Raw genomic sequence first — 57,671 nt, forward strand, 5'->3', positions numbered from 1 at the left:
GAAAAAAGCTTCTGATGAACTGGATAAAAAGAATACTTCTTCGGCTAAGCCAAAACAAAAAAGTGCTGCCAAGAAAATGAAAAGCATGGCTGAACAAATGGATGCTGGTATGGAAGGTGGAGAACAGGAGCAATTAGAAGAAGATGTGGCAATGCTTCGTCAGGTTCTGGATAATCTTCTGGCGTATTCATTATCACAGGAAGATGTAATGAAACAATTCAAAAGTATGAGATTAGGTTCTTCTGCTTATACGAAGAATATAAAAGTACAACAAAACCTAAAACAGCAATTCAAACATATCGATGATAGTTTGTTTGCCTTGTCTTTACGTAACCCAAAAGTAGGTGAAGATGTAACAAAGGAAATTGGAAATGTACAATATAATATAGATAAAGCTATTGAATCCTTAACCGATGTTCAGGTTCCAAAAGGAGTTTCTCACCAGCAATATGCAGTGTCATCTTCTAATAAACTGGCTGACTTTTTAAGTGATTTATTAAACAACATGCAAATGTCTATGTCTAAGCCGGGGGCAGGAAAACCAAAACCAGGTGACGGACAAGGAATGCAGTTGCCGGATATTATTAAAAAGCAAAAAAGTTTGGCCGATAAGATGAAAGAGGGAATGAAGCAAGGAGATAAACCCGGTGATAAAAGTGGAGATAAGCCAGGACAAGGTCAGGGTGAAAAGCCGGGACAAGGAAAAAGTGGTAACGGTAAAGATGGTCAGGGTAAAGACGGACAGGGAAATAAAAGTGGTGATAAAAGTTCTTCCGGTAAAGATGGCAAAAATGGTAAGGGAGAGAAGAGCGGAAAAGAAGGAGATGATGGAGAAGGAGATGCTGAAGCAATAATGCAGATTTACAAAGAACAGATCAAACTTCGTGAAGCATTACAAAAAGAGTTAGCTAAACAAGGATTAGATTCTCAGGGAAAATCAGTTATCGATCAGATGAAACAATCTGAAAAGCAACTTTTGAATAAAGGATTTAAAAATGAGAACTTGCAGAGAATCTTAAATATTCAGCAGGAATTACTAAAATTAAACAATGCAGTTCAGCAACAAGGTCAGGATACAAAGCGTCAATCCGAAACCAATAAGGCTGAGTTTACAAATCGTTCCAATACATTACCAAGTTCACTTTTGGATTATTTAAACAGTGTAGAGATTTTAAATAGACAATCACTACCTTTGCGCTCAAATTTTAACCAAAAGGTTCAAGAATATTTTAATACAAAATGATCAATTTTAATTACGAAACAGAATTTAATTTAGATAACGAAGAGGCCTTTTCTAATTGGTTGAGTGCTGTAATTGTTTCTGAAAATAAAAACGAAGGAGAGATAAATTATATATTTTGTGATGATGAGTATCTTCATAAAATCAATGTTGAATATCTGAATCACGACACACTTACAGATATTATCAGTTTTGATTATACAGTGGGTAATGAATTAAATGGAGATATTTTTGTTTCTGTTGAAAGGGTAGAAGACAACGCTAAAGATTTTAAGGTTTCTTTTGAAGAGGAATTGAAACGTGTTTTAGCCCACGGTATATTACATTACTGTGGATACAAGGATAAAACTGAAACCGACGCAGATTTAATGCGTTCAAAAGAAGATGAAAAAATCGCCATGTTCCACGTGGAACTATAACTTAAACTAGTAGTAATTTCTAAAAAAGACACGTTCCACGTGAAACACTTTAAGTCTGACTTTATTCAAACGTTCCACGTGAAACATTCAAGATTCAGGAATTAACTCTTAATATGTTTCACGTGGAACAAATATTTAATGATTTTTGGTTGTATGGTTTAGTAAATAGTTAGTAGGTTTTAATCTGTTCCACGTGGAACAGATTGTGTTGTATGGTTTGGAATTTGGATTTTTATACTTGAAAATTTAAAGATTGGTTTTTGCGCGTAAGCGCCGTTCCACGTGGAACAAAAGTTTATAAAGTTAATTCTGAGAACCAACTTAAACGGTTTCCGGAGAATAGTAAAACAAAATGTTTTTAGAAGAATACGATGTTATTGTGGTGGGTGCTGGCCATGCTGGTTCTGAAGCCGCGGCAGCGGCCGCAAATTTAGGATCAAAAACTTTATTGGTGACAATGAGTTTGCAAAACATTGCACAGATGTCCTGCAATCCTGCGATGGGTGGAATTGCGAAAGGACAGATTGTTCGGGAGATTGATGCACTTGGAGGATACTCCGGAATTGTTTCAGACAAAACTGCTATCCAATTCAAAATGCTGAACAAATCGAAAGGACCTGCGATGTGGTCGCCAAGAGTTCAAAGTGACCGAATGCGTTTTGCTGAAGAATGGAGAATGATGCTGGAGGGAACTCCTAATCTTGATTTTTACCAGGAGATGGTAAAAGGTTTGATTATCGAAAACGGAAAAATAAAGGGGATCAAAACTTCGCTTGGAATTGAAATCCGTTCTAAGTCGGTAGTCCTTACAAATGGAACTTTTTTGAATGGTTTGATTCATATTGGAGATAAACAATTCGGTGGAGGGAGAGCAGGTGAAAGTGCTGCATATGGAATCACAGAAGATTTGGTTGCTGTGGGTTTTGAATCCGGAAGAATGAAAACAGGAACACCGCCACGTGTTGATGGACGTTCTTTGGATTATTCTAAAATGAACGAAGAAAAAGGAGATTCGAAACCGGATAAGTTTTCATACTCAGATGTGACATCACCTTTGATTCACCAGAGATCTTGTCACATGACGTACACGTCTTTGGATGTTCATGATATTTTGAGATCAGGTTTTGATCGTTCGCCTATGTTCAACGGACGTATCAAAAGTATCGGTCCAAGATATTGCCCATCGATAGAAGATAAAATAAATCGCTTTGCTGATAAAGAGCGTCACCAATTATTTGTAGAACCGGAAGGATGGAATACCTGTGAGGTTTACGTAAACGGATTTTCAACTTCACTGCCGGAAGATATTCAATTTAAAGCATTGCGTTCTGTAGCCGGTTTTGAGAAGGTGAAGTTTTTCCGTCCTGGTTATGCGATCGAATATGATTATTTTCCGCCAACACAATTGAAACACACTTTGGAAACAAAGCTGGTGGAAGGTTTGTATTTTGCCGGACAAATAAATGGGACGACAGGATATGAAGAAGCTGCATCGCAAGGATTGATGGCGGGAATTAATGCGCATTTAAAAGTCCATGAAAAAGCGCCGTTGATTTTGAAACGTGACGAAGCATACATCGGAGTTTTAATAGACGACTTAATTACGAAAGGAACAGAAGAGCCGTATCGAATGTTTACCTCTCGTGCAGAATACCGAACATTGTTGCGTCAGGATAATGCCGATTTCAGATTAACGCCAATGTCACATGAAATTGGTTTGGCTTCTGAAAAACGTTTACGCAGAATGGAACATAAATTAAATGAGTCTGAAAAAATGGTTGCCTTTTTCAAAGAAACAAGTGTTTCTGTTGGAGAGGCAAATCCGATTTTAGAATCTAAAGATACCGCGCTGATTACACAAGGGGATAAAATGTTTAAGGTTTTCTCTCGTCCTCAGATTGATTTGGAAGATATCATGAAGTTTGAGAAAGTAGCAGCTTACATAGCGGAGAACGATCTGGATCAGGAAATTTTGGAGCAAGCCGAAATTCAGGTGAAATATTCCGGCTACATAGAAAAGGAAAGAAATAACGCAGACAAGTTGACAAGACTTGAAGAAGTTAAAATCCCGGAAAATTTCGATTACAATAAAATCAAATCGATGTCTATTGAAGCAAAACAGAAACTGAGTAAAATCCGTCCTGTTACCATTTCGCAAGCTTCGAGAATTAGTGGTGTTTCTCCAAGTGATATTTCTGTCTTGTTAATCTATATGGGAAGATAGTTTTTTAGTTTACAGTCGCAGTCTCAGTTCACATACAGCTGTAAACGGAGACTGTAAACCGAGACTAAAAATTGTTCCACGTGAAACTATTTGTAAAGATTCTGAAATAAGTAATTATTTTTTATCATCTACTCATGAAGATAATTGAGAAAGAAGTTTTATCATTGCAGGATAAAGAAGTGTTATTGCAACTTTGAAATAATGAATATCCGGAACAATTAAATTATCAGACAATGGATGATTTTGATTCGTATCTGGACGCTTTGTCTGATAAGAATCATTATTTGTTAATCGATGGTGAAGATAAAATAAAAGGTTGGGCATTCACGTTTTTAAGAAACGATGAAGACTGGTTTGCTATAATTTTAAATCAGGATGTTCAGGGAAAAGGAAAAGGTTCGCTTCTTATTAATCAATTAAAAAAGAACAAAGACAGTTTGAATGGTTGGGTTATTGATCATGAAAATGATGTGAAGCAAAATCAAGAGCAGTATAAATCTCCGCTGTTGTTTTATAGCAAAAATGAATTTGTAGTTTGCAAAGAAACCAGAATTGAAAATGAGAAAATGTCTGCTGTCAAAATAAATTGGAAACGATAAAAAAATATAAAGGAAGAGGCCCTAAAAGTGAAATTTCATTTTTAGGGTTTGCTGTGAAATTAAACCAAAATACCTATAATTATAAAATGGACGTTTTAAATAAAAAACATTTTCTTACTGTAAAAGATCACTCGGTTTCTAAAGAAACTTTCGAATTGTATCATGATGAAAATCTGGACATGCTGATTACATCTCCGCAACCGGATTTAGAAAATTTAGGAAGATATTACGAAAGCGAAGATTATATTTCGCACACAGACAACAAACGTTCGGTATTTGAAAAGGCCTATCATTTTGTAAAAAATATAGCATTGAAAAATAAACTGGATTTAATTAATTCGGAACAATCTCAAAAAGGTAAAATTTTAGACATAGGTGCCGGAACTGGAGATTTTTTACTGACCGCAAAAAATGACGGTTGGGAAACAGTTGGAGTAGAGCCGAGCGACAGAGCAAAAGAAATTGCCATTAAAAAAGGAATTTCATTTGTGGAAGAAATAAGTGTTCTTGAAAATAATTCTTTCGACGTCATTACCATGTGGCACGTTTTGGAACACGTTCCAAATTTAGAATTGCAAATCCAGGAATTGAAGCGTTTATTAAAGCCAACTGGAACATTAATTGTTGCGGTTCCAAACTTCAAATCGTACGATGCAAAATATTATAAGGAATTTTGGGCAGCTTATGATGTGCCCATTCACTTTTGGCATTTTTCAAAAAAAGCGATTCAGTGTCTTTTTGCAAAAGTTGATATGAACCTGGAAAAAGTCCTTCCGATGAAATTTGATTCTTTTTATGTGAGCTTATTATCCGAAAAATACAAAACCGGAAAAATGAATTACATACGTGCGTTTTTAGTCGGTTTGAAGTCAAATTTAAAAGCTAAGCAAACATTAGAATATTCTTCGCACATTTACGTGCTAAAAAACAGCTAAAACTTATTTTTAGCGCATTTAAGCGAGGTTTTGTGTTGAAGAGGACTCTGAATATGTCTTTTTTTAGAAAATCGCTTAAAATTCAGCTAATAAATTCATTATTAATAACAGTAAATTATAAATATCTTAAGTACGATAACAAAAATTGATACAAGAAAAAAAGAGCATTTTTTAAACTTTATGTTGATGCTATTTATTTTTTTATATTTTTGTCTTCAACATTAAAAAAATAGAAATTAAAAAAAATGAAAAAAGCATTAGTAATTATCGCAGTTTCAATTTTCGTTGTTTCATGTGGTAAAACAGCAGAAGTTAAAGAAGTAAAAACGGCTTACGTTGATACTTCTGTTTTAATGAAAGAGTACACTGAGGCAAAAGATCTGGAAGCAAAATACAAAGGTCAGGCAGAAGAAAAAGGAAGACAACTACAAGCTGAAATTACTCGTTTTAAACAAGACGCTGCTAGTTTTCAAAGTCAGGCACAAGCAAATGGTCAGGCATGGGCGCAACAAAGAGGTGCTGAGTTGCAAAAAAGAGAGCAACAATTAGGTTACGCTCAACAAGCTTTGTCTCAACAATTGCAACAGGAAAGCGGAGTTGAAATGGACTCTCTTGTAAGCGGAGTGAAGAAATTCATCAAAGAATACGGTAAGAAAAACGGTTACTCTTATATCTACGGAACTGGTGATGCTGCAACAGTATTGTATGCTGAAGAGAAATATGATATTACAAAAGATATCATTAAAGCTTTGAACGATAAGTACAAAGCGGCTCCAAAGACAGAAGAAAAAGCTCCCGCTAAAGAAGGTGAAGAGGCTAAGAAATAATCGACCAAAAGAACTAAATTTTAAAAACCTAAATCTATCTCAGATTTAGGTTTTTTCTTTTATAAAAATACGATACTTTTAGTTTTTCAATACAAGCCCAAATGCAAAACGTTACAGAAGCTGCTGCTTATACTTTACAATTTATCAATCAGACGCAAAAGTCTATATTTCTTACCGGTAAAGCGGGTACAGGGAAAACGACACTTTTGCGAGAAATCATTGCGACTACTCACAAAAACACTGTTGTTGTGGCACCTACGGGAATTGCGGCGCTAAACGCCGGCGGAGTGACCATTCACTCTATGTTTCAGCTGCCTTTTTCCGCTTTTATTCCTTCTTATGAAGCAAATTCGCAGTTTACAGAAACCGTAAAATTCGAAAATAAGGAAACATTGCGCAGGCATTTTAAAATGAATAATGTCAAGCGAAATGTCATCAAAAACATGGAATTGCTCATTATTGATGAAGTAAGTATGCTTCGCGCGGATTTGCTGGATGCCATTGACTTTATGATGCAGACTCTTCGCAGAAATTCGCAGGCTTTTGGTGGTGTTCAGGTCCTTTTTATTGGTGATTTATTGCAATTACCGCCTGTAATTCGTGATGAAGAATGGAGAACACTGCGAAATTATTACAAAGGAAAATTCTTTTTTCATTCCCATGTAGTACAGCAAAATCCGCCCTTGTATATTGAACTATCGAAGATTTATCGCCAAACCGATGATGATTTTATTTCGGTTTTGAATAATCTGAGGAATAATCAGATTTCAGCACAGGATATCCAGTTTCTGAACCAATATGTAAAACCCGATTTCGATTTAAAAAATTATGAAGGTTATATCACTTTAACCACGCACAATGCCAAAGCAGATTCTATTAACGAGCAGTCCATTAATGATTTGGCCGGAAGGGAATATTCATATCAGCCTTTTATCGTAAGTGATTTTCCGGAGAAAATTTTTCCAGTGGAAGAAAACCTGAAACTGAAGGTTGAAGCGCAGGTGATGTTTGTTAAAAACGATTTGTCTTTTGAAAAACGTTATTTTAATGGAAAAATGGGCGTTATCAAGTCACTTTCACCCGAAGAAATTTTTGTTTACTTCCCGGAAGAGAATAAAACGATCGAAGTAGAGAAATATGAGTGGAAAAACATTCGCTACAAAGTCAATGAACTAACAAAAGAGATAGAAGAGGAAGTTCTGGGCACTTTTGCCCATTATCCGCTTAAACTGGCCTGGGCGATTACTGTACATAAAAGCCAGGGACTAACTTTTGACAAAGCTGCGCTTGACGTATCGCAGGTTTTTCTTCCTGGGCAGGCATATGTTGCTTTATCGCGATTAAGGTCCTTAAATGGCCTTATTTTGCTTTCTCCGATGCAGATGAACGGAATTTCTAATGATCAGGATGTGATGGATTACGCTTTGAATAAAGCTACAGATGATATTTTAGAAAAATCCCTGCATTTCGAAACAAAGAATTTTATTCATAACTATTTGATTAACAGTTTTAACTGGACAGATTTAACGCAGGAATGGAGAAACCATCGTTTTAGTTATAACGAAAACGCAGCTGCTTCAGAAAAAGCCAAACATGCCATGTGGGCGCACAAACGCCTGGAAATCATTGAGCAGCTTTCTGATCCTTCGCAAAAATTCATTAATCAGCTCAACAAAATATTCAATACTGAAACGGTTGATTTGTATTTTGTTCAGGAAAGGGTAGAGGCGGCCTATGTGTATTTCTTTAAACCAATGGACAAACTGGTTACGGATCTTTTGCAGAAAATGGCTGAAATTCAGAAGTTTAAAAAAGTAAAGGAATTTTACGAGGAACTGGCTTTTCTGGATGATCTGCAAACAAAAGCCGTTTTACGCCTGATGAAAGCCAAATTATTAATTGAAATTGTGGTTGCCGGAGAAACGATCTGTAAAGAAAAATTAACGTCTCCTGCCATTAAAAATTTCAAATCAAATAAGCTCGAAAAGATTCGTGAAGAGTTTCAAATGAGCAATACCGATATTTTTAAACCGGATGAGCCGGTTGTTCGATATACGGCCAAAAAACTGGACAAAAACGAACCCAAAGCAGTCAAAAAAACGACCGTCGAGGAGACATACGATTTGTGGATTGAAAAAAATTCTGTTCAGGATATTGCGAGAATGAGAAAGCTAACGGTGCAAACCGTTGAAACGCATTTGATTAAATTGATTCAGGCTAAAAAAGTCGAAATTGCTGATGTGCTGCCGTATGATAAAATACTGGCTTTACGGGAAGCTTTTGAATTTTATCAGGAAGAATCACTGAACGGTCTGAAGGAAAAACATGGGGATGAGTTTACCTGGGATGAGCTTAAAATGTTTAAGGCAAGTATAAATTAAGTACTTTTATATTTCGTTAACTATCAGATTTATAAATAAGTAAAAAAATATTCAGCTATGAGAAAAAATAGTATTTATCTAATATTTTTGATTTTTTGCAATCACACGATTTTTAGTCAGGATTTAAAACCGGAATATCAAAAGTTTGTCAAAAGTTTTATGGCTAATGTGAAAAGCAATAACAAAGCTGGTATTGCGGCTTTTATTTTCTTTCCGCTTGGAAGAGATTATCCAATCCCGTCTGTTAAAAACAAAGCCGATTTTATAAAAAGATACGATCAGATTTTTGATGCGACATTAAAAAATAAAATTATAAAATCGAATCCCGCAAAAGACTGGAGTGAAATGGGCTGGCGTGGTATTATGCTTTTACAGGGCGATATCTGGATGGATACGGATGGCAAAGTGATCAGCATAAATTATCAGTCACAATCTGAAAAGAATCAAAAAAATAAACTGATTGCCAGCGAAAAAGGAAAATTAAATCCGGCCATTGCAACTTTTAAAGCTCCGGTTTGTGTTTTGGAAACGAGCAAATTTAGAATTAGAATTGACGATCTTGGAAATGATAATTTCAGGTATGCTTCATGGTCAATAAAAAAATCGATGAGTGATACCCCTGATTTAGTTATTACTAACGGAAAAGATATTTCTGACGGAAGTGGTGGAAATCATCATTATGAATTCAAAAAAGGAAATTTCACTTATGAATGTGCCATTATCGTGATAGGAACATCAGATTCACCTCCGGCCACTCTGACAATCTATCAGGATGGAAAAGAAATCCTGACTCAAAATGCAAAATTGGTTTTGAAATAAAAATAGTCATTTAAGGCTGTTTTTCTTCGTTTAAAGCTGTTTTTAAAGAAAACACGGCTTATGCGTTGTATAGTTTGAAATAACACGCTATATTGGCTCTTTTTGAGTTTTCAAATTCATTTTTAGCTTAAAGCAAATTTATTATATAATTTTAACAGCGTTTTTACTATAAATAGGTTTCCACGTAAAATGCTTAAAGGTTGCATTAATCTTATCAGACTGTATTATAAGTAGATAAAAAAATCCTCTTTTCAAAAAATGAAAAGAGGATTTAATAAGTAAGTAGTAAAGGGAATTTTATAATGCTTCGACTAAAATCCAGGCATCCGGATTTTCTCCTTTTTGAATTTCTTTTTGAGCTTTTTCCGCTTCAGCCATTGTTGGATAACTTCCGTATAAAACAGGAAATAAACCGTGTTTGTTTTCACCCAGCATTCTTGCGTTGTAACCATCTTTGAGAAGTTGATTATATGCTTTTCTTGCATTTTGTTCACTTCTGAATGCACCGGCCATAATGTGGTAAGGCATTGTTTTTATTTCAGTAGTTTCCGTTTTAACAGAGTCTACAGAAAGTGTGACTGCAGGTAACGGATTTTGTATAAAAAATGTAGCTTCCTGAATCTTGTTCTGTACTTTTTTCTGAACAGCACCTTCCACAACCAGTGTTTGGTTTGCGATTTGATTTTGGTACAACGGATATCCGATACTTCCGGTTATTCCTAAGCCTAAAACAAAAATGGCGGCATATCGTAAATAAGGTCTTGAAGATCGTATTTGTTCTTCAGCTTCAGGTAAACTTATAGTTTCTCTTTCCTGAATTTCTTCCAGTTTTTTCTCGAATATTTCTCTTTTAACCAAAGGAGAAACAAACGGGCCTAATCCGAAAGAAGTTGAAAGATAGTTGGTCTGATCGTTTGGAGTAAAAACCATGTTCCTATCCGAGTTTAAACGAATATCACCAATGTTTTTAAAACTTAAAACGCCGTATTCTTCTAATACTTTTTTCCAATTCATAACCTCATGCGCAATTGCACTAACGGCAAAACCGTAAGAAGTGTTTTCAGACTGGGCAATATGATTGGCCAATAATCCGTCATTGTTTTTTAACAGACTGTTGAATGCGATAGTTTTCTTTGGGGGAAAAAACGAATTGGTGCTTTCATTAAGCTTGGCAGAGTGAATTTCGGTTAAAAATGCTCCAAAGCCGGGAACCGTTACACACTGATAACGATATAATAATTGCGAGATGTAAGTTTCGATTTTCATGGTAACAAAGTTATGTAATGAATATAGTTATCAAAATTTTATTCACAATTTTTATTAACAATCCGCTTTATTTTATAGATAATTAATTTTCAAAGAGTTAAATGTATGTATTGCCTGGGTGATGAAATATTTAGAGTATTAACACTAATTTTTATTAAGAAATTACTTTATTTTTATGATATTTACTGCTTCGAATCGGATTTTTATCTTATTCTATTTTACATAATATTTTTAATCAATGTCAGATCAGGAATTATTTTACCTATTAGCCTTACTTAAAGTGGATGGAGTTGGAGATATAATCGCTAAAAAACTATTGGCTCATTTTGGGAATGCGGAAACGATTTTCAAAACCAAAATAAATCAGATTGCCGCTATTGATGGAGTAGGTTCTGCTTTATTGAAAAACATGAAAGATAAAACGGTCTTTGAAAAAGCGAATAAAGAACTGGAATTCATAAAAGCGAATCCTGTAAATGTTTCCTTTTTTCAGGATGCGGATTATCCGGAGCGCCTGAAACATTGTTTTGATGCACCCGTTTTGATTTTTTCTGCCGGAAATATTAATTTAAAGAACAGAAAAATAATCAGTATTGTCGGGACTCGCCAGATTACTTCGTACGGGACAGAATTCTGCAGATCATTTATAGAAGATTTGGCGCCGTTGGATCCCATAATTGTAAGTGGATTTGCCTATGGTGTTGATATTGTTGCGCATCAGCTGGCTTTGGAAAATAACCTGCAGACTATTGGAGTTTTGGCGCACGGCTTAAACCAGATCTATCCCAAAACGCACAAAAAATATATTGCCAAAATGGAAGAAAATGGCGGTTTTATTACCGAGTTTTGGAGTTCTTCTAATCCGGACAGGGAAAATTTTGTTCGCAGAAACCGCATTGTTGCCGGAATTTCGGAGGCTACAATTGTTATTGAATCTGCTGACAGAGGGGGCTCTCTAATTACAGCAAACATAGCGAACGACTACAACCGGGATGTTTTTGCAGTTCCGGGACGAAATACGGATGTGTACAGTATGGGTTGTAATAATTTGATTAAAACCCAAAAAGCAAACATGCTGACCTGTGCTGCCGATTTGGTTTATATGCTCAACTGGGATATTGAAAGTAAAGGAAAAACAGTTCAGAAACAGTTGTTCGTGGAACTGGAAGCTGAGGAACAAAAAATTTATGATTTTCTATTAAAAAACGGTAAAGAATTACTGGATACTATTGCACTTCAATGTGATTTCCCGATTTATAAAATTTCAGGAATCTTAATACAGATGGAGCTTAAGGGAGTAATTCGGCCATTGCCAGGGAAGTTGTTTGAAGCGATCTGATTTAAATTTTAAACCCGACAGGTTTCAAAAACCTGTCGGGTTTAAAAAATCTATTTTCCAAATCCGAGTTTTTCACGAACTCTCTGTAAAACAGGATTGGCTACGCTGGCTGCTTTTTCAGCTCCTTTTTTCAGTAAGGCATCTATTTCATCCAGGTTGTTGATGTAGTAATTGTATTTTTCTCTTTCGGTTTTGAATTTTTCTGTAATGAGTTCAAACAAAGCTTGTTTAGCGTGACCGTAACCGTAATTTCCACCTAAGTAATTGGCTCTCATTTCGGCAATTTGGGCTTCAGTTGCCAATAGCGAATAGATTGCAAAAGCGTTACAAGTATCCGGATTTTTTGGTTCTTCCAGTGGTGTGCTGTCTGTTTCAATACTCATTACCTGCTTGCGAAGCGTTTTGTCGTCCAGGAAAATATTGATGATATTGTTGGCAGATTTACTCATTTTTCCACCGTTTGTTCCGGGAATCAGCATACTGTCTTCCTGAATTTTAGCTTCAGGAATTACAAATGTTTCTCCCATTTGGTGGTTGAAACGGGAAGCCACATCACGTGTTATTTCTAAATGCTGCAACTGGTCTTTTCCAACCGGTACAAATTCAGCATCATACAACAGAATATCAGCAGCCATTAACATCGGATAGGTGAAAAGTCCTGCATTTACATCGTCTAAACGATCTGCTTTGTCTTTGAAAGAATGCGCTAAAGTCAAACGTTGAAACGGAAAAAAACAGCTTAGATACCAGGTTAATTCTGCGGTTTGAGTGACGTCAGACTGTCTGTAAAAAGTTACTTTCTCCGGATTTAAACCACAGGCAAGCCAAGCAGCAGCAGTACTATTGGTATTTTCTCTTAATGTTTGGCCATCTTTTATTTGTGTAATGGAATGTAAATCAGCAATAAACAAAAACGATTCATTTGCCGGATTATTTGATAATTCGATTGCAGGAATAATTGCTCCCAATAAGTTGCCTAAGTGTGGCGTTCCAGTACTCTGAACACCAGTAAGTATTTTTGCCATTCTAGTTTTTTTCGTATTCTTGAACCGCAAAGTTCGCAAAGTTTTTCGCAAAGTTCGCAAGGTTTATTTTTTTCTTTGTAAATATTATCAAGTTTTTGAAAACTTCGTAGAAATCAGAGGCTTGTTTATAATAAAATCGAATATTCTGAAAATCTAACGATCTAAAATTCTAAATTCATTTCTGTTTTCTTACTTTTGAAACCATGAAAGGAATAAAAATTGTTTTTTGGATCATCTGGCGCATTTGGTTTTACATTTTAATGGCCATTCCGATATTGATTATGCTGCCGTTTTTACTGGCATCTATTATAACCGAAAGTGGTTATCCGTACTTTTTTAAAATGGCGCGGATATGGGCAAAATTCATTCTTTTTGGAATGGGATTTTATTATAAAATCAAGCGCGAGCAAAAGCTTGAAAAGTATAAAAGTTACATGATTGTTGCCAATCATACTTCAATGACTGACATTATGTTAATGCTGGCGGTAATTAAAAATCCGTTTGTTTTTGTTGGGAAAAAAGAGCTTTCGAAGATCCCATTATTTGGTTTTTTCTATAAAAGGACTTGTATTCTGGTGGACAGAAATTCGTCCAGAAGTAAAAACGAGGTTTTCAAACGGGCACAAGACCGTCTGAATCAGGGATTAAGTATTTGTATTTTTCCGGAAGGCGGAGTTCCGGATGACGAAACAATTTTGCTGGATGAATTTAAAGACGGCGCTTTCAGGCTGGCCATTGACCATCAGATTCCAATTGTTCCCATTGTTTTTGCTGATAATAAAGAACGATTTTCGTATACTTTTTTAAGCGGCAGTCCCGGAAAAATGAGAGGAAGAATATTGCCATTTGTAGAAACTGAGGGACTTACGAGCGAAAACAGGAAAGAGCTGAGAGATCAGGTTAGGCAATTGATTTATAAAGGATTACTTGAATTTAAAAAGAAAGACAAGATTTAAAACAGCACATAAATATTAAACCCGGCACTGAGTATGAATCGTGCCGGGTTTTCTTTTGAATTTAAAACCCCTTTTATATTCAAAATCTAACGGTGAATTATTTTAACTGCTATAAAGCGTAGTACTTTTTTAAACTTTTTTCTGGTTATTTTGCTATTTTTATGCCACAACAATTCTATTTTTTCTTTCATAATAAAAACATTTACGATTGATATTTTAGATTTTTGACCGTTGTAATGCTGGCATCACATTTATATAGAGTGTGCAAACCGGAAAAGGTTGCGTGAATAATAAAAGTTTTTTTATAATTTTTGGAATAAAAAAACCCGACAAGTTTTAAAACCTGTCGGGTTGGTAATCTATAAATCTGTAATATTCAGATTTTCAATATTTTAAGCGTTAGCTAATTCTTTGATATGCGCTTTAATTTTAACTTCTAATTCATCCGCTAATTCCGGATTATCTTTAATTAAAGATTTTACGGCATCACGACCTTGTCCTAATTTGGTATCTCCGTAGCTGAACCATGATCCTGCTTTCTTAACGATTTCAAATTCAACCGCTAAATCTAAAATTTCACCTGTTTTAGAAACTCCTTCTCCGTACATAATGTCGAATTCGGCTGTTTTAAAAGGCGGAGCTACTTTGTTTTTAACGACTTTTACTTTCGTTCTGTTTCCGATTACGTTTTCCCCGTCTTTAATTTGAGAAGAACGACGAATATCTAAACGTACAGAAGCGTAGAATTTCAAAGCGTTACCACCGGTTGTTGTTTCAGGATTTCCGAACATAACACCGATTTTCTCTCTCAACTGGTTGATGAAGAAAACAGTACAATTTGTTTTGCTGATAGTTCCCGTTAATTTTCTTAAAGCCTGAGACATTAAACGTGCATGAAGACCCATTTTAGAATCTCCCATTTCACCTTCAATCTCACTTTTTGGCGTTAAGGCTGCTACCGAGTCAATTACAACAATATCAATTGCCCCTGAACGGATCAGGTTTTCTGCAATTTCTAAAGCCTGCTCACCATTATCCGGTTGCGAAATGATCAGGTTTTCGATGTCTACGCCTAATTTTTCAGCATAATTTCTGTCAAAGGCATGTTCCGCATCTATAAAAGCAGCAATTCCACCCGCTTTTTGAGCTTCGGCAATTGCATGTAGTGTAAGGGTTGTTTTACCAGAGGATTCCGGTCCGTATATTTCAATGATTCTTCCTCTTGGGTAACCATTTACTCCAAGCGCTAAATCAACACCAAGAGAACCCGAAGAAATTGTTTCAACTTCTACGATGGCTTTATCGCCCATTTTCATCACGGTTCCTTTTCCGTACGTCTTATCTAGTTTGTCAAGCGTAAGTTGTAACGCTTTTAATTTGGCCTCTTTCTCTGAACTCATCTCTTTTTTTTCTTTTTCTTTCATCTAAAATTTTTTCTTTTTCTCTTCTAAATATAAATCGGAAAACAAATAACTTCCTGATTTAGATTTGTATGGGCATGTAATGGTGTAAAATTACTTCTTTTTTTTGGAGTTTGATTCTCTCAAATTGTTCCAAATTGTCACAATTTTGCTATAGAAATAAAGCCTTTAATTCTGTGGCTTCAGAAGGTTTTATTTTTCCGGCAAGCAATAAACTCAATTGTTTACGACGCAAAGCGGCATCAAAACGTTGTTTTTCCAGTTCAGTTTCAGGCTCAATTGCAGGAACTTCAACAGGTCTTCCGGTATCATCAACAGCAACGAATGTATAAATAGCTTCGTTAGCTTTGGTTCTGTTTCCGGATTCGCGATCTTCTACCCATACATCTATAAAAACTTCCATAGAACTTTTGAAAGATCGTGATACTTTGGCTTCAACAGTAACTACACTTCCCAAAGAAATGGCTCTGTTGAAAGCGACGTGATTCACAGAAGCCGTAACCACTATTCGGCGCGAATGTCTTCTGGCTGCGATACTTGCTGCGCGATCCATTCTCGCTAATAATTCACCACCAAAAAGATTATTCAATGGATTTGTTTCGCTCGGTAAAACTAAATCTGTTAAAATAGTAAGGGACTCTGCAGGATGTTTTGGATTCATTTTTTTAATATAAAATTTATTTTTGCTATTCGCTAAAGCGAACATTTTTTGTTGCCACAGATTTTTTAATCATTTTAATCTGCGAAATCTGTGGCCTATTATTTTAGTTCAACCAGTAAACTGCCATGACGGCGGGAATAAAATAGATAACAATGGTTCTCGCACCATCATAATCTTTGGCCAGTCGCTGACCGAAAAGCATCATTAACAAACAAATACAGGAAAAAATGGCGCCGTAAAAACCAAATTCACGACCGCTGTCAGTAAGCAATTGTATTGCACCAACGACACATAAAATCCCTGAAATTAATTCTAAAATTAAAAGATGTAAAAGAGCAAGCGGAACCTGATTTTTTAAAGCTGTTTTGGCAAAATGTTCTTTGAGCCAGGAAACGTTGTCTTTCCAGTAAAATATTTTCTCATAGCCTGACTGTAAAAAAGTCAGGGCCAAAAAAAGCAACAGTAAAATTGAAGCAACATTATTCATTACAAATTATTTTTTATGAATTAAACGTGTGAGTTTTATGGATAAATCTGTCAAAATTATTTTTGCATTTCCGTTTCTTTCAATGTGATACATTGCCTCTGAAAGTTCCTTAAAAATGTCGTGTATATTATTTCCGTTTACGAAAGGAGCAAAATTTTCGAGTTTGAATTTATCTACTTTCGGCTCAATATAAACGAGACTCGGTGCCTGATAATTTAATAGCAATGCCTGTCGGAACATTTCAATACAATACTGAATGAATTTTTTCTGGCTTTCTCGGCCAAGTGAAGCAATTTCTTCGCTCCAGGAAATTAAATCCTGAATGGCTGCTGCGTTTCCTTTTGCCCGAAATGCCGCACGAACCCAATTGACAAACCATTGTTCAAAAGGATATTCGGAATCATCTTCTTTTAAAAGGGAAAGTGCTTTGTTAAAATTTCCCTGTGCCTGATGTGCAATCTTTAAAGCTACATTCTGATCGATATTCTCCTGGGATACTAAAGCTTCTGTAATTACTTTCTCAGGTAAGCCATTAAAATGAATCACCTGGCAACGGGAACGTATGGTTTGAATTATATCTTCTTCATTTTCAGAGATCAGAATAAAAATCGTTTTGTCTGACGGTTCTTCTAACAGTTTTAACAATTTATTGGATGCGGCGATGTTCATTTTATCGGCCATCCAGATAATCATAATTTTGTAACCGCCTTCATAGGATTTTAACGAAAGTGATTTTAAAACTTCCTGGGCATCTTCGACCCTGATTTCACCTTGTTTATTCTGAACCCCCAGTACTTTATACCAGTCGAATAAACCTCCGTAAGGCATTTCCTGAATAAATGTTCTCCAGTCCTGAATGAAATCCAGACTTTTTGGTTTTGTCTTTACATCTTCGGTGGTTACCGTAGGATAAATGAAATGAAGATCAGGATGCGAAATGTTTTGGAACTTGAGATTGCAGGAATCATTTCCGTTTGAGTTTTCATCGCCTGTATTGCTGCACAAAATATATTGCGCGTAGGCAATAGCAGTTGATAATGTACCACTTCCTTCTGGTCCGACAAATAATTGTGCGTGCGGAATCCTTCCGGAAGATGCACTTTTTATCAAGTGACTTTTGATGTAATCCTGACCTAAAATTTGAGAAAATTGCATGAAGCAAAGATAGAAGAAAATGATGTAGTCAAAAATTTTCGGAATAAAGATTAATTATGCGCCCATTTTTTATTTCAAAAAACTAATTTTTTGGTAAAATGTTTATTTTTTTCCGTCATGTTTTGGTAATAGTGAGTCGCCTTTGATGAGATATTAAGACTTTTTTGTTAATAGTTTTTACAAAATTATTGAAAACATGTCTTTTTTTTATCTATAATAATGCGTAAAGACCCTGTTAAATTAGTCCGTTTCTTACAAGAAAAAATTTTAACAAAATTAACAAAAAACTCGGCAAAAGGCATATTTTCTCGTTATATGACCTTTTTTTAGGGTAATCTGAAACTCAATTTTTCAAAAAAAAAAACATTAAAGTTGCGATTTAACATAATTTATATATTTTTGTTTTCATCAACAACCAATTTTAAATAGAATTTATGAAAGGGAAAATTATTTTTTTTAGTTTATTTTTTATCTTGACAACTGCAGCAGCGTCTGCACAGGCTAAAAACGCTCCAAGAAGTATTATTAGTACAACAGCACTTATTCGTAAATACCACGATCAAAAAGAATTGAGCGGTATGCAGAAAGGTGAACTTTTGGAACTGTACATTGAGCGCATTAAAGTATTAGTTAAAACTCTCCCTTACATCGCTTTGGTTACCAAACCAGGCGTTACTATGGCAGATTTAGGTATTCCGGACGACAGCGAGCACAAGAAAGTGTTAGATAATCAGGCAATCGGAACATCTACATTTTTGGATACTACGGTAGAATTCCAAAGAAAGATGATGCCATATTCTGATAAAGGAAATCTTATCGCAGCTATTTTATTTTACGAAAGCACATTGAAATCATTACACGAGTTCAACGATTTGAACGAAATGTAATTAAAAAAAATATTTTAAAACCTTTTCTAAACTCTTTACGTAAGTGTATTTGATTTTAGAGAAGATTAAAAATAGTAACTCGTTCCCGGAGCTTCTGTATACAATCAGAAAATTCGGGATGAGTTTTTATCATATTACGCATACGCATCCCAAATTTATTATTAACCTAATACACCTTGTCATGAAAAAAATTACTCAAATCATCTGCATCTTTTTGACAGTAGCCAGTATGAGTGCTCAACAAGAGAAAGGAATTATGGGCTACAACAATTGGTTAAATAACTGGACCGAGTTTAAGCCTAACAAAGTAGACTATGGAGAAGCAAATCAAATTTTAGCAGGAAATATTTCTGTTAATACTAAATTGATGAAAAGGAATATCTATGTTTTGCAAGGAAACGTTTACGTTACTAACAATGCCGTTTTAACTATTGAGCCTGGAACACTTATTATTGGTGATTTCGAAACTAAAGGAACATTGGTAGTTACAAAAGGTGCACAAATTATTGCAGACGGTTTAGAGACTGACCCAATTGTATTCACTTCAAACCGCAGCCTGAAAAAAGCTGGAGACTGGGGAGGACTTGTAATTCTTGGTGATGCTCCAATCAATAAATTTGGAAATGTTGGTTCTTATAACCTTGATCTTGATCCTACACTAACTACTTATGGTGGTGACAATGTTGCCGGTAATTCAGGGATCCTTAGATTCGTAAGAATTGAATTTGCAGGTAAAAAAGTAAAAGGAATGGATTCATTCAACGGATTAACTGTTGCAGGTGTTGGAAATAAAACAATATTTGAAAACGTAATGGTTAGCTATTCCGGAGGTGACTCATTTGCTTTCTTTGGTGGAGATTTAAATGCTACGAAATTAGTTTCTTATAAATCTATCAATGATGATTTTAAATTCACTCAGGGAGTTCAATGTCGTTTGTATAACTCATTGGCTGTAAGATCTTCTTACTTGTCAAGTAACAAAGACGGATCTCGTTGTCTGGAAGTAAAAACATACGAAAAGAAAAACGAAACAGACTTTACTAAAAAAACTACTTTAGTTGTTGCTTCAAATATAACAATGCTTAACGATAGCGAAAACATTAAAGCTGATATTCAATCAGGTTTGGTAAAAGAAGCTATCTACATTGCAGAAACTGCTTCACTTGAAATGAAACGCAGCGTTATCTCAGGTTTCAATCCTGCTGTATTATTAGACAGCAAAACAGAAATCAACGATGCCAGTCTTAAAAAAATCAAATTTGAAGAAATGTATTTCAACCTATGTAACGGAAATATCTTTACAGAATACAATTCAAACAATGAAGATTTAGAGAGCTGGTATGGAAACAGCGTTTTCTTTAACGTTTATTCTCAAAGTGATAACAAGGAAACATTCATTGATATTTTCAATCCTAAGAAACCAGATTTCAGATTACAATTAGGAAAAATTACAGCTTCTAGCGGAAACAGATAGATAGACTTAGATTTTTATTTCATAGCGTAAATTTTATTAATAAAGTCCCCAGACACAATTTATGTATTCGTCTTAAACCGGACAAATAAAGATCAAAACAGAATGACACCAACGATAAAAAAATATTTTATTAGTATAATATTTTTGGCTTCGCCGGTAACATTAAGTCTATATGCACAAAGTACAATAGAAAAGCCTGCTTTTTCTGTTACAACTTCTTGTAAATCGACTTCGTGTACCCTGAACCAAAAGAATGATATAGCTGATGTACGTATCGGCGAATTAGATAATTCTAATCAGTTTATAGCAGGGCTATCCATCCCCAAGGATAGCCTTACTATGGCAACTGATCTGGCTTGTCAGACGACTTCTAAATGCTATGAATCAGCCATTACAGGTTCTTATTCAGTTCTCGCAAAAGACATAATTGAGAACTATAAATACGATTTTTCAGAGACATTTATTGATATTTTGTTTTTTGAAAATATAGACTTAGCCCGAAAACGTACTATATGATTCAAAAAACTACTTTAACTTTTACCAAATTTTTTCTTTTATTTGGCATTTTTTTATTTGCTGGATCTAGTTTATACGCCCAAAAAGTAACACCTGAAATTCTTGCTTTCGACAGAATTTGTGCCGGTATTACCAGTCAGACGTACAAGGCTACATTTACCTATAGCAGCTTCCCGGCGGGTACTACATTTGTGGTTGAACTTTCAGATAAAACAGGAAGTTTTACTACACCTACGCCTGTTACAGGAACGCCTGTAGATGATGCACCGGATAAACAGACCATCACTTTTTCGATTCCCCCAAACATTGTGGGATCGGATACCTATGCCTTAAGAGTTAAAAGTTCAGGAGGATATGTAAGCCCTACATTTTTCTCTTCAACAGCAAAAAAGTTATTTCCTATTTATTATAAAATACACGATAAACAATACACCATTAATAATTTTAATGGCTCGGCTACTTTCTGTTCAGGTGGTAGTTATGTATTGTCTATAGATCCTGATTCTACAAATCCGGAAAATGATTCACCCTTAAAATATCCTTCATTATCTTATAACTGGTACAAGGATAATGGTGCTACAACACCACCAACGCTTATGGCGGGTAATTTAGGGCCTAATTATACAGCTACTGCAGCAGGTACATATTATGTCGAAACGAATTATGGAAGCTGTACTTCTCTTTCTTATTCCAATAGAGTTGTGCTAACTTCTTCCGGTGCAGGTTCTGCTGTTACGGTAACTTCAAGTTTAGGAAATCCTTTTTGTGCTGACGGAGTCGGTACCGTATTAACTGCTACGGCAGGAAATAGTTATGTTTGGAAAAAAGATAATACCGTTATTCCAGGTGCAACAACACGTAGTATCAATGCAAATGAATCCGGAGTTTACAGTGTTGATGTAGATTTTGGCGGATGTATAGCTACAGGAAGTATAGATTTGCAAAGTACTAGTTTCTCTGCCAGTATTGACGTTGCAGATCAATATGAACTTAAAGACGGGGAGACCTTGAGCGTTTCGATTACAACAGATGCCACAAACCCAACATTCGAATGGTATTTAAATAACAATCTTATTCAGGGTGCGACTTCAGCAACTTATTTAGTAGCGGTACGAGGAAGCTACAGAGCAAAAGTTTCCGTGTCTTCGGGTTGTACCTCTACCAAAGAATTTTCGTTTAGAATTACTTCTGAACTGGATGCTGTTACATCAGTAATTCCAAACATAGTAAGTCTTAAAAATCCGTATTGGAATATCCCGGATATTTACAAAACGGCAAGTACAAAAGTTATCATATTAAGTTCAAACGGAGAAGTGATGTTTGACGATGTTGGAAGTAATTACGATCCCGAACTTAATACGTTTATAAAAGATTTTAAAAATGTTAATCCGGTATATTACTATGTCATTCAATCCGACACAGGTGAAAAAAAAGGATCAATCACTGTGATAAAATAATATGAAGAAAATTTTACTATTCATAACTTTATTTTACGGTTTTTCAAATGTACTCTATTCACAGGAAGTTCCTGAGGATGGAGTTGTTTCGTTTTCGTTACCTATCAGAAATTCATTAAAGTTTAATAGATATTTAATCAATCCAACATTTAGTTTCGTGCGCGAGCAAAATGCGTACATAAGTTTTTATAATAAAAGACAGTGGACGCAGTTCGAAAATGCACCAAACAGCTATTTATTTGGTTATTCAGGCCGTTTCAGAGAGAATGAAGCTTTTGCTTTTGGTTTGTTTCAACAGAATTACGGCTTAATGACGGTGTTTGGCGGAGTGGCTAACTTTGCGCATAATATCGTTTTACAGGAGGACAGTAATTTGACTTTTGGTCTGAATGTGGGCGCTTACAAAAGCAGTCTGGATAAGGGTAAAATCATATCGGATGATGCAAGTTTAAATGTTGACTATCCCGGAAACACTTTGCTTACAGTAAATCCGGGTATTAATTACGGTACTGCTTTCCTTGATTTCGGATTGTCTGTAAATAATTTAATCCTTTACAATTTTGGTTCAGGAGTAGTAAAAGAAGATCCGGAAAGAGCTATTGAATTGCATGCTATGTACACAGGTTACATAGATTCTTACGGTTTTTTCGACAGAAGTAAATTCTCCGGAATCGTTAAAACAGAAATCAAACAAGACAAAACCGTTATTTCGGGATTGGCTATGGTTGCAATTCCAAAAGGAGTTTGGGCACAGGCCGGATACAATACCTTATATGGAGTTTCAGCCGGACTTGGTGTTAATATTTCACCAAGCATTGCTATTGAATACAACTATGAAAGAGGAATGGGTAATTTCTCTAATTTAGGAGGTTCTCATGAATTCGCTATTGCTTACAAATTCAAGAATAAAAATTACTATTATGGTGATGACGAAGAAGGTTCCCTTATGGATCCTGCTAAAGCAAAACCGGTAATAGCTAAAAAGACGACTGCTGCTGCTCCCGTTACGAGAGTTAGCGGAGCTGAAAAAGCAAAGCTGGCTGCTGATGCCAAGGCAAAAGCAGATGCAGAAGCACAACAAGCAAGACTTGCAGCCGCCGAAAAAGTGAAGGCTGACGCCGAAGCTGCGGCAAGAGCAAGATTAGAAGCAGATTCAAAAGCTAAAGCAGATGCCGAAGCCTTAAAAATAAGACTGGCTGCAGATGCAAAAGCGAAAGCTGATGCTCAGGCTGCTGCGAGAATAAAATTAGCTGAAAGTAAAACTACAGCCAAACCTGCTACACCTCCAAAAACACAAGCACAATTAGCTGCAGATAAAGCGAAAGCCGATGCAGAAGCTGCTGCGAAAGCGAGATTAGCAGCTGCGAGAGCAAAAGCCGATGCTGAAGGTACAGCAAAACCAAAAACAGTAACACCTGCTGAGCCGCAAAAAACACCTGCACAATTGGCTGCCGATAAAGCGAAAGCCGATGCGGAAGCTGCTGCAAAAGCAAGACTTGCTGCGGATACAAAAGCGAAAGCCGATGCAGAAGCATTGAAAATAAAACTTGCTGCAGATGCTAAAACTAAAGCTGACGCCGCAGAGGCAAAACGTAAAGCCGATGCGAAAGCGAAAGCTGAAGCTGCAGATTTACAGTCGATCTTAGCCGCAGATGCCAAAGCGAAAGCTGATTCTGATGCACTTCAGGCCCGAATTGCTGCAGAAACGAAAGCAAAAGCTGCTGCTACAACAAAAACAAAAACAAGTATTGATGCAGCAAATAAAGCAAAACTTGCAGCGGATGCGAAAGCTAAAGCAGCAGAGGATGCGGCCCTGAAAGAGAAACTTGCTGCTGATGCCAAAACGAAAGCAGACGCAGAAGCAAGACAAGCAAGACTTGCAGCAGATGCAAAAGCAAAAGCGGATGCAGAAGCACTTAAAATAAAATTAGCGGCAGATGCTAAGGCAAAAGCCGATGCAGAAGCTTTACAGGCAAGATTAGCTGCGGAAGCCAAAACAAAAGCCGACGCAGAAGCGATACAAGCCAAATTAGCAGCGGATGCCAAAGCGAAAGCGGATGCAGAAGCACTACAGGCAAAATTAGTTGCAGATGCCAAAGCGAAAGCCGATGCAGAAGCTTTACAGGCAAGATTAGCTGCGGAAGCCAAAACAAAAGCCGACGCAGAAGCGATACAAGCCAAATTAGCAGCGGATGCCAAAGCGAAAGCGGATGCAGAAGCGCTACAGGCAAAATTAGTTGCTGATGCCAAAGCAAAAGCCGACGCAGAAGCCGACGCAGAAGCACTACAAGCGAAATTAGCAGCGGATGCCAAAGCGAAAGCCGATGCAGAAGCACTACAAGCAAAATTAGCAGCAGACGCCAAAGCGAAAGCCGATGCAGAAGCACTACAAGCAAAATTAGCAGCCGATGCCAAAGCGAAAGCCGATGCAGAAGCACTACAAGCAAAATTAGCAGCAGACGCCAAAGCGAAAGCCGATGCAGAAGCACTACAAGCAAAATTAGCAGCCGATGCCAAAGCGAAAGCCGATGCAGAAGCACTACAAGCAAAATTAGCAGCCGATGCCAAAGCGAAAGCAGATGCGGAAGCACTACAAGCGAAGTTAGTAGCCGATGCCAAAGCGAAAGCTGATATGGAAGCTTTACAAGCAAAATTAATTGCTGACGCAAGAGTAAAAGCGGATGCGGAAGCAACTGCAAAAAGACAAGCAGAAGCTGAAGCTCAAAAATTACAAGTAGCAGAGGAAGAGCGCCAGGCAAAACTAGCAGCCGATGCCAAAGCGAAAGCGGATGCAGAAGCCTTACAAGCAAAACTAGCAGCTGATGCCAAAGCGAAAGCAGATGCAGAAGCATTACAAGCAAAACTAGCAGCTGATGCCAAAGCGAAAGCCGATGCAGAAGCCTTACAAGCAAAACTAGCAGCCGATGCCAAAGCGAAAGCAGACGCAGAAGCCTTACAAGCAAAACTAGCAGCTGATGCCAAAGCGAAAGCAGATGCAGAAGCTTTACAAGCAAAACTAGCAGCCGATGCCAAAGCGAAAGCTGATGCAGAAGCCTTACAAGCGAAATTAGCAGCCGATGCCAAAGCGAAAGCAGATGCAGAAGCCTTACAAGCGAAATTAGCAGCCGATGCCAAAGCGAAAGCCGATGCAGAAGCCTTACAAGCAAAACTAGCAGCCGATGCCAAAGCGAAAGCAGATGCAGAAGCCTTACAAGCGAAATTAGCAGCCGATGCCAAAGCGAAAGCAGACGCAGAAGCATTGCAAGCAAAACTAGCTGCTGATGCCAAAGCGAAAGCTGATGGAGAAGCTTTACAAGCAAAACTAGCTGCTGATGCTAAAGCCAAAGCGGATGCAGAAGCCTTACAAGCTAAGTTAGCAGCCGATGCCAAAGCGAAAGCAGATGCAGAAGCTTTACAAGCAAAACTAGCAGCTGATGCTAAAGCCAAAGCGAATATGGAAGCTGAGCAGGCTAAGTTATTAGCAGATGCAAGAGCGAAAGCTGATGCAGAAGCAAATGAAAAATTAAAAGCGGAACAAGAAACAGAACAATTACGATTAGCAGAGGAAGCACGTGAAGCAAAATTATTAGCCGATGCCAAAGCAAAAGCCGATGCAGATGCTCTTGCAAGAACTGCTTCATTAGCTAAAGATGATACAGCAAAAGCAATCGATAATCTGGCACAATCACTAGATGCATCAGGAAAAGCGCAAAATGATTTATTAGCGCAGTTTAAAGCAACAGTAGCAAACAAACAAAAAGACCTGGATGATTTAAAAGAAGAGAACGACTTAAGTGATAAAGGTATTTATAAAGAACCAAAACCGTTCAAAAGTGTAGCTGCTGAAAACAGTCAGATTGAGGCTTTAAAATTACAGATGGCCGAAGCCAATAAAATTCAAAAAGATGAGATTGCGAAACTGACTAATTTATATAACGAAAGACTTAAAAAAGTACCAAATAAAAATGATGCTTTAAACAAAGCTTATCTGGAAAAAATAAATCAGTTGAAAGCGGCTCAGCTTAAAATGGAAGAAGACGGTGCAGCTTTACTTGCTAATTTAGAACGTATTAAAGCAGAAACTGAAATAGAGAAAAGACGTAGAATCAAGCAGGCAGCATACGAAAATGATCAGGGAAGATATGCACAGGATATAGCAGCTCTTAAACGTATTAAGGAAACGACTAAACCAAGTAGTACACCTTTAACGGCAAGTGATTTTGATTTTGGTGAAGACCAGTCAAATATGCAGATTATCAAGAATATTAAAAATTCTGAAAGTGGTTATTATTTGATTGTTGCGGTACACAGCAGCGTTGAAAAGAGAGATGAGTTCTTAACTAAGGCAGTTGCTGCGGGTGTTACGAATATTAATTTCTTCTATAATGTAACAACAAGTAAATATTACATCTATTACGATAAATTCGATGGATTATCTGAGGCTCAGGAAGCATTAGGAGCTAAAGGTAAAAAGCCATATAACGGGAAAATGGCTATCGTAAAAGTGGAGAATTAATACAATTAAGATTAAAGAGTTTCGTCCTTCTTAATTTTTGAGAAGGACATAATAATAAATATTTTAGAATACTAATAATTTTATTTTCTAATGCCCCTTAGGGAATGAAGTGTAAGTAAACAAAAAGATGACTATGGAAAAACCTACTACTTTTAAATCAGTAAAAACTGTTTTTACTTTTATCAAAAACATCGTTTGTGATATTCAAAATCAGTTTCAAAAGCGTAATGCTTCACTTGTTGATGCAAAATTGCAGCCTTTATTTGTAAAAGCAACAACTGCTAAGACGATTCTTGGTATGCTGTTGTTTTTGTGTTTTACCACTACAATTTATGCACAGATTCCTAAACCTTTTACACCCAGGCTAGCCGGTGGAAGTATGCAGGTAAAAGGAGATATCCTTTTAATTGGAAATAGTGTTGTTGGCGGAAAAGATCTGGCATTACCGTATAACGGAGGAGCTAATAATAATGAGCAAACTGCGGTTTATATAGATGTTGATGGTGATAGCAGTACTTTTAGTTCAAGTATGGCAGAATTACTCATTAATAATAGTTGTAAATCTATTGCTTATGCAGGTTTGTACTGGGCCTCTTGTTACCCAAATGAAGTTGGAACCGATAGAAGTCAATTTTTTACAGGAACACCCAGATTAAATGACTGGAATAAGATTAAGTTCAAGGTGCCTAATGGCACTTATGAAGAGTTAACCGCAGATAACGCAGCAGATCCGTTGGGAGAGGAAGACGATATTATCTTTGACGGTTACCATTATTATGGTCCGGCAGACTCGCAATCTTTTAAAGATTCACCAATTATTTGTTACAAAAATGTTACAAAGCAGTTACAGGCCGTAAAGAATGCTGCTGGTCAACTGGATCCTAACGGACCTTATACTGTGGCTGATATTAGAGCGACAAGAGGGGTTAGACAAGGAGGAAGTGGAGGAGGATGGACTCTGGTTATTATTTACGAAAGCCCTTCACTGCCAAGTAAATTTATTTCCGTTTTTGATGGTTATGCCGGGGTACAGGGTTCAGATGTATTGAATATTCCTGTTTCAGGTTTTAAAACGTTACCGGGAACTTTGCCTGTTTATGCCAAAATTGGTGTTTCTGCGTTAGAAGGAGATAAAGGTTTAGAAGGGGATTCTTTTCAGTTTAGAGCAGGTCCGCCGCCACCGGCAAATGCAACAAAACTCTTTACGAAAATTTGGGATGCGGTCAATCCAAAAGACCCTACTGTTACACCTATAAAAAATGATAAGGATAATTTTTTCAACTCTACAATCTCAAGAGGAGGTGCTCATGTTACAAACAGAAACCCTAGCAGTGAAAACACCTTAGGTTTTGATATTGATAATGTTGATATTGATAATACAGGAAATAAAGTATTAGGAAATAGTGAAACGCAGGGAGCACTTAAATTAACGACGAATGGTGATGGGTATGGAGCATTCCTAACCACTTTTGCCGTTGATATTATTGAGCCAAAGATTGTATTAACAAAAGTTGTACGAGGCGTTCGTGCTGACGGTGTAACGGAGTATGACCTAAATGGTGCTGATGTGACTTTAGGGCAGGAGATGCGCTATGAGATTGGATTCCAGAATGTGGGTAATGACAATGCAAAAACGTTAACGATTACGGATATATTACCACAAAATGTAATTTTCAATAGCGCGAGCGATATTATTTATAAAGATAATGGTATTTCATTTGCTTCTTATAATCCAGCCACAAGAACAATTGTATTTAATGTCGATGATAAACTGGTTGTAAAATCAGGTTCTAAATATAAACTCATATTGAGAGTTAAGGTTGTTGCGGATTGTAACGAATTGGTTGATGCCTGTTCTAATAAAATCCAAAACACGGCAACTTCCCGTTATTTTGGTACTGAAAACCCAACCAACAACGGACAGCCTTATGGAGACGGAAGTTATTCCTTTAATACCGGATGTCTTGTAGGCGATCCTACTTCAACTAATTTTTTGGTTGGTATAGAAGATTGTTTGTTCCAAAGAACAGTATCACTTTGCGGTAGCGCCATACTAAAAGCAGCCAATGGATATAATACTTATGAGTGGAAAGATGAGTCCGGAAAAGTAGTTGGAACGACACAACAAATTACAGTTACAAAAGCAGGAACCTACACGGTACAAACAGGAGGTAATCCTGATTGTAAAGGTATTCTTCAAACGTATACTGTTCAGGATTATGCTTTAGGTGCTAATGATAATCCGGTTAGTCCTTATGCCAGTAATATTGATCCGGCTACAAAAAGACCTTACCTTTGTGCCAACGATAATAAAGAATTTCCAAAGATTTTCTTATGTGGTTTAACGGACACCAGGGAAATTAACACCAATATTGCCGGAGCAACAAGCATCAAATGGCAGGTTTCTACAGATGTACCCCCTACAGGGTTTCCTGCAAGTTGTGCGTATGAAGATGCTGTAAACTGGACACAGGCAGCGCCTGACGGACCTAATTTTACGGCAAATAAATCGGGAGCATTCAGGGTTATTGTGAGTTACGGTAATAACTGTGTGAACACGTTTTATTTTAGTGTTTTCCAGAATCCTTTAGATGTAAAAGCTAAAAAGGACGATGTAACTTGTTCAACGCCTGGAAAAATAACGGTTACAAATCCGTTGCCAAATACGGGTTATACCTATAGTATAGACGGAACAAATTTCCAGACCTCAAATGTGTTTAATAATCTTCCTGAAGGAAATTATGAGGTAACTGTAAAACAAACAGCACCAGATCCACAAACCTCTTCATGTCCGTTTACGGTTAAGGTAACAATTGTAAAAGCGACATTTGCTTCTACAGTAACTCCTACCGATGCACTTTGTAAAGGAGCTGATGGTACTATCAGAGCCTCTGCAGATGGTGTACCGGGTGATTATCAATTTATAGTAAAAATTGCAGGAACAAATACAATCGTAGAAAATTCAGGAAAAATTTCATTTCCGAATTATAAACTTTTTACAGGTTTAGCTCCAGGAAAATATGATGTAGAAGTTTACGCCAACAATTCGCTGGCGCTTCCTGCTAATAACGGTTGTTTCGAAATGAAAACAGTCGAAATATTCGATAAGTCATTAACAGCAACTTATAAAATAAACAAAACCCTTGCGTGTGGAGATGGTGAATTTGAAATTTTACCAACTGGCGGAACTTTAATTCCAGGAGTTCCTCCATCCTACAACTATAATGTAAACGGAGTTGATTACGGAAAAAATCCTAAAATTCCGGTTACAAGACCATTACCGACAGGCGGAATATATAATGTAATTGTTACAGATTATAATAACTGTACTTTTCCATTAAAAGTTACCATCACCGACACACCAAGACCAACTGTAGATATTAAAGGAACAGATGGTAAATGTTATGGTGACAAAGGCGGTCAGATTGATATGGTGGTTACACCAACAAATTCAGGTTATGCCGTTTCTTATAATGTAAATAACGGAGCATATACCACTTTGCCAACGACCAATTTGGCTCCGGGCTCCTACGATGTAATCGTGAAATATACGTTCGGAACGGATGATTGTTTTGATCCGGTTCGAAAAGTAGTTATTGGCGGGGCTGCAGATCCGTTAACGGCATCTGCAGGAGTAGCCGAATTATCCGGTTGCGGACCTCCGGGTAATGTAGATCAGGGAATGGTTAGAATTACCAACCCTCAGGGAGGAATACCTTTTGATGCACCAAATTTATACAGATACAGTTTTGATGGCGGAATTACCTATATTACAGATAATTTTGCCTGGGTAAATCCAAGTGCAACTCCTTATACTTTATATATTAAGGATGCTGCAGGTTGTGTTTATCCTATGACAGGTATTATCCTTGAGCCAAGACCAGCTGATCCTGTTTTTACTCCGGTAACTTCTTATACTTGTGACGGAAAAGGAACAACTACAGTAACGGTAACAACTGATCCTAGTACTACCTATGAATATGAATATTATTTAGGTACAGCCTTAAATACCAATGTACCACCGAATGTCTTTAAAGACCTTCCGGTTGGTACCCACGATGTGATTGTAAAATACAAACTGGTATCTTCTCCAACTTTCAGTAATTTGTTAAAAGAAGATTTTGGCAGTGGACCGCCAACCAAATCACCGGGTATTGCAGCAGCATATTGTTTCAATGACCAGAGAGTTAACCCACCTTACCAATGTAAATTTCCTAATGGAACACCAAGTAGATCTGTAGAAGATAATGCCTATTCTGTAGCAAGTTTCTTTTGGAGAAGTGATGATCCATCAAGCAATAATACAGGTGCATGGTTTCACTTTAAAGACCATACAACAAATCCAAACAACCTTGCCAATACGGGAGATCCTGATGGAAGATTTTTATTGGTAAATATTGGTAATGCCGCAGGTAAATACGGTATTTTATACAGTAAACCAATTGTGGATGTTATTCCGAATCAGGATGTTATTGTAGATTTTTATGTTGGAAACTTACTAAATCCGGGTTACGCCAGCGCTGCACCTATTATCAGAGTTGAATTAATTGATGCTTTAGGTAATGTTGTGGCCAGAGATGATACAGGAGAAATTGCAGCTCCTTCCAATGATCCGAACAGAAGAAAATGGGTTCCGATTAGTATCAAAATGAATCCGGGAAATAATAAGAATTTAACTTTTGTGGTTCGTTCCGGTAGTGAGGTATTTAGTGGTAACGATTTAGTTCTTGATGATATCTGGGTACGTCAGTTGCCAAAATCATGTTTGTCTGAGCAAAAACTTAAAGTGGTAGTAGAAGACAATAAAGGTTTTACTGCCGAAGTTCAGGGGCTTAATCATATAAAATGTAACGGTGCTAAAGACGGTAAATTTAGTATTATAGCTAAAAATTTCGACCCGCTTAAAGGTTTCTATTATACTATAGACGGTGGCGCTAACTGGGTTAAGTCTACAGTTGCCCAAATTGATTTTACTGGTAAAGATGCCGGATTGTATGATGTGCGTGTAAGCTACGATGATCCAAAAGCACCATCACCAAATCCTTGTATTGTTAGTTTACCAACCACAATTAAAACAGAGTCCGCCTTTTCTATAAGTGCTTCTCCAAGTGTAGCGCTTTGTAAAGATGGTGCTACAGTTACAGCTAGTGCCACAGGTGGAGTGAAACCATACACATTAATACTTACCAACACGGTTACAAAAGTAACGACGGCGTTCCCGGTTAATGGCGGAACGATAACAGGTGTTGAACCCGGTTCTTATACGGTTTCAGGAACTGATGCTAATTCATGTCCAAACACCAAAAATGTAGATTTTATTATTGATAAACCTATAGCGCCAGAAGCAGCGATTGTTTCTAATACAGGTTTGTGTTTTGACGGTAGTAGTGCTCTGATTACAGTTAATATTACTAAAGGTACCGGTCCATTCTATTATCAGGTAAATGTAAATGGAGCAGGATATGGTAATGCAAGTACTACTTTTCCAGGCAAAACATTTACATATACGGCAACTGCGACAGGAACTTATGACTTTTTGATTACAGATACCAGTAACAAATGTGATGCTACAGCTGTAAGTCAAAAAATTGAAGGTAAATTAACAGCAAATGCACTAACGACTACTCCATTAAGTTGTGATACCACTGCACCAAATGCAGTTATAGAAGTTTCTATTTCAGGAGGTTATGCACCTTATAAGTATGTGGTTAAAAAAGGTGCCACCACATTATTTACCAGTGGTAGTATTGCAGGTCCTAAATTCACCTATTCAACGAGTACTTCAGGAACCTATACTTTTGAAATTACAGATGTAAAAAATTGTCCATTTAAGGTTGACGCAATTGTTAATTCTAAAATTGCCGTAACTGCAAAAGAGAGTGTAACTAATGTGAGTTGTAATAATGCAGGGGACGGAAGCGTTACCATTACACCATTAACAGGAGTAGCTCCGTTTAAATATCAGTTTAATGGTGCAGGTGCTTTTACCTCTACCACTACGTACGGATCATTAGCCGGTTCTATTGCAGGAACGACTTATACTTATATTGTTCAGGATGCACAGAAGTGTGAGCAATCCTATTCGTTTAAAGTTTTCCAACCGGATGTAATTAAAGGTACTGCTACCATGGCGCCTTTGTACAATTGTGATAATCCTGCAACAATAACAATTTCAGGAGTTAGTGGAGGAAATGGTTCTTACCAGTATACTTTATTGAAAGACGGTGTAAAATATGCCGGACCACAAGGAACACTTGTATTTAATAATTTAAGTACAGAAGGTGTTTATACTGTTACAATTACAGATTCGAAAAGTTGTTCTGTTACAATACCAGCGGGAACAATTACTAAATTGAACCCACCGGCAGCGATGACGCTCACGCCTTCGAAAGTAACTTGTCCGAGTAATACGGCCAGCGTAACCATTTCAGATGTGAAAAATGCGGCTGGTGTACTTTTACCAACTGCAGGCTTACAATACAGAATGCTTTTACCAACGGTTGGTACTTACCAGACATCAAATGTATTTACAGGTTTAGCGGCTGGTGTTTCTTATAAATTTGAAGTAAAAGACGCGAACAATTGTAAATTCGAAGAAACTATATTTATACCTGCATTACCAACTATTGCGGTATCGTTTAAATCTCAAAATAATATTGTATGTTTTGGTGATACCAATGGTAGTGCCATATTTACAGTGACAGGATTGGGTAATGGTACAAATTATTCTTATGTAGTTGATACAAGACCGGCTGTAACAGGAACATCTCCTGCAACAGGAACTTCTTTTGATATTCCGGTAGCAACATTGAGTCCTGGTTTACATACGATTACAGTAACCAACACATCAACTACTTGTTCTGCACAACAGACTGTAACGATTTTGGCTCCGACTGCAGCCTTAGCATTAAACGCTCCTACATTAACTCACGTTACCTGTAACGGTCCAGGTCAGGCAATAATCAATGCAGTAGATGGCTGGAAACCCTATAAAAATTATGAGTTAACACCAACAAGTCCGGCAGGAGCTGTTGTGAATCAAACGTCTAATACTTTTACAGGATTAGCCGCCGGAAATTATACAGTTGTAGTAACGGACTTAAACGGATGTACTAAAACGCAAAATTTCACAATTAACCCTAAAGTTAATCCAACGGCCAGTATAGATACTGTTACATCAGATTTTTGTTCGAGTACTTTAGGAGCTACTATAAAAGTAACGCCTAATACAGCACCTAATTATACCTATACACTTGGAAGTGTAACCCAGAATAACGGAACATTCACAGGATTAATCCCGGGAAGTTATATTATTAAAGTTACAGATACTTCTACAGGTTGTTTTATTAATTTACCTGCAACAACTATTGCTTCGCCAATAGCTGCAAGTATTACTTTAGACAAAGATTTAGATTGTTCTCTTGCTACGCCGGGTGCAACTATCAGAGTTTATAATATTACAGCGGGTTACCCCGACTATAAATACAGAGTAAATACTACAGGTGCTCCATTTACAGGCGCTTACACAACACTTGCAGTTGGACAGACTTCGTTTACGTATCCGGCTCCTAGTGCTGCTACTTATTATTTTGAAATTACAGACAGTAAAAATTGTACTACCGTTGTAAGTCAAAAGATAAATGCAATTGTAAAACCAGTAGTTACTGCTGCCACTCCGGCTCATGTAAAATGTAAAGGTGATGCTACAGGAACTGTTACTGTAACGACAAACCCCGCAGCGGGAACTTATACGTATGTATTAACGCCGACTGCACCAACTACAGGTACTGTAATTACACAAACGAATAATGTATTTACAGGTATCAAAGCAGGAACTTATTCTGTTACAGTTACAGATGCTAAAAGTTGTACTTCTGCACCTTTCCCGGTTACCATTACAGAGCCTGCTATTGCATTGACAGCTTCAGCTTTAGCAACTAAAGTAAAATGTGGAACAGGAAACGCTCCTCAAGCCGCTACTATTACGGTAACAGCTATTAATGGTACTCCGTTTACAGGAGGAAAATATAAATACGATTACGGAGATGGAAACGGTTATGTAGATTCAAATACATTTACCACAAGTACTCCGGGACTTGTAAGTATTACAGTAAAAGATAAAAATGACTGTACGGCTACAACATCTGCTACAATAAATACATTAAACCCGCCAACGGCTTTAGCTTTTGCACAGGCAAATGTTATTAGCTGTGACGCTACTCAATTAGATACCGATTTAAAAGTTACCGTTACTAACGGTGTACCGCCATTTAAATTTGAAATCACAAGTACAACGGCTGCAATTGCTCCGGCAACTCCGGTTGTAACGGGGATCAATGCTCAGGATTATACTTTTACAAATTTATCTCCAGGGAAGTATTTCTTCAGAGTTACAGATGATAACGGTTGTATAAAAGACGGAGATTTCACCATTGATAATGTAGTTCCGATTACCGTAAGTGGTAGTTTAGTTACTGCGGTATCTTGTAATAATGCTTTAGACGGATCTGTTAAATTTACAGTTGGAGGAAATTCAACCGGATTTACTTACGTGCTGAGAAATACAGCCAATGCTATCATTACTGGTGGAAATCAGGTAGGTAATGTTGTTACGTTCAGTAATTTACCTGGAGGAACAACGTATACCATTACGGTTACAAACCCAACAACAAAATGTACTAACACTGCTTTTGTAAACCTTGCCAATCCAACTGCAATCACGATTACAGCGGCATCTGGTACAAAAGTATATTGTGACAAACCGAATACAGCGATTACAGTAACCGCTACGGGAGGTACAGGTACCCTATATTATGCTGTTGTTTCTGCAAAAGTGGGAACTCCGGCACCGGTTTACCCGGCAGATTATAATACAACAGGAGTTTTCTCAAGAAATACGGTTGTAGACGGAGAAACTTTCAATGTATTTGTAAGAGATGCAAAAGGTTGTCCTGCAACTACATCATTTACAGTAGTGAGAGACGCACCGCCAACAATAAACCCAATACCGGTAACGTGTTACAAAGGAGGTTCGCTTAACATCGTAATGTCAGGAACTGTTTTTGCAGGAACTACATGGTATGGTGTTAACGGTACTTACTCTTCAGACCCTACTAAAACTATTTCCGGACCAGGTACTTATGATTTAACGATTAAAGATGATAACGGTTGTATATCTCCGGTTTTCAAATTAATTATTAATAATCAATTAAAGCTTACAGTTAAATCTGAAAAAGATGTTACCTGTACAGCCGTTCCGCCATTTACCACTACAGATGCACAAGTTACCTTATCAGCTTTAGGCGGAGGTGCTGCGTATACTTACTGGTATAAATTAGGTACAGGAGGAACATATGTTGCTTTACCGGGTAATGTATTCAATACTTCAGCGCCGGGAGATTATTATTTCCAGGTTACCTCTGACGGATGTTCTGCAGAAAGTACAGTTCCTGTAAAAGTTACTGCACCGGTATTGCCAGTTGTAAATGCTGTAGCAACCGGAACATTGTGTACGCTATCTAAAGAAGGAACTATACAAGTTACGGTAACTTCAGGTGGAGTTGGTCCGTTTACGTATACTATTGACAATTGGGTAACCAGCAATGATACCGGTTATTTTCCAAATTTACCGGGTGCAACAGGAACAGGTTTAGGATATACCTATCAGGTTCGTGATGCTAAAGGCTGTATTGGAACAGGAGTAACTCAGGCATTTGTTATTGCACCGGACCCTATTACGTTTGGTACCGCTATTGAAAACATAGAATGTGATGAGTTGTCGACACCACCGGGTTCAACTTTAGGGTCAATCACTGTAATAAATGCTGCTGGTGGAACAGGACAATATACCTACCATATTAGCAATAATTTCGGATATGCAGCTACTTATACAACAACTGCCAGAGAAGATCATAAGTTTGATATTATTGATTTTGGTGTTTATACCGTAGAAGTTAGAGATGCTAATGGATGTCCGGTATTCGCGGAGGAAACAATGGCTTCTCCACCAAACGACTTGGTGATTGATGTTACGAGTACACCATCGACTTGTACAACAGGAGGAACTGCTATTGTTACGGTTTCAGCAGCGGTAACGAGTGGAAACTATGAATTTGGTCTCTTAGAATTTAATACAGCACCATATTCAAATAACTATACAGGACCGGATGTGGTTGGCGGAAATGTTAAAACATTTAGCCCGCTGATCCCTGGTGTTACGTATACATTTGTGGTTCATGATTTAGCCACAAACTGTTATTTCTTGAAATCTGCAGATGCTCCTATTGGTTCAGCTTCTACGCTAGTGGGTACTCCAACTGCTCAGAACGTTACGTGTAAAGACCTTGGTGATGGTAAAGTAACCTTTACTATTACAGGACAACATGGAACTACAACGTCTGTAGATTATCAGATTTTCAGACAGCAGGATAATGCTGTAATGAGTCCTTTATTAAATGCACCGGTAGTGCCTGCACCATATACAGTTACTTACCCTGCAGTAGGACCTGGTACATTACTACCGGGAAGATATTATATTGTATTCACAGAAAGAGGAGGAACTATTGACGGTTGTCAGTCTGCTTCAACAATGTTCGAAATAAAACAATCATCAACACCATTGACGCTATTGGCATCATCACTTAAAAATGCCAATTGTAATCCAACAGCTGGTATTGTTACCGCACAGGGTATAGGTGGAGCAGGTTCTTATTTATACCAAATCATTACAGATACTGGAGCAATTGGTGACGCTGATGATCCAAAACCAACAGCTGCATCATTCACAACAGCGCATAGTAGCAATACATTCGTTGTTAATTCAGGAGATTATTTGGTTTGGGTTAAAGATGCAAACAACTGTATTACAAGTGCAACCGTTAAAGTGATCCAGGATCCAATTCCGGTATTTGCCTTAGCAGTTGTTAATCGTTGTGCAGGAGAAGGCGCATTTGAAGTTACGGTTACAATAACAGATCCGGTACCTTCAATGGCTTCTTATACGATAAGCATTAACAAAGGTAATCCGATTCCATTTAATGGATTGACTTATACCGCTTCCGGACTTAATTCGGGAACGCAAGAGATTGTAATTAGAGACAAAAATAATTGTCCTGAAACACATACTATAGACATAAATCCAACACCATCCGCAATAGCAACTGTCGGAAAAGTATTAGCTTGTTCGGTTACGGGTACTGTAGTGGAAGACGCTGTCATTCATGTTGAAATTAAAGACGGTACGCCTGCTTATACCTATGAAGTTCAGAAAGGAACTGGAGGTTTCGTTACATTTACGCCTGCGACAACTGTTGTTGCCGGAGTAACAGCATTCGATTATGCAGTGCCTTCCGGAGCTGCTGATACTTATATCTTCAGAATTACAGATGTAAACGGTTGTCCTATTAGTACAAACCCTATAACAATTGACGCTATTGTACCAATTGTACCGGATGCTAAGGCTATACAACCACTATGTTTTGGCGGTGCAGGTACTATTGTATTATCGGCAACAGGAGGAAAAGGACCTTATAGGTATAATTTCAACAATGGAGGATTCTCTACAATTGATACGTATACAGCTATTTCAAATAATGGTATACCTTATTCATTTATTGTAAAAGACGATCTAGGTTGTGAAGCATCAGGTACTGTAATCGTAGGTGAGCCTGATGAGTTAACTATTAATCCTCCGGTTATTACACAACTAACGTGTGGTCCTGGTAATGTAGGACTAGATGCTCAGGTTGTTTTATCTGCAAGTGGAGGTACAGGTACTATTGAATATAGTTTTGACGGAAGTGATTTCAGTACTAAAACGACGTACAATGTTATTGACACAGGAAACGATCGATTTGCTATTCAATTTAGTGTGAGAGATGCAAATGGCTGTTCTAAATCAGGTACTGTGGATATCTTAAAATTAGATCCACCGGTATTTAATGAACCGGCATTTACGCAAACTACCATTACATGTCTGGCCACTACAAGTGATGTTCAGGTGTTGAGTACCAAAGGTATTGGTACCCCTACTTATGCAATCATTTCGCCACTTGCGCAGGCAGGAAATATATCAGGTTTAAACTCTGGTCTTTTCCTAGGTTTACCTGCTGGGGACTATATTTTTGAAGTAACAGACTCAAGAAATTGTAAAGATCAGGCATCGTATACTGTAAAAGATGTAATCAAAATCAACGTAGTGGAGCAATCCACAACTGGAATAACGTGTGCTACGGCTACAGACGGGAAAGCTACTTTCTTCGTGTCAGGCTTTGGTTCAGCTGCTCCGGGAACATATCACTATAAATTAGATGGTGGCGCGGATGTAACCGGTTTAACAGCTGCAACAATCAATTTAACAGGATTGTCAAGCGGAAATCACACCCTTACGGTATTCGATGATGTAACAGGTTGTTCTATGGCATTGCCATTAGGATTTGACATTGCTGCACCGCCTGCACCGCTATCAGCAACTAAAGTGGTTACACCATTAGGTTGTACTACTTTTGGAGCAGTAACTATTACAGCTGTTGACGGTTGGGGTGATTATACATATACTCTAACGCAGGGGGCGACTGTTAAAACAAATTCAGATGGAATATTTGGTGGTCTTACTGTAGCAGGTACCTACAACATTTCTGTAAAAGACAGTAATGGTTGTGAAGTAACGGATTCGTTTACTTTAACCGCTCCGGTTAATCCAACAATTGCAATTGACGCTTCTAATTACTGTTATGTAAATGATAATACAACAACTATAAACGTAAGTGCTACTTCTGTAGGTGCGCCACATCCTGTAACACCATACGAATTTAGTATTGATGGTACAAACTGGCAAACCTCAGGATCATTCACAGATCTGAAACCTGGTGATTATACTATTACAGTTAGAGATAAATTTGGTTGTACTGATGCCATAGCAACTAAAATTAACGGTCAGCTTTTCGCTTCTGCGGAAAACAAAAAAGACCTGTATTGTGCCGGTGCTACTCCAGACGGAACAATTAGAATAAGTGCTGTTGGCGGATATCCGGCTTACACTTATACAGTAAATATTAATGGCGCCGGAGCTTCTGCACCAGTGGCGTTTACCAACCCGGCTTTCTCTGATTACACCGTAACAGCTGCTGGTAGTTATGTATTTACAGTATACGATTCAAGAGGTTGTGCGTATCCGATTCCTGCTGTAGTAATGGTAGACCCAACTCTGGTTGTGTTTACTGCGACACCAACTTCACCAAGTTGTTCAACAGGTCAGGGAACGGTAGGCGATGGTTCTATTTTATTTAATTTACCAACGTCTAACAACAATCCGGATTATACTTATACAATTCAACGTACAATTCCAGCTGGCGGATTACCTGTTAGTCAGGTTAACAATCCTTTATTCAAAGGTTTAATTGCAGGTACTTATACGGTTACTGTAAAATCAGGAAGAGATTGTTCTACTCCGAATACAGTTATTATTAACCCACCAACTCCGGTTGTGGCTTCAGCTTTAGCTTCGCCATATAGTTGTTCAGGAACAAATACCCTAAATGAAACTGTTGTTACGGTTACAGGTACCGGTGGAAAAGGAACTAATCTGGTTACAGATTATACCTATAGTGACAACGGAACAAACTGGCAAACCAACAATACATTTAATATTATAGATAACGGATCAGTTCAAAATCCAGTCTATTATGTTAAAGATGGTAACGGATGTATCGCTTCTATTCAGGTTCCGATCAACCCATTCCCTAAATTGCTTTCTGCTACAGCTACATTAGATACTAAAGCAGCTTGTAACAATGCAGGAGAAATTATAAGAGTTGTTATCGCAGGCGGATCTGTTCCGGCTAATTTTGAATATGATGTTTATAAAGATGGTATTCTGTTCGCTTCAGCTATTCCGGTAACAGGTAATACCTTTAATTATACAGCACCGGATGCAGGTCATTTCTATCAGTTTAAAGTAACTGATAAAACGACAACCTGTTTCATTCTTTCTAATGTATATAACGTTCCGTTATTCAATACCATGAAAGTGATTGCAACAGCTTCTCAAATGGTAAGCTGTAATGGAGGAAGTGATGCAGAAATAAAGGTGAGCATTACCAATTACACCGGTGCATTTACCTATCAGGTTTACGATGCTGCAAACAATGCAGTAGCTGGTGCGTCCGGAACAGGAAATGCTACAACAGGTAATCCGTTTACAATTGCAGGACTTCCTGTTGGAGGTAATTATACCGTTAGAATTACACAAACAGCTTACCCTGAATGTATAGTTTCTTCAAACCCTGTAGATATTACACAACCACCGGTATTAAGCTTAGCTGGTTTAAAAGTTGACAATGTAAACCAAAACTGTAACAATGACGGCGCAGTACTGACGGTAGATCCTTTAACAATTGTTGGTGGTACTCCTGGATTTACCTATGCATTTGCTCCTGCAGGAACAAGTACAGCACTTTTAGTGTACACACCGTCTCCGACAAAAACAATTGTAACGACGAAAGTGTTCCCATTATTTGATGCATGGGATGTGTATGTAAAAGATGCGAAGGGTTGTTTCGATCATGTAACAGTAAATGTTTCATTAGATCCTAAACCGACCATTACAGATGTAAAAGTAGCGAGCCAGTGTGCCAGCGCTTTAGGATACAGAATTGATGTTACGGCAACCGGAGTTGGAACTTTACAATATAGTTTAGACAACGGACCGTTTACAACAGATAATTTCTTTATCGTTTATTCTCCGGGACAATATACCGTTACCGTACAAGATGCAAATCAATGTACTACAACAGCTCTTGCACCGGTTACTGTTTTGGAACCTCTTACACTAAGTGGAGAAATAACTGTGATGTCAGATTGTAACACGGCAACAGGAGAAATTACGTTACATGCTTTAGGCGGTACGGTTTTACCAGCTAACAGTTATGTATATACGAAAGACAATTGGGTTACAAGCCAGGTTAGTCCTGTCTTTACAGACCTTGCTCCTGCTGTATACAAATTTGAAGTAAGAGATATTGTTACTTTATGTGAAAAAGAGTTTGATATCGAAATAGAAAAACCAACAGATGTAACCGGAATTATTTTAACTCCGACAGCTGTTTCTTGTAAAGATGGTTTAGATGGTACAATCACTGTAGCCATTGCAACTTCAAATAATAACCCTGTTTATACTTATAGTTTAACAGGTCCTGCAGGATTTACGCCTAGACCGGCTCAGGAATCTCCTGTTTTCAAAGACTTGCCTTACGGACTTTATACCGTAACCGTATTGTCAGGAAGAGGTTGTTCAGATACAGCATCAATTACTGTTGCCGAGCCAGCTGTAATGGCGATAGGTTTACCATCGGTTACGCAATATGTTTGTAACACGGGCAGTAATGCAGTTAAATTTGCGACGATCACCGTAACTCCGGGTTCTGTTGTTGGTGGTTCAGGTAATTACCTGATCTATGAATTCTTCAGAGATGGTAAATCAGTTCAGAAAGACGATAGAAATACGTTTACGGAATTTGATTACTTAGGCGGAACTTACACCGTAACGGTTTACGACAGTAACAATTGCCAGGCACAGTCTAACAGTGTGATTATTGCTCCATATGCAGATATTGATGATTTAAAAATCGATGTTACTAAAATAACTTGTAAAGACCCAGAGTCAATTCAGGTTACTGCAATTAATACAAAAGGAACATTACCAACTTTAGAGTATACAATCGAAGGTGTTGCTCCAAATACTTACCCGCTTACCTCTAGTCCAACTGGATTATTTGCAGGATTAAATGTGGGTCAGTACAAAATCACGGTAACAAATCCGGTAACGGGATGTAGTATCGTAAGGTACCATACCGTGAATGAGCCAAACACATTCAAAATTGTGGCTACAGAGGTGAAAAACCTTATTTGTTTCAGTGATACTAACGGAAGCGTTACACTGACACTGGTAGACAATATTGTACCATCAGATGAAGCAGGTGTGTTTAGTTATGTTATCACACATGAATCAGGTACACAGCAAAGTGGTGTTACGACATCAACGGAACTAAAACTTGCTAATCTGATCAGAGGGAAATATACTGTAGCGGCTACTTTAGTTAATACACCATTCTGTCCGGTTACTACTGAATTTAGTATTGAAGGTCCGGCAGAAGAATTGCTACTTATACCAAGTGTAAAACAAATTACTTGTGCAGACGGTAACAATGATGGTATTATTTCTGTATCAGCAACTGGCGGATGGCCAGGTCAATACCAATATAAATTAGAAGGTGCCAAAGCTGTACCATATTCTACTGAAAATGTTTTTGAAAATTTAGCAGTTGGATCGTATACAGTATATGTGAAGGACATTAACGGTTGTGAGGTGTCAGCACCAATTCAATTAGATGCTCCGAAAACAATTGATGTAACGGTTGGTTTAGATAAAACAAAGCTTCTTTGTTATGATGACACAGATGCTACGTTAACTGTAAACACTATTTCAGGTGGATCAGGAAACTATACGTATACCTTACACGGAACTTTGGCAAACGGTACAGTAATTACCAGAGATGCCCAGCCGGATAAAGTATTCGCAGGATTAGGTGCAGGAACGTATTTTGTTACTGTTTCTGATGACTGGACTTGTGTGGGTACATCTAACACAGTTACAGTTGACCAGCCAAATGAAGTGGAAGCAACTATAGCTATAGACAGAACAGAAACTTGTGCCATTACGCCAAGAATTATTCTTAAAGCTACAGGTGGAACAGGTCCTTATTTCTATAGTACGGATGGAACGAACTATAATACAACGTCATTTGTATCACAAGTGACGATTGATTTACCAAAAACGACGGCAAATGTAACGTACAAGTATTTTGTAAAAGATTCAAATGATTGTAAGGCTGCAGCTGAAGCTACTGTTGAATTCTCACCAGTTCCTGCAATTGTACTGGAAGTATACGAACATCAGGATGTTCAGTGTAGAGGATCTGTATCCGGATCTATTACGGCTATTGCAAAAGGAGGTTTAGGTAATTACGTTTACATTTTAACAGATGTAAATGGTAATGCAATTACTCCGGCTCCGACACAATTGACACCGGGTGAATTTACAGAACTTGCTATAGGTCAATACCGTGTGAAAGTACAGAGTCTGGATTGTGAGCAGCCTTTCGAGATAATCGAAATTACACAACCGGATACTGAATTGTCCGCAACATTAGCTGTAGAAGACGTTAAGTGTAACGGATTCAGTAATGGTAAAATTACGGTTAATGCAACAGGAGGAACTGGTACATATGTATATGCATTACATCCAAACCTTAGACAGTTCTTTGATTCAAATGTTTTCGATAACTTAAAACCTGGTTTTTATACCATAAGAGTTCAGGATGCAAATGGTTGTTTCCGTGATTATGAAGAAGAAGTTAAACAACCGGACCCATTAGAAGTTGCTGAAATTGTAAGTTCACAAATTCCGGAATACTGTTTCGGCGATAAAGACGGAGTTGCATTTGTTGAAGTTACAGGTGGTGTAGGACCTTATATGGCCAGTATAACTGGAGATGGTGTTACAATCGATTTCAGAGCACCGGATGTTGACGCCAATACATTTAGTTTCCAGGGTCTTTCAGGTGGAGTTGAATATCACGTAATAGTTAAAGATCTTAACGAATGTACCAATGAGGTATTCCTTAAATTACCGGATCCGGTTAAATTAAACCCGATCGCGAAGGAAAACTACAGTTGTGAGAATGACCTTCCGGTAAATAACATTACCGTAGAAGTTGATTCAAGTATCGATGATACAAGAAAAGCAACTATCGTTTATACCTTATTTGAAGATGGAGTATCTAAAGGAATTACCCAAACCGGTAACCCAATATTTAGAAACCTTCCTACTGGTAATTATAGTGTTCAGGTTGTACTGGAAGGTTGTTCAAGAATGACCAATACAGTTCGTATTGATGCTGTTACACCATTGAATTTAATAGACGTTACGGCGACAGTTAATAAAGACCTGAATATTATCGAAGTGAAAGCTTCTGGTGGTGTACCGGCTTACGAATACAATTTCAACAATGAAGGATTTACATCATCAAATACGTATAGAATCTATAAAACAGATATCTATAGCGTAGTGGTGAGAGATCAGAATGGTTGTGAATTCCCACTTTTAGTTCCGGGTACATTCTACGACTTCTGTCTGCCGAACTACTTTACACCGGACGGTGACGGACGTAATGATCTAATAGGTCCTGATTGTGGTGCATTGGCATACAAAAACCTGACTTTCGATATTTTCGACAGATATGGCAGAGTAGTAGCCAAGTATCGTGTAGGTCAGAAATGGGATGGTAGATACAACGGTGCAGAATTACCAACAGGTGATTACTGGTATGTTCTTAAACTAAATGACGAGAAAGATGCAAGAGAGTTTGTTGGACATTTCACTTTATACAGATAACAAAATTATAGCCCCGATGATGTTATCTAAAAAATTTATTACAATGAAAAAATTTATTTTATCCTTAGTACTCATGGCTGTAACAACAAGTTACAGCCAAGAGCTAAACCTACCGGTGTTTACGCAATATTTAGCTGATAATCCTTTTATTCTTTCACCTGCCTACGCTGGTATTGGCGATAATCTCCGAATTAGAGCCAATGGTTTAACGCAGTGGGTCGGAATTAAAGATGCACCGGATAACCAGTCAGTATACGCTGATTTTCGTGTGCTGGATCGTTCCGGAGTCGGTATATCCCTGTACAATGACAGTAATGGTAATACAAGACAGACGGGTGCCAAAGTTTCATTTGCACACCACCTTATTTTGGACTATAGTACAAAACAATATCTTTCATTAGGTATTTCGTACAACTTTAATACGTTTCGAATTTTAACCGAGAATTTTACGAATAATTCAAATGAACCTGTGACGCTAAACCCGGCTTTGTTGGGGGATCGTAACAATTCAAACAATAACTTCGATATTAGTGCCCTGTATCGTAACAGAAACTTTTACATAAGTTTTAATGCGAATAACGTTTTGAAGAAAAATACAGATAAATTCAAAGGAATAGAACCGGAATTGCTTTCTAATTATCAGGTATATACCGGATATGTTTTTAAAGATGGAGAAAACAGCCGTATCGAATACGAGCCATCACTCTTCTATCAGTATTTTGCAAGTGATCAGCGTTCAACAACCGATTTCAACTTCAAGTACAGACGTTACAATCGTTACGAAGATTACTACTGGGTGGGTGTTTCCTACCGTTTCCTAAATGACCAGTTTCCAAAACCATTATCTGTAGGACCAATGGCAGGATTTATGAAGTCTAAATTTTACTTCGCCTATTCCTACCAGATAATGTTCAACGATCTTGGCAGCTATAATACAGGTACGCACTCTATAACGATCGGATTCGATTTCTTAGGCTCAATCAGTAACTGTCCTTGTACACAAAGCCCGGTTCACGATTAATAAATCCTTTATAATAAAAGCTTACTGTTGATTGATACGGTAAGCTTTTATTATTAAAAGAGAATAAAACCTTTTCATATTTTTGCCATTAATTTGTTTTTTTTCATAATTTACAACGTTTTCGTTGTTATTGATCGGTTATTTTTGCTTTTTCCGAATTTAATACTACTCTAAAAGTTCTATATTTGTTATTCTTTCAAAAAAATTAAAAATTTATCAAATGAAAACTTTAAACGATTTCGATTTTAAAAATAAAAAAGCAATTATCCGTGTTGACTTTAATGTGCCACTGGATGAAAATTTTAAGGTAACGGATGCTACTCGTATCGAAGCCGCTAAACCAACAATTGATGCTATTCTGGCACAAGGAGGAAGTGTTATTTTAATGTCGCATTTAGGAAGACCAAAAGGAGTTGAAGAGAAATATTCATTAAAACATATTTTAAAAACGGCTTCGGAAATATTAGGAGTAGAAGTTAAATTTGCTACAGATTCTGTTGGAGAACCAGCTCAGACTGCAGCGAAAGATCTTAAACCCGGAGAAGTTTTATTATTGGAAAATTTACGTTTTCATGCTGAAGAAGAAACAGGAGATGTTGCTTTTGCAAAAGAATTGGCTTCACTTGGAGACATCTACGTAAACGACGCTTTCGGAACGGCGCACAGAGCACATGCTTCTACCACTATTATTGCACAATTTTTCCCAACTGAAAAATGTTTCGGAACATTATTGTCAAAAGAAATAGAAAGTTTAAATAAAGTACTTAAAAATAGTGAAAAACCGGTAACGGCAATTTTAGGAGGATCTAAAGTATCTTCTAAAATTACAGTTATCGAAAATATTCTTGACAAAGTAGATCACATGATCATCGGAGGCGGTATGACTTTTACATTCATTAAAGCTCAGGGTGGTAAAATTGGAGAATCGATCTGTGAAGATGATAAGCAGGAACTGGCACTTGAGATTTTAAGATTAGCCAAAGAAAAAGGAGTACAGGTTCATATTCCTGTTGATGTTGTGGCAGCTGATGCTTTTTCGAATACAGCCAATACCAAAATTTTGGATGTGAGAGAAATTCCTGACGGATGGCAAGGTCTTGATGCAGGTCCAAAATCTTTGGAAAATTTCAAGAAAGTAATCCTAGATTCTAAAACCATTTTATGGAATGGCCCATTAGGAGTTTTCGAAATGGAATCATTCGCTAAAGGAACAATTGCTCTTGGTGATTATATTGCTGAAGCCACAGAAAACGGCGCTTTTTCATTAGTTGGAGGAGGTGATTCTGTTGCTGCAGTGAAGCAATTTGGCTTCGAAGATAAAATGAGTTATGTCTCCACTGGTGGAGGTGCTATGCTTGAAATGTTAGAAGGAAAAGTACTGCCTGGAATCGCTGCGATTTTAGACTAAATATCACAATTAACATTTTTTTTGATATTTTTCTTCTACAAAGGCCTTAAGTTTGTAAAAATACAATCCTTCTAATTGTTTGAATTATAGGATTTTAATAAAATGTTATATGATTGTAAGAAAAATTTCCTTAGTGGTTTCGGCTTTTTTCTCGATCGCTGCTTTTGCACAAGATGTTGCAAATTCAGATGTTCAGATTAAACCCGAAGTAAAAATTTCGTACCTGGATTCAGTAAAGAATTCTTTTAAAAAGGACAATATGGCTACGCGTGTAGACAGTCTCTGGATGAATGAATTAGTAAGCTTAGACATCTACGATGATTTAACGAAAGACATTCAAACCATCAATTCAGATGTTTCTGTAGATGAAGAACTGCCAACTGAGTTGCTGAAACAGCGTCTCCAGGCGATGAATGAGAAATCACCCTTTGAAATTGAATACAATCAGGGCCTTGAGAACATTATAAAGTCGTTTCTTAAGAATCGAAAAAAATCGTTCTCCCGATTAATGTCTTTATCAGAATATTATTTTCCAATTTTTGAGGACGCCTTTGCAAAACAAAACGTTCCTCTTGAAATTAAATATTTAGCCGTTGTAGAATCTGCTTTAAATCCTAAAGCAGTTTCTAAAATGGGCGCCACCGGTCTCTGGCAATTTATGTACGGAACCGGAAAACAATACGCTCTTAAAATCGATTCGTACATAGACGAACGAAGTGATCCTCTGAAAGCTACAGCAGCCTGTTCACAATACATGACCAAAATGTTTAGCATTTTTGGAGATTGGGAACTTGTTTTAGCGTCCTATAATTCAGGTCCGGGAAATGTAACCAAAGCCATTCGCCGCTCAGGTGGAAAAACAAAATACTGGGACATTCGAAACCATCTTCCAAAAGAAACTCAGGGTTACGTTCCTGCTTTTTTAGCAACAATGTATCTTTTTGAATACCATAAAGAACACGGAATCAATCCGGAAAGAGCGGTCGTTAAGAATTTCGAAACTGACACCGTTCAGGTTAAATCCCAAATGTCATTCAAACAAATTGCTGATTTGTTAGACATGCCACAATCACAAATTCAACTTTTAAATCCTTCTTATAAATTAAACGTTGTTCCTTTTTATCAAAGCGAAGCACACTATCTGCGTTTACCAAAAGATAAGATCGCTGCTTTTGTTTCCAATGAAGATAAAATTTACGCTTACGTAAAACATCAATCTGAATATAAAGGACTTCCTAGACAGCTTGCTTTGAAAGTTTCGCCTAAAGCAAAAGCTAAACTTGAAAAAAATGCCGGAGACATTCAGTTTTACAAAGTTCGTAAAGGAGATAATTTAGGTACAATTGCAGATAAATATGATGTTTCTATTCTTGACTTAAAGAAATGGAACAATCTGAAAACCAACTCACTTGCTCTTGGTAAAACAATAAAAATTAAGTCTAATGATTTGATTATTAAAAATCCAAAAGAGCTAAAAGCACCATTAATTGATAAAAAAGCTCCTGAAGAAGCGATTGCAGCTGCAGACAATAAAGAAAAAACTGCTGCACCGTCTCAGGAATACAGTGTTGCAGCCGGAGATAATCTGGGCAGTATCGCTAAAAAATTCGGTATGACTATTGCTGAATTAAAAGAGTTAAATAATCTTACCTCAAATACTATTGGTTCAGGAAAAACTTTATTAGTGGCTAAAACCAGTTCTGCTGTTGAAGAAACAACCACTGAAACTACTGCCATTGCTTCGACTTCAATTGAAGCATTTAAGAAAAAAGGAGTGTCAGCTAAAAACCTGGGCGAAGATTATTACGTTAAAAAAGGAGATTCATTATACAGCATTTCTAAAAAATATCCGGGAGTTACAATTTCAGATATCAAAAAATGGAATGGAATTAAAGATGATGATTTAAAACCGGGAATGAAACTTAAAATAAACGGATAATAAAAAAAATCTTAACTAAATTTGGGTTTTATTTCATAAATTAAAAAAATGAATAAAACCCATTTTTTATGCCTTCTGCTTTCCTGCTTATTTGTTTCTTGTTTTAAAAACGAAAAGCAGGCGCAGCCCGTATCCGGCAAAACAAATACCATTTCGATCATTATAGACGACCAGTTATGGTATGGCGAAGTAGGTGACAGTATTCGAAATAAATTTGCCTCCCCCGTTCTCGGCCTTACACAGGAAGAACCTTTGTTTACCATCAACCAGTATCCCGCCAAACTTCTGGAAGGATTTGTTACCGACAGCCGCAGTATTATTGTGGTCAAAAAAACAACAGCGGACAAGTTTGAAATCAAACACAATTCTAAATCACTGCCACACAATACTTTTCGAATTTATGCCAAATCTGTAGATGATATTATTTGCAGCATAGAGTTTAATTCAGCTCAGATTATTAAAGTAATTCACGATGCTGAAATTGAAAAGATTCAGCAGGACAATAGTAAATCATTACTGAATCCGGCTGTTATTAAAAACAAATTCCATATCAATTTACAGATTCCGTCAGGTTATGAATACATGCTTCACAAAAAGAACTTCATCTGGCTGAAAAAAGAAATTATTAGCGGGAATACCAGTCTGCTTATTTATCAGATACCCCTGCAAAAACTCAAACAGGGAGCTAATGTTGTAGAAAGCATCGTTCGCATGAGGGATTCCGTGGGACGCTATATAAAAGGACGTGAACCCAATACGCAAATGATTACCGGTGAAGCCTATGCACCATATTTTTCGATTACGGAATTAAACGGAAAAAAAACCTTCGAGACCAAAGGAACCTGGGAATTGAAAAACGATTTCATGACAGGCCCTTTTATTAATTATGCCATTATTGATGAAGCTTATAACCGAATTTTGGTTATTGAAGGATTCTGTTATTCTCCATCGTATCAGGAACGGGATTTAATGTTGGAACTGGAAGCCATCATAAAATCGGTTAAAGTAGAGAAGAGATAGATTTATTATTTTTTTTGTTACTTTTGTTTTAATAAACTTTAAATCAGGCAATTATGAAAAAGCTATTAATGACATTATCAATATTAGTATTTTGTTTTTCTTCTTGTAAAAAGGATATAAAAACAGAAACAGAAAATATTAAAGTTACAGACAGCAGTACAACCGAAGAACCTGTAGCAGAACAACCTTTGGATTCTGCAGCACAAATGAAAGCATGGATAGCATATGCCACGCCGGGAAGTCCGCATAAAATGATGGCTGACGAAACCGGAACATGGAACTGCGATATGACTTTTTGGGCGGAAGCCAATGCTAAGCCCGAAAAAGCAAGTTCTACAGCAATTATCAAAATGATACTCGGTGGCCGTTATCAGGAATCCAATTATTCAGGAACCATGATGGGACAGCCTTTTGAAGGTAAAAGCACATTGGCCTATAATAACGCCAGTAAAGAATTTACAACCACATTTATCGATAATATGGGAACCGGTATACTGGTTGCCACAGGTAAGTATGATGAGAAAAGTAAAAGTACCGAATTTAAGGGCGAGATGGTTAATCCGTTAAACGGTAAAAAAACACCCTACAGGGAAATTTATACCATTGTTGATGCTACAACCCGCAAAATGGAAATGTTTGACGTCAAAAATGGTGCGGAATATAAAAGCATGGAGATTATCATGAAGAAAAAATAAAAAGACTTTTTTAAAATCTCATATAAATCCCGACTACTGCTGTAATCGGGATTTTTGTTTTTGTAAACGTTTCAGCATTCTTGAGAAATCATTTTAAAGTTAATTTAGATTTTTCAGAACTTTCAATGAAATAATTTCTTTATGTTTGAAATAAAAAAAGTAATAGAATAAAAGAAAGTCTGATGGAATTAAAATGGAAAATAAAGCCTTTTGAGGCATTAACAGTACATGAGTTATATGATTTGCTCAAAGTAAGAAGTGAGATCTTTGTAGTAGAGCAAAATTGCGTTTATCTGGACCTTGATGGCAAAGACAAACTTGCTTTGCACCTGATTGGTGAATACGACGGGAAGATTGTTGCCTATTCGCGTTTGTTTGATGCTGGAATCAGTTTCGATCATGCTTCCATCGGGAGAGTGGTAGTAGATGCTAATTATCGCGATAAAAAGTGGGGACACGATCTGATGCGGGAAGCTATCGCCGGGATAAAATCTAATTTTTGTAAAGACAAAATCACGATTGGTGCCCAGTTATATTTGAAGAAATTCTACGAAAGCCACGGTTTTGTCCAGACCAGTGAAATGTACCTGGAAGATGATATTCCGCATATTGAGATGCAGCGCGGTTAATTTAAATTTGGGTGATAAAAAACTCGACACGTCTGTCTAACTTATCGCCTTGTCCCAGTGGGTATTTATTGCCGCAACCCTGAAAAGTCATTCTGCTTTTGGAGATTTTCCTGTCCATTAAATACATAAAAACGGTTTTGGCGCGATTCCACGAAAGTCTTCTTTCTTTGGTAGCTTTGTCAATGGCGTCACTGTAAATTTCGGGAGTGCAGCAGACATGGCCGCGGATTTCAAACTCCAGTGTATTTTTATCCTGAAGGATTTTGGCAATTTTGTCTAATTCTTTTTTGGAATTATGAGTGAGTCTGGAGCTTCCGAAGTCAAATAAAATATTGTCCAGATAAATTTTATCGCCGACTTTTAGTTTGTTTTTAAAAGAGTTGTGGATTCCTTTTCCAAAACTGTTCCGTTTGACGACAATTAAGTCCACGCGCCGGTTTTGGGAGCGGGTTTCGTGAAGATTTTCTATAGTATCCGATTTTATGATCACACGGCCTTTTCCTTCCAGAATCACTATTTTGCTCTGGTTAAAACCACGCAACAGCAATAATTCCTGAATAGTATTCACGCGGTTTTTCGACAGCCTGAAATTGTATTCGTCAGTTCCGCGATCATCACAATAGCCGTAAATTTGTATGGACTCTACTTTTGAGGTATCAATTGTTTTTATAAAGTTGCTTATAATATTTGCTTGCTCGTCCCTAAGACTGAACTTGTCGAAATCAAAATAAATCGTTTCAACGGGTTTCTGTTGTGCTGACAAGTTGAAAATAAAGAAAAGAAACAGAACTTTATAAATTTTCATTTTTACATTTTTAAAATCGTTTTATACTCAGCCTGATTATTCAAAACGTTTACCGCTTTTTTAATTTCTGAATTGTTTTTAATATAAAATTGATACAAACCTTCCTGATACTGGTACCTTTTGATAAGTTCCTCCTGAATCAGGTTTTTAATTTCCTTTTGGTTTTTATCCAGTAGTGTAGTTTCACTTTTTTCAAGAGCATTTAATAACTGCTGGTATTCAGGTGCTATCGTTTCGTCTATTTTTTCACTTTTGGCGGCAGCCAGCGTATTTTTCAGGGCTATTTCAGTTTCAGTATCAAAAGAAATTTTGTTCGTTTTCAGATATTGTTTAAAAGCAGTATAATCCGCTTCTGTAAGTACTGGGATTTTATCGCCTAAATTAGGATTCTTGTAATAGTAAGAGGTGGCATAATCAAAAATTCCGTCGTTTTTTAACAACGCATTCGTAATCGGGCTCATTTTGGTTTCTTCCAGTTCAATGTCCGGTAAAACACCGCCACCGTCATAAACAGTTCTTCCTTTTCGGGTTTTAAAAGCATTGAAGTTTTTAGCATCTGTTTTCTGAGCTACACCATTTTTGTCCTTGTGCGCATAATCCAAAGCCTGAATACAACGGCCCGACGGCGTGTAATAACGTGAAATGGTTACTTTTAACTGCGTTCCGTAAGTAAGATCGACAGAACGTTGTACCAGACCTTTTCCAAAACTGCGGCTTCCGAGAATGACAGCACGATCTAAATCCTGTAAAGCTCCTGAAACAATTTCGGATGCAGAAGCACTTCTTCCGTTGACCAATATCGCTAAAGGAATCTCAGTATCAATAGGTTCGTTTTGGGTTTTGTAGGTATTATTATGTTTTTCGATCCTCGATTTAGTGGTCACTATAACTTCGTTTTTGGGAACAAACAAATTACAAATATCAATGGCTTCGTTTAGCAAACCTCCCGGATTTCCTCGTAAATCAAGAACAATCTGTTTGGCACCGTCTGCTTTTAGTTTCTCCAGGGCGCTTTTTACTTCCGCGGAAGCTTTTCTGCTAAAATGCGCTAAAACGATATAACCGGTTTTGTCATCTATTTTTCCAAAAAAAGGAACAGACTTAATATCCACCTCGTCCAAAACAAGTTCAGTAGTGTAAGGTTTTCCCTGACGCAGGTATTTGATCGTGATTTTAGTGTTTTTTGTTCCCTTTAATAATTGGGAGGCATCATCTTTAAAATCAGCAATCAAAACATCTCCAATCTGGATAATTTCGTCACCCGCTTTCAGTCCGGCTTTATCAGCAGGATAATTTTTATACGGTTCACGAACAATCAGACGGTCTTTTTTTCGGGCAATCATGGCACCGATTCCGGTATATTCTCCCGTATTATTGATTTTGAAGTTCACGACATCCTGTTCGTTAAAGTAAACCGTGTACGGATCTAAACTTCCCAACATGCTTTTTATGGCCTTATCCATCAAATCCCCGGGATTCGTTTCGTCTACATAATTGGTATTTACGGCTTTGAATAAAGTGGTGAAAATTTCAATCTGCTTGGCTATTTCAAAAAAGTCGTCTTTGAAACTGGTTCCGATAAATAAAAATCCGGCCGCAACAGCAGGAATGATGAATTTCTTTTTGAAATAAGGATACATGGGTTATATTTTTTTTCTTTTAAATCTTCTTCTAATGTAAAAGGCAATTACGCCGAATAGTATAAGGAACGGCCAGACACTAATAATCCAGATGAATAAACCGGACAATTCAAAAAATCCGGATTGTATGGCGGTCAGTATTTTGGAGCCGTAGGAAATTTTAATGCTTTGCTTTTCCGCAATAGGTTTGTAAAATTCGATGGAAATCCTGCTTTCGGAAACGCGGCTTTCCAGGTATTTCAACTGACCTTGTTTGGATTCAATTTCTTCGCGAATCGTAGAAATCTGCTTTTCGATTTCTAATATTTCACTTATTTTGGTGGCTTTTTTTAAAATTTCAATGTAACGCTCTTCGAGCTTTTGTTTTGTTTTTAATCTCGAATCCAGGTCAATATATTGTTCCGTAACATCTTCAGTTGAGATATCTTTCTGGTCGAAATAAGAAACGCCTTTTGAAATCGATTGTAAAAAAACATCAAAATTCTGACTTGGAACGCGAACGGTTATGTTTCTGTAAAGCGAATAGTCATTTTTTCCTTCAGAGTCAGACTGTATCGTGGCATGGCTTTGCTTAACAGCGTTTTGAATTTTCTGGAAGGTCTCTTCTATATCATTCGTTTCAAATTTCAGGCTCGCATATTTAATTATTTTTTGTGGAATGGCTTTTTCTTCATCAGGCGAGGAAGGAGACGGTGCTGACATTGTTATAGCAGCAATTTCATCTTTATAGACAGGGTTCCCGGTATCTGCCTGTTTACTGCAGCCTGAAAAAAGCAATGCAAAAAGGAATAAATATAAAATAGGTCGCATAAAATTTCAATTTAGAGCTAAAACTACAATTTTTTTATAATTTTTTATCTAATCTGATAAATAAAGTTGTATTTTATAGCTTATAATTCAGTTTTATTTTCAGAATCGTTCGTTTTGTTTACCTGTAGGAGAAATTTCTCAAACAACTGAATGGTTTTGCTGTTGATTTCATCGTAAGACAACCGGTCTTTACTTTGATAAAAAAGCATAAAAGAATAAGGACCTTCAAGAGTATCCCAAAGCAGATTTTTATTCAGACGATAGGTTTCTCTTAAGACCCGTTTGAAGTAATTGCGATCAACTGCTTTTTTGAAGTATTTTTTAGAAACCGAAACCCCGACCTTAATTTTTTCCTCAGATCCTTCTTCTCCGGCACGGTAAACCAAACGCAGCGGATACTTAGAAACTGATTTTCCTTCGGAAAAGAGTAAACCAATTGTTGTTTTGCTTTTGAGGCGTTCGTTTTTTGGGTAGGTAAAGTTCATTAATTCAGAAAAAAGTTGCAATTTTAAAGGACAAAGGTACAATTAAACCATAAAAACGGTTATTGTTTTTAATTTTAATACCGCTAAAAAATATATTTATTACTTTTGGCCTTTAATTTTTTTAAGCATGCAAAAGATAATTTCGTATCCCATATCCGTAATTTACTATTTATGTTTTAGTTTATGTTTATTGGTTTTTCATCCAATACAATGGATCTGCATAAAAGTTTTTGGTTATCAGGCGCATAAAAAGAGCGTTGACTATTTGAATTTTTTTCTTTTGAGATGTACCAATTTAGTAGGAACGACGTATAAAATTGAAAACAGAGAGACTATTCCTGTCGGAGTTCCCTTGATTTTCGTATCTAATCATCAAAGTATGTACGATATCGTAGCAATGATTTGGTACTTTAGACGTTTTCATTGTAAATTTGTAAGTAAGAAAGAGTTAGGAAGCGGAATTCCGAGTGTGTCATTCAATTTACGCCATGGAGGTTCAGTGCTGATTAACCGAAAAGATCCAAAACAAGCCATTCCCGTAATAAAAGGCCTGTCTGAGTATATCGAAAAAAACACAAGATCGGCTGTTATTTTTCCGGAAGGTACCCGCAGCAAAACCGGAAAGCCAAAAGAATTTGCGCAGAGCGGTTTGAAAATCTTGTGTAAATATGCACCATCAGCCTATGTTGTTCCGGTAAGCATCAACAATTCATGGAAAATGGTACGATACGGAATGTTCCCTGTTGGTTTAGGAAATCGCCTTACCTTTACCGTTCATAAAGCTTTAGCCGTAAAAGATTATGATTTTGCCGATTTAATGGCAATTACAGAAAAGGCAGTTGTAGAAGGAATAAATGAATATAAATAGATTTTCGTTTTGTGAAAGCAAAAACTTAAATCCCAAATCTAAAATAAGTAATGTCTATAAAAAACATTAGATTAGAAGTAATGCAGTTTTTGGAAAAAAACGTAGATAGCTTCGTTGAACAGTATTTAATTCCAGTGGAAAAAATTTGGCAGCCGTCTGATTTTCTGCCTAATTCTGAAGGAGATAATTTCTTTGAGGAGGTTAGAGAATTACGTGAAATTGCTAAAGAATTGCCGTATGATTTCTGGGTAACGCTTGTAGGTGACACGATCACCGAAGAAGCTTTGCCTACCTATGAATCCTGGTTAATGGATGTAGAAGGAATAAATCAGATAGAAAATGGCGGAAATGGCTGGTCGAAATGGATCCGTCAATGGACCGGAGAAGAAAACCGTCACGGTGATTTATTAAACAAGTACTTGTATTTGTCCGGTCGTGTGAACATGCGTGAAATCGAAATGACTACACAGCATTTAATCAACGACGGTTTTGACATCGGAACCGGATCTGATCCTTACAAAAACTTTGTGTATACCAGTTTTCAGGAATTAGCAACATATGTATCACACAACAGAGTAGCCCAGATGGCGAAGAAATTTGGTGATAACAAATTGTCTAAAATGTGTAAAATGATTGCAGGTGACGAAATGCGTCATCATCATGCGTACAGTGAATTTGTAACGCGTATTTTCGCGGTTGATCCTAGCGAAATGATGTTGGCCTTTCAATACATGATGAAACAAAAAATAGTTATGCCGGCGCATTTCTTAAGAGAATCAGGTCAGAAGATCAGTTCTGCTTTTGAGCAGTTTTCAGATTCAGCACAACGTATTGGTGTTTATACAGCAAACGATTATGTTGATATCATGCAGAAGTTAATCGATAAATGGGAGGTTGATAAAATCACCAATTTAACGGATGAAGCAGAAAAAGCTCGTGACTACTTAATGAAATTACCGGGACGTATGGCCAGAATTTCTGAGCGATTAGTGATTCCACAGGAATCTCATATTTTCAAATGGGTAGAACCGGCGAGATTGTAATTTCAGCTTTTTAATTGAAAATTTAACTTAAAGCAACTTTATTGCATTAGATAAATAATAAAATTGATGTTGATTATCGGAGTTTATAAAACTTTGATAATCAACATTTTTCAATAAAATGGGTTTGGGAATGTTGGTTAATGCAACAATGTTCATTTGTAAATCCGTAAAAGGAATGACCTTAAAAGCATCTAAATATTTATGAATACTACAGACTTAATAAAGAGAACAATTCAATTTGTAAAAGAAAAAT

Annotated in this window: 35 protein-coding genes (2 of these 35 only partly in view); 25 read left to right on the forward strand and 10 right to left on the reverse strand. The window is 37.1% G+C overall.

Annotation, left to right across the window (positions count from 1 at the left end; genetic code table 11):
* The 8 genes from HAV12_RS01020 to HAV12_RS01055 form a co-directional block, all read left to right on the forward strand.
* Nucleotides 1-1,243, forward strand: the end of a protein-coding gene (locus tag HAV12_RS01020; protein WP_171568088.1) for a DUF4175 family protein. It extends 2,174 nt beyond the left edge of the window; the window shows 1,243 of its 3,417 coding nt (coding positions 2,175-3,417); its start codon lies off the left edge, out of view; its stop codon occupies nucleotides 1,241-1,243.
* The gene (ybeY, locus tag HAV12_RS01025) at nucleotides 1,240-1,659 is read left to right on the forward strand and encodes an rRNA maturation RNase YbeY (protein ID WP_171568089.1); all 420 of its coding nucleotides are present in this window, start codon (nucleotides 1,240-1,242) and stop codon (nucleotides 1,657-1,659) included. The genes HAV12_RS01020 and ybeY overlap by 4 nt, the downstream gene beginning before the upstream one ends.
* A gap of 352 nt (nucleotides 1,660-2,011) precedes the next feature.
* Entirely contained in the window at nucleotides 2,012-3,883 is a 1,872-nt protein-coding gene (gene mnmG, locus HAV12_RS01030; protein WP_171568090.1) for a tRNA uridine-5-carboxymethylaminomethyl(34) synthesis enzyme MnmG, read from the forward strand.
* 233 nt (nucleotides 3,884-4,116) lie between these two features.
* Entirely contained in the window at nucleotides 4,117-4,482 is a 366-nt protein-coding gene (locus HAV12_RS01035) for a hypothetical protein (protein ID WP_240345213.1), read from the forward strand.
* A gap of 86 nt (nucleotides 4,483-4,568) precedes the next feature.
* Nucleotides 4,569-5,417 (forward strand): bifunctional 2-polyprenyl-6-hydroxyphenol methylase/3-demethylubiquinol 3-O-methyltransferase UbiG, encoded by an 849-nt coding sequence (locus HAV12_RS01040; protein WP_171568091.1) that lies wholly within the window; start codon nucleotides 4,569-4,571, stop codon nucleotides 5,415-5,417.
* Between the two features lie 245 nt (nucleotides 5,418-5,662).
* A complete protein-coding gene (locus tag HAV12_RS01045; protein ID WP_132032871.1) occupies nucleotides 5,663-6,244 on the forward strand; it encodes an OmpH family outer membrane protein in 582 nt (193 codons plus the stop codon).
* A 101-nt stretch (nucleotides 6,245-6,345) separates the two neighbouring features.
* Nucleotides 6,346-8,625 carry a helix-turn-helix domain-containing protein gene (locus HAV12_RS01050; RefSeq protein ID WP_171568092.1) on the forward strand — a complete coding sequence of 760 codons (2,280 nt, stop codon included), beginning with the start codon at nucleotides 6,346-6,348 and terminating at the stop codon, nucleotides 8,623-8,625.
* A 57-nt stretch (nucleotides 8,626-8,682) separates the two neighbouring features.
* On the forward strand, nucleotides 8,683-9,444 hold the full coding sequence (locus HAV12_RS01055; RefSeq protein WP_171568093.1) for a hypothetical protein: 762 nt from the start codon (nucleotides 8,683-8,685) through the stop codon (nucleotides 9,442-9,444).
* Nucleotides 9,445-9,741: 297 nt separating this feature from the next.
* Here the strand turns inward: HAV12_RS01055 and HAV12_RS01060 are convergent, their stop codons facing one another.
* Nucleotides 9,742-10,710, reverse strand: coding sequence for an SPOR domain-containing protein (locus tag HAV12_RS01060; RefSeq protein WP_171568094.1), 969 nt, complete (start codon nucleotides 10,708-10,710; stop codon nucleotides 9,742-9,744).
* A gap of 238 nt (nucleotides 10,711-10,948) precedes the next feature.
* Between HAV12_RS01060 and dprA the strand changes: the two genes are divergently transcribed.
* Nucleotides 10,949-12,049: a DNA-processing protein DprA gene (gene dprA / locus HAV12_RS01065; RefSeq protein ID WP_171568095.1), complete on the forward strand. Its 1,101-nt coding sequence runs from the start codon at nucleotides 10,949-10,951 to the stop codon at nucleotides 12,047-12,049.
* A gap of 50 nt (nucleotides 12,050-12,099) precedes the next feature.
* Here dprA and trpS read toward each other — a convergent pair whose 3' ends face one another.
* Nucleotides 12,100-13,074 carry a tryptophan--tRNA ligase gene (gene trpS / locus HAV12_RS01070; RefSeq protein WP_171568096.1) on the reverse strand — a complete coding sequence of 325 codons (975 nt, stop codon included), beginning with the start codon at nucleotides 13,072-13,074 and terminating at the stop codon, nucleotides 12,100-12,102.
* 203 nt (nucleotides 13,075-13,277) lie between these two features.
* Between trpS and HAV12_RS01075 the strand changes: the two genes are divergently transcribed.
* A complete protein-coding gene (locus tag HAV12_RS01075) occupies nucleotides 13,278-14,030 on the forward strand; it encodes a 1-acyl-sn-glycerol-3-phosphate acyltransferase (protein WP_171568097.1) in 753 nt (250 codons plus the stop codon).
* 392 nt (nucleotides 14,031-14,422) lie between these two features.
* Here HAV12_RS01075 and recA read toward each other — a convergent pair whose 3' ends face one another.
* The 4 genes from recA to HAV12_RS01095 form a co-directional block, all read right to left on the reverse strand.
* Nucleotides 14,423-15,430 (reverse strand): recombinase RecA, encoded by a 1,008-nt coding sequence (gene recA, locus HAV12_RS01080; RefSeq protein WP_132033195.1) that lies wholly within the window; start codon nucleotides 15,428-15,430, stop codon nucleotides 14,423-14,425.
* 172 nt (nucleotides 15,431-15,602) lie between these two features.
* A complete protein-coding gene (locus HAV12_RS01085) occupies nucleotides 15,603-16,112 on the reverse strand; it encodes an acyl-CoA thioesterase (RefSeq protein WP_127338285.1) in 510 nt (169 codons plus the stop codon).
* Between the two features lie 103 nt (nucleotides 16,113-16,215).
* Nucleotides 16,216-16,599 (reverse strand): DoxX family protein, encoded by a 384-nt coding sequence (locus tag HAV12_RS01090; protein ID WP_127338041.1) that lies wholly within the window; start codon nucleotides 16,597-16,599, stop codon nucleotides 16,216-16,218.
* Nucleotides 16,600-16,605: 6 nt separating this feature from the next.
* Entirely contained in the window at nucleotides 16,606-17,754 is a 1,149-nt protein-coding gene (locus HAV12_RS01095; protein ID WP_171568098.1) for a DNA polymerase III subunit delta', read from the reverse strand.
* Nucleotides 17,755-18,188: 434 nt separating this feature from the next.
* Between HAV12_RS01095 and HAV12_RS01100 the strand changes: the two genes are divergently transcribed.
* The 12 genes from HAV12_RS01100 (at nucleotide 18,189) to HAV12_RS01155 (ending at nucleotide 51,767) form a co-directional block, all read left to right on the forward strand.
* Nucleotides 18,189-18,641: a hypothetical protein gene (locus tag HAV12_RS01100; protein WP_171568099.1), complete on the forward strand. Its 453-nt coding sequence runs from the start codon at nucleotides 18,189-18,191 to the stop codon at nucleotides 18,639-18,641.
* A gap of 181 nt (nucleotides 18,642-18,822) precedes the next feature.
* A complete protein-coding gene (locus HAV12_RS01105) occupies nucleotides 18,823-20,115 on the forward strand; it encodes a hypothetical protein (protein ID WP_171568100.1) in 1,293 nt (430 codons plus the stop codon).
* Between the two features lie 102 nt (nucleotides 20,116-20,217).
* Complete coding sequence (locus tag HAV12_RS01110) at nucleotides 20,218-20,631, forward strand: hypothetical protein (protein WP_171568101.1); 414 nt, start codon at nucleotides 20,218-20,220, stop codon at nucleotides 20,629-20,631.
* Nucleotides 20,628-22,088 (forward strand): gliding motility protein SprC, encoded by a 1,461-nt coding sequence (gene sprC, locus HAV12_RS01115; protein WP_171568102.1) that lies wholly within the window; start codon nucleotides 20,628-20,630, stop codon nucleotides 22,086-22,088. Before HAV12_RS01110 ends, sprC begins: the two co-directional genes overlap by 4 nt.
* Nucleotide 22,089: 1 nt before the next feature.
* Nucleotides 22,090-26,604 (forward strand): type IX secretion system membrane protein PorP/SprF, encoded by a 4,515-nt coding sequence (locus HAV12_RS01120; protein WP_171568103.1) that lies wholly within the window; start codon nucleotides 22,090-22,092, stop codon nucleotides 26,602-26,604.
* Nucleotides 26,605-26,737: 133 nt separating this feature from the next.
* The gene (locus HAV12_RS01125) at nucleotides 26,738-45,055 is read left to right on the forward strand and encodes a T9SS type B sorting domain-containing protein (protein WP_171568104.1); all 18,318 of its coding nucleotides are present in this window, start codon (nucleotides 26,738-26,740) and stop codon (nucleotides 45,053-45,055) included.
* A gap of 43 nt (nucleotides 45,056-45,098) precedes the next feature.
* Nucleotides 45,099-46,076 (forward strand): type IX secretion system membrane protein PorP/SprF, encoded by a 978-nt coding sequence (locus tag HAV12_RS01130; RefSeq protein ID WP_240345214.1) that lies wholly within the window; start codon nucleotides 45,099-45,101, stop codon nucleotides 46,074-46,076.
* Nucleotides 46,077-46,296: 220 nt separating this feature from the next.
* Nucleotides 46,297-47,484 carry a phosphoglycerate kinase gene (gene pgk / locus HAV12_RS01135; RefSeq protein ID WP_171568106.1) on the forward strand — a complete coding sequence of 396 codons (1,188 nt, stop codon included), beginning with the start codon at nucleotides 46,297-46,299 and terminating at the stop codon, nucleotides 47,482-47,484.
* A 109-nt stretch (nucleotides 47,485-47,593) separates the two neighbouring features.
* On the forward strand, nucleotides 47,594-49,423 hold the full coding sequence (locus HAV12_RS01140) for a LysM peptidoglycan-binding domain-containing protein (protein WP_171568107.1): 1,830 nt from the start codon (nucleotides 47,594-47,596) through the stop codon (nucleotides 49,421-49,423).
* Between the two features lie 48 nt (nucleotides 49,424-49,471).
* Nucleotides 49,472-50,443, forward strand: a complete 972-nt coding sequence (locus HAV12_RS01145; protein ID WP_171568108.1) for a DUF4837 family protein — start codon at nucleotides 49,472-49,474, stop codon at nucleotides 50,441-50,443.
* Between the two features lie 53 nt (nucleotides 50,444-50,496).
* The gene (locus tag HAV12_RS01150) at nucleotides 50,497-51,138 is read left to right on the forward strand and encodes a DUF1579 domain-containing protein (protein ID WP_171568109.1); all 642 of its coding nucleotides are present in this window, start codon (nucleotides 50,497-50,499) and stop codon (nucleotides 51,136-51,138) included.
* Nucleotides 51,139-51,320: 182 nt separating this feature from the next.
* On the forward strand, nucleotides 51,321-51,767 hold the full coding sequence (locus tag HAV12_RS01155; protein WP_171568110.1) for a GNAT family N-acetyltransferase: 447 nt from the start codon (nucleotides 51,321-51,323) through the stop codon (nucleotides 51,765-51,767).
* Between the two features lies 1 nt (nucleotide 51,768).
* Here the strand turns inward: HAV12_RS01155 and HAV12_RS01160 are convergent, their stop codons facing one another.
* From HAV12_RS01160 to rnpA, 4 genes are all read right to left on the reverse strand, one after another.
* The gene (locus HAV12_RS01160; protein WP_171568111.1) at nucleotides 51,769-52,572 is read right to left on the reverse strand and encodes an OmpA family protein; all 804 of its coding nucleotides are present in this window, start codon (nucleotides 52,570-52,572) and stop codon (nucleotides 51,769-51,771) included.
* A 2-nt stretch (nucleotides 52,573-52,574) separates the two neighbouring features.
* Entirely contained in the window at nucleotides 52,575-54,212 is a 1,638-nt protein-coding gene (locus tag HAV12_RS01165) for a S41 family peptidase (RefSeq protein WP_171568112.1), read from the reverse strand.
* Nucleotides 54,213-54,215: 3 nt separating this feature from the next.
* Nucleotides 54,216-55,022 (reverse strand): DUF4349 domain-containing protein, encoded by an 807-nt coding sequence (locus HAV12_RS01170; protein WP_171568113.1) that lies wholly within the window; start codon nucleotides 55,020-55,022, stop codon nucleotides 54,216-54,218.
* 80 nt (nucleotides 55,023-55,102) lie between these two features.
* Nucleotides 55,103-55,507: a ribonuclease P protein component gene (rnpA, locus tag HAV12_RS01175; RefSeq protein ID WP_171568114.1), complete on the reverse strand. Its 405-nt coding sequence runs from the start codon at nucleotides 55,505-55,507 to the stop codon at nucleotides 55,103-55,105.
* Between the two features lie 127 nt (nucleotides 55,508-55,634).
* Between rnpA and HAV12_RS01180 the strand changes: the two genes are divergently transcribed.
* The 3 genes from HAV12_RS01180 to HAV12_RS01190 form a co-directional block, all read left to right on the forward strand.
* Entirely contained in the window at nucleotides 55,635-56,375 is a 741-nt protein-coding gene (locus HAV12_RS01180; protein WP_171568115.1) for a 1-acyl-sn-glycerol-3-phosphate acyltransferase, read from the forward strand.
* A gap of 50 nt (nucleotides 56,376-56,425) precedes the next feature.
* Nucleotides 56,426-57,418, forward strand: a complete 993-nt coding sequence (locus HAV12_RS01185; RefSeq protein ID WP_171568116.1) for an acyl-ACP desaturase — start codon at nucleotides 56,426-56,428, stop codon at nucleotides 57,416-57,418.
* Nucleotides 57,419-57,619: 201 nt separating this feature from the next.
* Nucleotides 57,620-57,671 carry the start of an HD domain-containing protein gene (locus tag HAV12_RS01190; protein WP_171568117.1) on the forward strand. The gene runs 602 nt beyond the window's last position, so the window shows 52 of its 654 coding nt (coding positions 1-52); its start codon is at nucleotides 57,620-57,622; its stop codon lies off the right edge, out of view.

The organism is Flavobacterium sp. CLA17 (assembly GCF_013112255.2).
Lineage (GTDB): Bacteria > Bacteroidota > Bacteroidia > Flavobacteriales > Flavobacteriaceae > Flavobacterium > Flavobacterium circumlabens.

Coding starts and splice junctions, on each gene's coding strand:
- ybeY (WP_171568089.1), top strand. CDS start 1,240: ATGATCAATTTTAATTACGAAACAGAATTTAATTTAGATAACGAAGAG.
- mnmG (WP_171568090.1), top strand. CDS start 2,012: ATGTTTTTAGAAGAATACGATGTTATTGTGGTGGGTGCTGGCCATGCT.
- HAV12_RS01035 (WP_240345213.1), top strand. CDS start 4,117: ATGGATGATTTTGATTCGTATCTGGACGCTTTGTCTGATAAGAATCAT.
- HAV12_RS01040 (WP_171568091.1), top strand. CDS start 4,569: ATGGACGTTTTAAATAAAAAACATTTTCTTACTGTAAAAGATCACTCG.
- HAV12_RS01045 (WP_132032871.1), top strand. CDS start 5,663: ATGAAAAAAGCATTAGTAATTATCGCAGTTTCAATTTTCGTTGTTTCA.
- HAV12_RS01050 (WP_171568092.1), top strand. CDS start 6,346: ATGCAAAACGTTACAGAAGCTGCTGCTTATACTTTACAATTTATCAAT.
- HAV12_RS01055 (WP_171568093.1), top strand. CDS start 8,683: ATGAGAAAAAATAGTATTTATCTAATATTTTTGATTTTTTGCAATCAC.
- HAV12_RS01060 (WP_171568094.1), bottom strand. CDS start 10,710: ATGAAAATCGAAACTTACATCTCGCAATTATTATATCGTTATCAGTGT.
- dprA (WP_171568095.1), top strand. CDS start 10,949: ATGTCAGATCAGGAATTATTTTACCTATTAGCCTTACTTAAAGTGGAT.
- trpS (WP_171568096.1), bottom strand. CDS start 13,074: ATGGCAAAAATACTTACTGGTGTTCAGAGTACTGGAACGCCACACTTA.
- HAV12_RS01075 (WP_171568097.1), top strand. CDS start 13,278: ATGAAAGGAATAAAAATTGTTTTTTGGATCATCTGGCGCATTTGGTTT.
- recA (WP_132033195.1), bottom strand. CDS start 15,430: ATGAGTTCAGAGAAAGAGGCCAAATTAAAAGCGTTACAACTTACGCTT.
- HAV12_RS01085 (WP_127338285.1), bottom strand. CDS start 16,112: ATGAATCCAAAACATCCTGCAGAGTCCCTTACTATTTTAACAGATTTA.
- HAV12_RS01090 (WP_127338041.1), bottom strand. CDS start 16,599: ATGAATAATGTTGCTTCAATTTTACTGTTGCTTTTTTTGGCCCTGACT.
- HAV12_RS01095 (WP_171568098.1), bottom strand. CDS start 17,754: ATGCAATTTTCTCAAATTTTAGGTCAGGATTACATCAAAAGTCACTTG.
- HAV12_RS01100 (WP_171568099.1), top strand. CDS start 18,189: ATGAAAGGGAAAATTATTTTTTTTAGTTTATTTTTTATCTTGACAACT.
- HAV12_RS01105 (WP_171568100.1), top strand. CDS start 18,823: ATGAAAAAAATTACTCAAATCATCTGCATCTTTTTGACAGTAGCCAGT.
- HAV12_RS01110 (WP_171568101.1), top strand. CDS start 20,218: ATGACACCAACGATAAAAAAATATTTTATTAGTATAATATTTTTGGCT.
- sprC (WP_171568102.1), top strand. CDS start 20,628: ATGATTCAAAAAACTACTTTAACTTTTACCAAATTTTTTCTTTTATTT.
- HAV12_RS01120 (WP_171568103.1), top strand. CDS start 22,090: ATGAAGAAAATTTTACTATTCATAACTTTATTTTACGGTTTTTCAAAT.
- HAV12_RS01125 (WP_171568104.1), top strand. CDS start 26,738: ATGGAAAAACCTACTACTTTTAAATCAGTAAAAACTGTTTTTACTTTT.
- HAV12_RS01130 (WP_240345214.1), top strand. CDS start 45,099: ATGAAAAAATTTATTTTATCCTTAGTACTCATGGCTGTAACAACAAGT.
- pgk (WP_171568106.1), top strand. CDS start 46,297: ATGAAAACTTTAAACGATTTCGATTTTAAAAATAAAAAAGCAATTATC.
- HAV12_RS01140 (WP_171568107.1), top strand. CDS start 47,594: ATGATTGTAAGAAAAATTTCCTTAGTGGTTTCGGCTTTTTTCTCGATC.
- HAV12_RS01145 (WP_171568108.1), top strand. CDS start 49,472: ATGAATAAAACCCATTTTTTATGCCTTCTGCTTTCCTGCTTATTTGTT.
- HAV12_RS01150 (WP_171568109.1), top strand. CDS start 50,497: ATGAAAAAGCTATTAATGACATTATCAATATTAGTATTTTGTTTTTCT.
- HAV12_RS01155 (WP_171568110.1), top strand. CDS start 51,321: ATGGAATTAAAATGGAAAATAAAGCCTTTTGAGGCATTAACAGTACAT.
- HAV12_RS01160 (WP_171568111.1), bottom strand. CDS start 52,572: ATGAAAATTTATAAAGTTCTGTTTCTTTTCTTTATTTTCAACTTGTCA.
- HAV12_RS01165 (WP_171568112.1), bottom strand. CDS start 54,212: ATGTATCCTTATTTCAAAAAGAAATTCATCATTCCTGCTGTTGCGGCC.
- HAV12_RS01170 (WP_171568113.1), bottom strand. CDS start 55,022: ATGCGACCTATTTTATATTTATTCCTTTTTGCATTGCTTTTTTCAGGC.
- rnpA (WP_171568114.1), bottom strand. CDS start 55,507: ATGAACTTTACCTACCCAAAAAACGAACGCCTCAAAAGCAAAACAACA.
- HAV12_RS01180 (WP_171568115.1), top strand. CDS start 55,635: ATGCAAAAGATAATTTCGTATCCCATATCCGTAATTTACTATTTATGT.
- HAV12_RS01185 (WP_171568116.1), top strand. CDS start 56,426: ATGTCTATAAAAAACATTAGATTAGAAGTAATGCAGTTTTTGGAAAAA.